The 56,900-nt window shown below is 72.5% G+C and carries 53 protein-coding genes and 1 pseudogene (1 of these 54 cut by a window edge); 17 read left to right on the top strand and 37 right to left on the bottom strand.

Translation table 11 applies throughout. The features are described 5' to 3' along the window. Positions 1-146: 146 nt before the first annotated feature. From OG933_RS31025 to OG933_RS31065, 9 genes are all read right to left on the bottom strand, one after another. Positions 147-803: a response regulator transcription factor gene (locus OG933_RS31025; RefSeq protein WP_362528156.1), complete on the bottom strand. Its 657-nt coding sequence runs from the start codon at positions 801-803 to the stop codon at positions 147-149. Then, positions 788-2,068 carry a sensor histidine kinase gene (locus OG933_RS31030; RefSeq protein ID WP_405630086.1) on the bottom strand — a complete coding sequence of 427 codons (1,281 nt, stop codon included), beginning with the start codon at positions 2,066-2,068 and terminating at the stop codon, positions 788-790. The genes OG933_RS31025 and OG933_RS31030 overlap by 16 nt, the downstream gene beginning before the upstream one ends. 53 nt (positions 2,069-2,121) lie before the next feature. Continuing rightward, positions 2,122-3,159: an NAD-dependent epimerase/dehydratase family protein gene (locus OG933_RS31035; protein ID WP_405630089.1), complete on the bottom strand. Its 1,038-nt coding sequence runs from the start codon at positions 3,157-3,159 to the stop codon at positions 2,122-2,124. Between the two features lie 66 nt (positions 3,160-3,225). Continuing rightward, positions 3,226-3,819, bottom strand: coding sequence for a winged helix-turn-helix domain-containing protein (locus OG933_RS31040; RefSeq protein ID WP_362528147.1), 594 nt, complete (start codon positions 3,817-3,819; stop codon positions 3,226-3,228). Between the two features lie 318 nt (positions 3,820-4,137). Further along, positions 4,138-5,970: a HEAT repeat domain-containing protein gene (locus OG933_RS31045; RefSeq protein ID WP_405630092.1), complete on the bottom strand. Its 1,833-nt coding sequence runs from the start codon at positions 5,968-5,970 to the stop codon at positions 4,138-4,140. 72 nt (positions 5,971-6,042) lie between these two features. After that, positions 6,043-7,074: a glutamine synthetase gene (glnII, locus tag OG933_RS31050; protein WP_362528142.1), complete on the bottom strand. Its 1,032-nt coding sequence runs from the start codon at positions 7,072-7,074 to the stop codon at positions 6,043-6,045. Between the two features lie 306 nt (positions 7,075-7,380). Next, positions 7,381-8,082 (bottom strand): hypothetical protein, encoded by a 702-nt coding sequence (locus OG933_RS31055; RefSeq protein WP_327182646.1) that lies wholly within the window; start codon positions 8,080-8,082, stop codon positions 7,381-7,383. Between the two features lie 127 nt (positions 8,083-8,209). Further along, complete coding sequence (locus OG933_RS31060) at positions 8,210-8,899, bottom strand: hypothetical protein (protein WP_405630096.1); 690 nt, start codon at positions 8,897-8,899, stop codon at positions 8,210-8,212. Between the two features lie 173 nt (positions 8,900-9,072). After that, positions 9,073-9,432: an ArsC/Spx/MgsR family protein gene (locus OG933_RS31065; protein WP_405630099.1), complete on the bottom strand. Its 360-nt coding sequence runs from the start codon at positions 9,430-9,432 to the stop codon at positions 9,073-9,075. Positions 9,433-9,573: 141 nt separating this feature from the next. Here OG933_RS31065 and OG933_RS31070 point away from each other — a divergent pair, with 141 nt between their 5' ends. Next, complete coding sequence (locus OG933_RS31070; RefSeq protein ID WP_020126724.1) at positions 9,574-9,888, top strand: hypothetical protein; 315 nt, start codon at positions 9,574-9,576, stop codon at positions 9,886-9,888. 122 nt (positions 9,889-10,010) lie between these two features. Here the strand turns inward: OG933_RS31070 and OG933_RS31075 are convergent, their stop codons facing one another. Further along, the gene (locus OG933_RS31075; RefSeq protein WP_405630103.1) at positions 10,011-11,207 is read right to left on the bottom strand and encodes a winged helix DNA-binding domain-containing protein; all 1,197 of its coding nucleotides are present in this window, start codon (positions 11,205-11,207) and stop codon (positions 10,011-10,013) included. A gap of 286 nt (positions 11,208-11,493) precedes the next feature. On the opposite strand from OG933_RS31075, the gene OG933_RS31080 reads away from it, so the two are divergent. Then, positions 11,494-12,834, top strand: a complete 1,341-nt coding sequence (locus tag OG933_RS31080; protein ID WP_362528129.1) for a DUF2252 domain-containing protein — start codon at positions 11,494-11,496, stop codon at positions 12,832-12,834. Positions 12,835-12,862: 28 nt separating this feature from the next. Here OG933_RS31080 and OG933_RS31085 read toward each other — a convergent pair. Further along, positions 12,863-13,609, bottom strand: a pseudogene (locus OG933_RS31085) (alpha/beta hydrolase); the annotation flags it as partial. Positions 13,610-13,795: 186 nt separating this feature from the next. Here OG933_RS31085 and OG933_RS31090 point away from each other — a divergent pair. Beyond that, positions 13,796-14,086, top strand: coding sequence for a hypothetical protein (locus OG933_RS31090; RefSeq protein WP_405630106.1), 291 nt, complete (start codon positions 13,796-13,798; stop codon positions 14,084-14,086). A 16-nt stretch (positions 14,087-14,102) separates the two neighbouring features. Here the strand turns inward: OG933_RS31090 and OG933_RS31095 are convergent, their stop codons facing one another. The 5 genes from OG933_RS31095 to glnA form a co-directional block, all read right to left on the bottom strand. Next, entirely contained in the window at positions 14,103-14,723 is a 621-nt protein-coding gene (locus OG933_RS31095) for a hypothetical protein (RefSeq protein ID WP_405630109.1), read from the bottom strand. 2 nt (positions 14,724-14,725) lie between these two features. After that, positions 14,726-15,646: a zinc metalloprotease HtpX gene (gene htpX / locus OG933_RS31100; protein WP_028806311.1), complete on the bottom strand. Its 921-nt coding sequence runs from the start codon at positions 15,644-15,646 to the stop codon at positions 14,726-14,728. Between the two features lie 165 nt (positions 15,647-15,811). Continuing rightward, entirely contained in the window at positions 15,812-17,053 is a 1,242-nt protein-coding gene (locus OG933_RS31105; protein ID WP_405633573.1) for a hypothetical protein, read from the bottom strand. 64 nt (positions 17,054-17,117) lie between these two features. Further along, a complete protein-coding gene (locus OG933_RS31110; RefSeq protein ID WP_362528119.1) occupies positions 17,118-17,375 on the bottom strand; it encodes a hypothetical protein in 258 nt (85 codons plus the stop codon). A 140-nt stretch (positions 17,376-17,515) separates the two neighbouring features. Continuing rightward, on the bottom strand, positions 17,516-18,925 hold the full coding sequence (glnA, locus tag OG933_RS31115) for a type I glutamate--ammonia ligase (protein WP_054237964.1): 1,410 nt from the start codon (positions 18,923-18,925) through the stop codon (positions 17,516-17,518). A 197-nt stretch (positions 18,926-19,122) separates the two neighbouring features. Between glnA and OG933_RS31120 the strand changes: the two genes are divergently transcribed. Continuing rightward, positions 19,123-19,590: an RDD family protein gene (locus tag OG933_RS31120; protein WP_362528116.1), complete on the top strand. Its 468-nt coding sequence runs from the start codon at positions 19,123-19,125 to the stop codon at positions 19,588-19,590. 111 nt (positions 19,591-19,701) lie between these two features. Here OG933_RS31120 and OG933_RS31125 read toward each other — a convergent pair whose 3' ends face one another. The 4 genes from OG933_RS31125 to lipB all read right to left on the bottom strand — a co-directional run bounded on the left by OG933_RS31125 (position 19,702) and on the right by lipB (position 22,843). Next, a complete protein-coding gene (locus tag OG933_RS31125; protein ID WP_028806309.1) occupies positions 19,702-20,403 on the bottom strand; it encodes a DUF4191 domain-containing protein in 702 nt (233 codons plus the stop codon). 78 nt (positions 20,404-20,481) lie between these two features. Further along, positions 20,482-20,682, bottom strand: coding sequence for a hypothetical protein (locus OG933_RS31130; protein WP_020126708.1), 201 nt, complete (start codon positions 20,680-20,682; stop codon positions 20,482-20,484). 281 nt (positions 20,683-20,963) lie between these two features. Beyond that, complete coding sequence (gene lipA / locus OG933_RS31135) at positions 20,964-21,929, bottom strand: lipoyl synthase (protein ID WP_362272366.1); 966 nt, start codon at positions 21,927-21,929, stop codon at positions 20,964-20,966. A 116-nt stretch (positions 21,930-22,045) separates the two neighbouring features. Continuing rightward, positions 22,046-22,843, bottom strand: coding sequence for a lipoyl(octanoyl) transferase LipB (gene lipB, locus OG933_RS31140; protein ID WP_054237959.1), 798 nt, complete (start codon positions 22,841-22,843; stop codon positions 22,046-22,048). Between the two features lie 245 nt (positions 22,844-23,088). Between lipB and OG933_RS31145 the strand changes: the two genes are divergently transcribed. Beyond that, positions 23,089-24,609 carry a regulator gene (locus OG933_RS31145; RefSeq protein WP_362528109.1) on the top strand — a complete coding sequence of 507 codons (1,521 nt, stop codon included), beginning with the start codon at positions 23,089-23,091 and terminating at the stop codon, positions 24,607-24,609. Positions 24,610-24,723: 114 nt separating this feature from the next. Here OG933_RS31145 and OG933_RS31150 read toward each other — a convergent pair whose 3' ends face one another. Both OG933_RS31150 and OG933_RS31155 read right to left on the bottom strand, forming a co-directional pair. Then, on the bottom strand, positions 24,724-26,142 hold the full coding sequence (locus tag OG933_RS31150) for an NAD(P)/FAD-dependent oxidoreductase (RefSeq protein WP_405630112.1): 1,419 nt from the start codon (positions 26,140-26,142) through the stop codon (positions 24,724-24,726). Positions 26,143-26,303: 161 nt separating this feature from the next. Continuing rightward, positions 26,304-27,197: a TIGR01777 family oxidoreductase gene (locus OG933_RS31155; RefSeq protein ID WP_362528104.1), complete on the bottom strand. Its 894-nt coding sequence runs from the start codon at positions 27,195-27,197 to the stop codon at positions 26,304-26,306. 71 nt (positions 27,198-27,268) lie between these two features. Between OG933_RS31155 and OG933_RS31160 the strand changes: the two genes are divergently transcribed. After that, positions 27,269-27,766 carry a GNAT family N-acetyltransferase gene (locus OG933_RS31160; RefSeq protein WP_362528102.1) on the top strand — a complete coding sequence of 166 codons (498 nt, stop codon included), beginning with the start codon at positions 27,269-27,271 and terminating at the stop codon, positions 27,764-27,766. Between the two features lie 28 nt (positions 27,767-27,794). Here the strand turns inward: OG933_RS31160 and OG933_RS31165 are convergent, their stop codons facing one another. After that, the gene (locus OG933_RS31165; protein ID WP_054237954.1) at positions 27,795-28,979 is read right to left on the bottom strand and encodes a MarP family serine protease; all 1,185 of its coding nucleotides are present in this window, start codon (positions 28,977-28,979) and stop codon (positions 27,795-27,797) included. 207 nt (positions 28,980-29,186) lie between these two features. Between OG933_RS31165 and OG933_RS31170 the strand changes: the two genes are divergently transcribed. Beyond that, the gene (locus tag OG933_RS31170; protein ID WP_405630116.1) at positions 29,187-30,047 is read left to right on the top strand and encodes a peptidoglycan recognition protein; all 861 of its coding nucleotides are present in this window, start codon (positions 29,187-29,189) and stop codon (positions 30,045-30,047) included. Positions 30,048-30,239: 192 nt separating this feature from the next. After that, complete coding sequence (locus OG933_RS31175) at positions 30,240-30,467, top strand: hypothetical protein (protein ID WP_362528191.1); 228 nt, start codon at positions 30,240-30,242, stop codon at positions 30,465-30,467. A 22-nt stretch (positions 30,468-30,489) separates the two neighbouring features. Here OG933_RS31175 and OG933_RS31180 read toward each other — a convergent pair whose 3' ends face one another. The 7 genes from OG933_RS31180 to OG933_RS31210 all read right to left on the bottom strand — a co-directional run bounded on the left by OG933_RS31180 (position 30,490) and on the right by OG933_RS31210 (position 41,558). Next, complete coding sequence (locus OG933_RS31180; RefSeq protein WP_020126698.1) at positions 30,490-31,011, bottom strand: DUF4240 domain-containing protein; 522 nt, start codon at positions 31,009-31,011, stop codon at positions 30,490-30,492. Between the two features lie 96 nt (positions 31,012-31,107). Then, positions 31,108-32,121 (bottom strand): helix-turn-helix transcriptional regulator, encoded by a 1,014-nt coding sequence (locus OG933_RS31185; protein ID WP_405630117.1) that lies wholly within the window; start codon positions 32,119-32,121, stop codon positions 31,108-31,110. Between the two features lie 406 nt (positions 32,122-32,527). After that, positions 32,528-35,233, bottom strand: a complete 2,706-nt coding sequence (gene aceE, locus OG933_RS31190; protein ID WP_405630120.1) for a pyruvate dehydrogenase (acetyl-transferring), homodimeric type — start codon at positions 35,231-35,233, stop codon at positions 32,528-32,530. 308 nt (positions 35,234-35,541) lie between these two features. After that, positions 35,542-36,165, bottom strand: coding sequence for a GntR family transcriptional regulator (locus OG933_RS31195; protein WP_020130030.1), 624 nt, complete (start codon positions 36,163-36,165; stop codon positions 35,542-35,544). 317 nt (positions 36,166-36,482) lie between these two features. Next, complete coding sequence (gene sucB / locus OG933_RS31200) at positions 36,483-38,270, bottom strand: 2-oxoglutarate dehydrogenase, E2 component, dihydrolipoamide succinyltransferase (RefSeq protein WP_405630122.1); 1,788 nt, start codon at positions 38,268-38,270, stop codon at positions 36,483-36,485. Between the two features lie 67 nt (positions 38,271-38,337). Next, positions 38,338-39,726, bottom strand: a complete 1,389-nt coding sequence (gene lpdA / locus OG933_RS31205; protein WP_405630124.1) for a dihydrolipoyl dehydrogenase — start codon at positions 39,724-39,726, stop codon at positions 38,338-38,340. Positions 39,727-40,031: 305 nt separating this feature from the next. Further along, a complete protein-coding gene (locus tag OG933_RS31210) occupies positions 40,032-41,558 on the bottom strand; it encodes a leucyl aminopeptidase (RefSeq protein ID WP_362528089.1) in 1,527 nt (508 codons plus the stop codon). Between the two features lie 344 nt (positions 41,559-41,902). Between OG933_RS31210 and OG933_RS31215 the strand changes: the two genes are divergently transcribed. After that, positions 41,903-42,724, top strand: a complete 822-nt coding sequence (locus OG933_RS31215) for an endo alpha-1,4 polygalactosaminidase (RefSeq protein ID WP_405630126.1) — start codon at positions 41,903-41,905, stop codon at positions 42,722-42,724. A gap of 4 nt (positions 42,725-42,728) precedes the next feature. On the opposite strand, the gene OG933_RS31220 is transcribed toward OG933_RS31215, so the two are convergent. After that, positions 42,729-43,574: an adenosylcobinamide-GDP ribazoletransferase gene (locus tag OG933_RS31220; protein ID WP_362528084.1), complete on the bottom strand. Its 846-nt coding sequence runs from the start codon at positions 43,572-43,574 to the stop codon at positions 42,729-42,731. A gap of 67 nt (positions 43,575-43,641) precedes the next feature. Between OG933_RS31220 and OG933_RS31225 the strand changes: the two genes are divergently transcribed. Beyond that, entirely contained in the window at positions 43,642-44,406 is a 765-nt protein-coding gene (locus tag OG933_RS31225) for a hypothetical protein (protein WP_314222700.1), read from the top strand. Here the strand turns inward: OG933_RS31225 and OG933_RS31230 are convergent. The 3 genes from OG933_RS31230 to cobT form a co-directional block, all read right to left on the bottom strand. After that, positions 44,385-45,218 carry a hypothetical protein gene (locus OG933_RS31230; RefSeq protein ID WP_405630130.1) on the bottom strand — a complete coding sequence of 278 codons (834 nt, stop codon included), beginning with the start codon at positions 45,216-45,218 and terminating at the stop codon, positions 44,385-44,387. The two genes, OG933_RS31225 and OG933_RS31230, sit on opposite strands and share 22 nt — an antisense overlap. Next, positions 45,215-46,951, bottom strand: a complete 1,737-nt coding sequence (locus tag OG933_RS31235; protein WP_405630132.1) for a phosphatidylglycerol lysyltransferase domain-containing protein — start codon at positions 46,949-46,951, stop codon at positions 45,215-45,217. Before OG933_RS31235 ends, OG933_RS31230 begins: the two co-directional genes overlap by 4 nt. Before the next feature lie 72 nt (positions 46,952-47,023). Further along, positions 47,024-48,238 carry a nicotinate-nucleotide--dimethylbenzimidazole phosphoribosyltransferase gene (gene cobT, locus OG933_RS31240; protein WP_405630135.1) on the bottom strand — a complete coding sequence of 405 codons (1,215 nt, stop codon included), beginning with the start codon at positions 48,236-48,238 and terminating at the stop codon, positions 47,024-47,026. Between the two features lie 149 nt (positions 48,239-48,387). Between cobT and OG933_RS31245 the strand changes: the two genes are divergently transcribed. After that, positions 48,388-49,287: a class I SAM-dependent methyltransferase gene (locus OG933_RS31245; RefSeq protein WP_405630137.1), complete on the top strand. Its 900-nt coding sequence runs from the start codon at positions 48,388-48,390 to the stop codon at positions 49,285-49,287. 3 nt (positions 49,288-49,290) lie between these two features. Here OG933_RS31245 and OG933_RS31250 read toward each other — a convergent pair whose 3' ends face one another. Next, positions 49,291-50,514 (bottom strand): bifunctional adenosylcobinamide kinase/adenosylcobinamide-phosphate guanylyltransferase, encoded by a 1,224-nt coding sequence (locus OG933_RS31250; RefSeq protein WP_362528071.1) that lies wholly within the window; start codon positions 50,512-50,514, stop codon positions 49,291-49,293. 114 nt (positions 50,515-50,628) lie between these two features. Between OG933_RS31250 and OG933_RS31255 the strand changes: the two genes are divergently transcribed. Next, a complete protein-coding gene (locus OG933_RS31255) occupies positions 50,629-50,841 on the top strand; it encodes a hypothetical protein (RefSeq protein ID WP_020130018.1) in 213 nt (70 codons plus the stop codon). A gap of 75 nt (positions 50,842-50,916) precedes the next feature. Here the strand turns inward: OG933_RS31255 and OG933_RS31260 are convergent, their stop codons facing one another. Continuing rightward, positions 50,917-51,627, bottom strand: a complete 711-nt coding sequence (locus tag OG933_RS31260; RefSeq protein WP_054242807.1) for a methyltransferase domain-containing protein — start codon at positions 51,625-51,627, stop codon at positions 50,917-50,919. An 83-nt stretch (positions 51,628-51,710) separates the two neighbouring features. Continuing rightward, entirely contained in the window at positions 51,711-52,307 is a 597-nt protein-coding gene (locus OG933_RS31265) for a DUF3043 domain-containing protein (RefSeq protein ID WP_028806871.1), read from the bottom strand. Positions 52,308-52,625: 318 nt separating this feature from the next. On the opposite strand from OG933_RS31265, the gene OG933_RS31270 reads away from it, so the two are divergent. The 5 genes from OG933_RS31270 to OG933_RS31290 all read left to right on the top strand — a co-directional run. Beyond that, complete coding sequence (locus tag OG933_RS31270) at positions 52,626-53,402, top strand: PspA/IM30 family protein (protein WP_393823056.1); 777 nt, start codon at positions 52,626-52,628, stop codon at positions 53,400-53,402. Positions 53,403-53,436: 34 nt separating this feature from the next. Continuing rightward, positions 53,437-53,715 (top strand): PspA-associated protein PspAA, encoded by a 279-nt coding sequence (locus tag OG933_RS31275; RefSeq protein ID WP_020130014.1) that lies wholly within the window; start codon positions 53,437-53,439, stop codon positions 53,713-53,715. A 136-nt stretch (positions 53,716-53,851) separates the two neighbouring features. Continuing rightward, entirely contained in the window at positions 53,852-55,075 is a 1,224-nt protein-coding gene (locus OG933_RS31280; protein WP_362528068.1) for a histidine kinase, read from the top strand. Continuing rightward, positions 55,072-55,755, top strand: coding sequence for a response regulator transcription factor (locus OG933_RS31285; RefSeq protein ID WP_362528067.1), 684 nt, complete (start codon positions 55,072-55,074; stop codon positions 55,753-55,755). The genes OG933_RS31280 and OG933_RS31285 overlap by 4 nt, the downstream gene beginning before the upstream one ends. Positions 55,756-55,948: 193 nt before the next feature. Continuing rightward, positions 55,949-56,900: the 5' portion of an efflux RND transporter permease subunit gene (locus OG933_RS31290; protein ID WP_405630142.1), read on the top strand. The gene runs 2,153 nt beyond the window's last position; 952 of the gene's 3,105 nt are visible here — the first part of the coding sequence; it begins with the start codon at positions 55,949-55,951; its stop codon lies beyond the right edge, outside the window.

Here is a 56,900-nt window from a genome sequence, read left to right on the forward strand (position 1 = left end):
TCGAGGCGCCCGACAGGAGTGAAGCTGAAGCTGCCCCCTCCTTTACGCACGTGGCCCCGGAGGTGTTCAGCCCGCTCAGAAATTGATGAGAGCCCCGTACGACAAAACAACCCCAACACCCTCACACAACGCAGCAGTTGGTGAGGTCAGCGATCGCGGTCCAGGTAGGCCAGCACCGCCAGCACCCTGCGGTTGTCGTCGTCCGAGACCTCCAAACCCAGCTTCACGAAAATGTTCGCGGTGTGCTTGGCGACCGCCCGCTCGGTGACGACCAGTTTGCCCGCGATCGCCGCGTTCGACCGGCCCTGCGCCATCAGCTCCATCACCTCCCGCTCGCGCGGCGTGAGCCGGTCCACCGGCCCCTGTCCGTCACCCGAGCGCCGGGCCAGCAGCTGCTGGATCACCTGCGGGTCCATCGCCGTACCACCGGCCGCGACCCGCCGTACGCCGTCCACGAACTGCTCCGCGTCGAACACCCGGTCCTTCAGCAGGTAGCCGATCCCGCCGGTGCCGTCGGCCAGCAGCTCGCGCGCGTACAGCTGCTCGACGTGCTGGGAGAGGACGAGCACCGGCAGTCCGGGCCTCCTGCGGCGGGCCCGGAGCGCGCACTGGAGGCCCTCGTCCGTGTGCGTGGGCGGGAGCCGGACGTCGACCACGGCGACGTCCGGCTCCAGTTCGGCGAGCGCCCGCTCCAGTTCGGGCCCGGTCTCGACAGCGGCGGCGATCTCGAAGTCGTAGGCCTCCAGCAGCCGGACGAGACCGTCCCGCAGCAGGAAGAGGTCCTCGGCTAGGACAACACGCAAGGGATCTCCATGGTCACCATGGTGGGACCGCCGGCAGGAGAGCTGACGGCCAGGACGCCGTCGAATGTACCCAGCCGCCGCTCGACACCCGCGAGACCCGAGCCGGCCCCGATCGCCGCGCCGCCCGCGCCGTCGTCGGTGACCGAGATCCGCAGCCGGCCCGCACCGTGATGGAGGTCGACCCAGATCCGTCCGGCGCCGGAGTGCTTGACCGCGTTGGTGAGCAGCTCGCTCACCGCGAAGTAGGCCGCCGACTCCACGGGCGCGTCCACCCGGCCGCCCTCGAGCTCGACGCTCACCTCGGTGGTGACCGGCAGCCGCAGGGCCAACGCCCGTACGGCGTCGCCGAGTCCACGCTCGGCCAGTACCGGCGGGTGGATGCCGCGCACCAGGTCGCGCAACTCGGAGAGCGCCTCGGCGGACGACCGGCGGGCCTGCGCGAGCAGAGCCTTGGCCTTCTCCGGGTCCTTGTCGACGAGCATCTCGACGGTGCCGAGGTCCATGCCCATCGCCACCAGCCGGGCCTGGGCGCCGTCGTGCAGATCCCGCTCGATGCGGCGCAGTTCGGCGGCCGAGGTGTCCACGGCGTCCCGCCGGGTCTCCGTCAACACCCGTACCCGCTCGGCCAGTTCGGCCTGGCTCGGGGTGAGCATGGCCTTGGTGAGGAGGAAGTGGACCTGGAACACGCTCACCGTGTACCGGTGGGCGACGAAGAGCAGGGCGGCGGCCAGGGCGCCGGCGCCCAGCGCGGTGGCCTGGCCGTCCACGGGCACGAAGGCGTACCAGTAGGCGCCGCCGTCGCCGTCACCCACGACCCGCCACAGCCCGGCCGCCAGCGCCAGCCCCTCCAGCGGATAGAGGACCAGGACGGCCGGCAGCAGCGCGGTCAGGTACCCGGCCGTCATGTCCACCAGGAGCCACCGCAGGTCCCGCCAGGTCGCCGGGTCGCGCAGCAGCGCGTAGGTGCGCCGGAACGGGTTGGCGGTGGCGGGGGCCGGCCGGTACGCCGACGGGATGCGCACCCCGCCCCACCGCTCGGCGAGCGCCCGCCGCCGCTCGGCGTAGGCGCGCACCCCCTGCACCACGTAGGGCGTGGTGAGGGCCCCGACCCCGATCGGTATCAGCGCCATCGACACGAGGGAGAGGCAGAAGCCCAGGATGCTCAGCGGCAGCGACCCGACGGCCAGCGCGAGCCCCCGTCCGGCGGCGAGCAGCATCCCGCGCGCCCTCGAACCGCCTTCGCCGCTCTTCGTGTTGGTGTTCATGCCCTCAGTCTGGCCGAGCCGCGGAGGGGCGGTCACTGGCCCGACGCCCCCGGTCAGAGGGTGGTGCCAGGTACACCTTCGGGACCCGGCCCGCCGGTGCCCGCCGCGAGCACCTTCGCCTCCACCTCCGGGTCGAGGCCCTTGCGGGTGCGGTCCGGACGCTGGGGCGCCTCACCGCCGATCGACCTCAGCCAGGCCCAGGTGTCGGCGACGGTCTCCTCCACGGGACGGCAGGCCAGGCCCGCCGCCACCGCCCGGGAGACGTCGGCCGCGTGCAGGGCGTCGTGCATGTCGCTGCCCGGCGGCACCCACACGGGCAGTTCGGTCCACGGCTCGATGCCCGCGTCGAGGATGATCTCCGGCGCCGTCCACCGCAGTTCGGCGTCCGAGCCGGTGGCCCGCACGCACGCCTCCAGCAGCTCGCTCATCGTCGCGTGCCCCTGCGGGCTCATCAGGTTGTACGGCCCGCTCAGCTCCCGCTCGACCGCGCCGAGGATCCACTCGGCGAGATCGCGGACGTCCACGTACTGCAGGGGCAGCTCGCGCGGGCCGGGTGCGAGGACCGGACCACCGGCGGCGATCCGGGTCAGCCACCAGGGCAGCCGTCCGACGTTCTCGTACGGGCCGAGGATCAGCCCGGCCCGTACGAGAACGGAGGACCCCGCGCCGAAGGCGCCGACGACGGCCAGCTCGCCGCCGTGCTTGTCCCGTGCGTAGTCGCTCTGTTCAGCGTCGGGCTCGGCCCCCTCGACGACGGGCGCGTCCTCGGCGTACCCGGCGGGCGGGGCCCAGGTGTACACCGAGCAGCTCGACACGTACACATACCGGCGGGCGCGGCCCCGCAGCAGCCGCGCCGCCTCGTGCACCGCGCGGGGCGCCGCCGACCAGGTGTCGACGACGGCGTCCCAGTCGCCTTCGGCCAGTGCGTCGAGGCCGCCGGGCGCGGTGCGGTCACCGGTCAGCGACCGGGCACCGGGGGCGGATGCGAACCGCCCCCGGTTGAAGACCGTCACGTCCCAGCCGCGCCCGAGGGCCGCCTCGACGACGGCCCGTCCCACGAACTCCGTACCACCCAGCACCAGAAGTCTCATACCGGTGACTGTGCCCGGTCCGGACGCGGCGGGGAACCGTGCTCTGCCGTCGGCAGACCGAGTGGGTCAGTTGGCGGTCGGCGGGGTGTACTTGTAGCCGACCCGGCGCACCGTCTGGATCGACTGGCGGTGCTGTGCGCCCAGCTTGCGGCGCAGCCGGGCGATGTGCACGTCGACCGTACGGCCGTCGCCCACGTGACCGTAGCCCCACACCGTGGTGACGAGCTGGTCGCGGGTGTGCACCCGGTTCGGGTGCGCGACCAGGTGCGCGAGCAGCTCGAACTCCAGGTAGGTGAGGTCGAGTTCCTGGCCGTCGACGGCGGCCGTGCGCTGTACGGGGTCGATCCGTACGAGCGGACGCCCGGCGCCCTCGGGCTCGGCGGCCTCCTCGGCCGCCGGCCGGTCCGGCACCGCCACCGGCAGGAACGGCGGCTGCTGGTCGGCCGGGACGAGCACCAGGTAGCCGACCATCGGAGGCTGGCCCGGCAGGGCGGGCAGGGTGTGCGGGGGAGCGGGCAGCCAGGTCGCGCCCGGCGGCAGGAAGTCGGTGACGTCGACCACCTCGTCCCGGTCGACGGCCCGCAGTCGATGGCGGGCGGTGCCGTTCGGGGTGGCGGCGGTGAGGCTGGGAGCGGAGGAGAGAGAACGAGTGTTCGCCATGAGAGGTCAGCTCTTTCGCGCGAGAAGTTCGTCGGGGAGGACGACGGCCGCGATTCGTGGTCGGGCTCGTCGAGGACGTACGTCGTGCGCGCTGGCCGAAGGCCGGGGTGTACGGCTTTAGAGGGCCGGCGCGTTCATCGCGCGGCAACACACCCGGTCGAAGTCATGGTGCTGACGGGAAGGCCAGAAGGGCTCGAGGTCGTGACGACCCGTCGCGGTGCACTTCTGGAAGCTGGCCATGGGCCCATTGAAGCAGACACCCGCCCGTAACAGGAGCCTCCGCTCACAGCTTGGACGATTCCTGGCGCGAAGTCGGCGTCAGCCGACCACGCGCGCCGTCCCGAGGAGCCTTCGGACGGCGGCCCGCAGCACGTCGTCCGGATGCGTCGCGTCGCCGTACATGAGGTCCTTCACGGCCCGCCGCGGCGTCTCGGCCCCGCGTCGCAGCGGTTCCACGGCGAAGCGGGGGAGGAGCCCCATCTCCGTGAGCGTCAGCACCGGGTGGGGCGGGTCCGGGTGGCACCTCCGCCACTCGAGCGCCTCCCGGGCCAGGGGCTCCACGGTGTCCTCGGTCCTGCCGGTGATGCGCCAGACGGCCAGTGCGGCCGCGGCCCGGGTGCCGGACGGGGTACGGGGCGCGAGAAGCGGCTCGATGAACGGCAGCAGCGGTGCGGCGGCGGCACCGAGCCGGCCCGCGAGGTTCGTCGCCCAGGAGGAGGTCGAGGCGGTCAGTTCCCGGCGGAGGAACGACAGCGCCGGCTCGGGGTCCGCGGCGACCGGCCAGAGGGCCACCGCGGCCTCCGCCGAGACCGAGGAGTGGACACCCTCCCTCACGCAGATCCGCAGCGCCCGTTCGCCCACGTCGCCCGCGGCGCGCCCCAGCGAGGTCAGCACGGCGACCGCGACGGACGGGTAGCCGGTGCCGTGGCGGGTCAGCAGTCCCGCGAGCTCCTCGACGACGTCCGCCGCCACCTCGGGGTACCGACTCAGCACCTTGACCAGCTCCGAGTGACCGTCCCCCGCCTGCCGGGCCACCGCCCGCGCCACGGGCGCCGCCGCGGTCCCGAACTCGTCGGTCACCGCCCTGACGACGCGGACGGTGTCGTACGCGCCGGGCGCCTCCCCGATCAGCCGCAGCGCCTCCTCGACCGCCACCGCCACCGGCACGCGCGCGCGTGCCAGCGCGGTGACCGCCCCGGCCCGCACCGCCGGGCTGTCGTCGGCGAGGTACGGCAGCACCCGCTCCCGCACGCGCGCGTGCAGTTCCGGCGGCAGCGCGCAGGCCAGCTGTGCCAGCCGGTACAGCTGCCAGGCCTCGCCCTCCGTCTCGCGCAGCGCCCACGGGAGCACGTCGGCCTCCCTGTCCCGCCAGCGCTCGGTGATCCCGAAAGCGAGCGGCATCCCCCGGTCGAGGGCCCGCAGCGCGGCCTCGGGGTCCTCCAGCAGCCGCTCGGTGAACGGCCGGTAGTGCCCCGGCCACAGCGAGGTCTCCGGTTCCTCGGGCTGCTCCGCGGCGGCGGTGTACGCCCGCGCGCCGGCGTCCACCAGCGGGTGCGGCAGGGGCGGTTCGGTGGTGCGCAGCAGGTCCTCGGCGGCGGCGAGCGCGACCCGGGGCTCGGGGTCGGCCAGCAGACGGTGCCGCCAGGCGCCGTCGCCCGGCTCCAGCAGTCCGAGCGCCGTCACGACCCGGGCGCGCACCCGCGGGTCGCTCTCCTCGGCGAGCCGGTCCCGCAGCAGGGGCGCCGTCGCCGGGCCGGACTCCCGGCCGCACGCGGCGATCAGCAGCACCATCGACTCGCGTACGGCCGGGTCGCCGTCGTGCGCGAAGGGGATCAGGGACGGCATCGCCTCCGCCACGGCCCGCCGGGCCCGCTGCCGTTCGTCCCGGTGCCCGGCCCAGTTCGCGAGGTCGGCCAGCAGGCCGAGCAGTTCGGCCCGGGGGCCGGCGCCGTGCAGGGCGAGCCGGATCAGCTGCGGCACCGCGGGTGCCGTGGGGATCTCCTCCCGGAAGCACAGGGAGGAATGCAGCCGGTCCATCGCCCGCTCGCGCACGGCCCGGTCCGTGGACTCCAGCGCCCGCAGCAGCGCGGGTACGTCACCCGTCGAGCCGTAGGCGCGTTCGAGACTCGCCCGGTCTCTCTCCGTCCCCATGGGAGCGCAGGATATGCGCAAGGGGCGCCCGCCGAGTCGGCGGGCGCCCCTTCGCTGGAGCCGCGGAGCGGATCAGACCTGGCCGGCCTTCTCCAGCGCCGAGCAGCAGGTGTCGACGATCAGACGCGTCACCAGGTACGGGTCGACGTTCGCGTTCGGACGGCGGTCCTCGATGTAGCCCTTGCCGTCCTGCTCGACCTGCCACGGGATACGGACCGAGGCACCACGGTTGGAGACACCGTAGGAGTACTCGTTCCACGGGGCGGTCTCGTGCAGGCCCGTCAGACGGTCGTCGATGCCGGCGCCGTAGTGCTTGACGTGGTCGAGCGGCTTCGAGCCCTCACCGAGCGACTCGCACGCGGTGATGATCGCGTCGTAGCCCTCGCGCATCGCCTTCGTGGAGAAGTTGGTGTGCGCGCCGGCGCCGTTCCAGTCGCCCTTGACCGGCTTCGGGTCGAGGGTGGCGGCGATGCCGAAGTCCTCGGCCGTGCGGTAGAGCAGCCAGCGGGCCACCCACAGGTGGTCGGAGACCTCGAGCGGGGAGACCGGGCCGACCTGGAACTCCCACTGGCCGGGCATGACCTCGGCGTTGATGCCGGAGATCGCGAGACCGGCGGCCAGGCAGTTCTCCAGGTGCGCCTCGACGACCTCACGGCCGAAGATCTCGTCCGCGCCGACACCGCAGTAGTAGCCGCCCTGCGGGGCCGGGAAACCGCCCTTGGGGAAGCCGAGCGGGTAGCCGTCCTGGAAGAACGTGTACTCCTGCTCGATGCCGAAGATCGGCTCCTGCGCGGCGAACTTGTCGGAGACCTCGGTGAGCGCGGCACGCGTGTTGGACTCGTGCGGCGTCATGTCGATGTTGAGGACCTCGCACAGGACGAGGATGTCGTCGCCGCCGCGGATCGGGTCGGGGCAGGTGAAGACCGGCTTGAGGACACGGTCCGAGGAGTGGCCCTCGGCCTGGTTCGTGGAGGACCCGTCGAAGCCCCAGATTCCCAGCGACTCGAGACCGGCGGGCTCACCCGCGATGATCTTCGTCTTGGAACGGAGCTTCGCCGTCGGCTGGGTGCCGTCGATCCAGATGTACTCAGCCTTGAAGGTCACGGGCCACTTCCTTCGGGGTGTGTCTGACGCACGTGCGGGTGCTGCGGCGCTGCGGCACTGGGGCGCCGCCTTGTCTGCCGGGCAGACTGTCAACAGGCGATTTCCCGGTCGTTGCTCGAATGTGAACCCCGTGTTACCTGGTGGTTCTGTGGTGCGGCTCACGGTGTGAGCAGTGAATCGGTGGGTTCGCCGAACGCGCCGGTCCTGCCGCTCGTGGCCGCGAGCAGCAGGACCGATGACACGTACACCCTCAAGGGATGCTCCGGAGGGGGCCGCCGGTGCACCGAGGTGCCCGGTGGCCGGACGTCACCCCACCTTCTCGATCAGGGCCCGGCGGATCAGGAACTTGCCGGGCTCACGGACCAGTTCGAAGGCCGCGTTGTTGAGCAGGGCGCAGCTGCCGGAGACCGAGGTCACCTCGACGGTCGTGGACTTGTTGTTGTCCAGGTTGGTGACCTTCAGCTTGGTCCCCGCCGGGAACTGGTTACTCGACGCGGCCGGGGCACCGCCCTCGCCGGAGAGCGTCACCGTGGAACCGTTGCAGACCTGCTGGCCGGAGGCGGCACCGCCGCCGTTTCCCGCGTTACCGGCGTTACCCGTGTTTCCGGCCGGTGCGGAGGCCGCCGGTGCGGAGGCGGCCGGAGCGGAAGCTGCCTGCGAAGGCTGTGTCGCCTGGGAGTCCTGAGCCGACTCCCCAACGACGCAGCCCGACGCCTGCTGCTGGACCTTGATCTGCGCGATGACCGCCTCGCGGTTGGCGATCCGGGCCTCGGACTGCGCGTCCGGGTTCGTCCGCTGGCCCTCGATGAACTTCTCGTTGTTGCCGAGCGCCGTGGCCAGTCCCGCGCAGACGGTCGAGTCCCCGGCGGACAGTGTCCTGGCGTCCTGCCCGCTCTGTGAGGCGTTCGAGGTGGACGCCATGGCGAAGGCGCCGGCGCCCGCCACCGCCGCGGCGCTGACGAGCAGCGCGATCTTCTTCTTCGTGCCGAGACTTCTCCTGCGCGACATGCGCGCCTCCTGAGGGGTAGGGGAGCGTACGCCGCTATGTACGAGATACCGAACGAGGTTACTCAGCGGTTACAGGAGTCAATCGAAGTGGTGTGCGTCACACCCGAGTCGGGGCGCGGGACCGAAGTCAGTTCCTCCCCTCCTCGTACGCAGCCACCGTGTCGTCGACCCGCCGGAGCAACCCCTCGGTGCGGGAGGCGAGTTCGGCCTCCCCGGTCTTCGAGCCGTCGCCCCACCGCCCGTTCGCGAACACCACCGACCGGACGGTCATCGCCCGTCGGGAGACCCCGGCCGAGTCCGGCGGGACCGTCGGCAGGCCGGCCTGCGGCGGCGGATCCAGCGGGTCCACCCGATACCTCACCGGGTCCGCCGAGGCCATCGTGAACACGCGCGAGGCGTCCTGCACCCGCTCGAAGCTCAGCACGGTGACCGTCACCTGCGAGCGCCGTTCGGTGTCCGTGAACAGGGCCGCCGTCGACCGGGAGCACCCCTCGCCCTGTTCGACCAGCCGGGCGAGCGCGGGCGTTGCGCCCCGAGCGCAGTCGACGGTGGTGGACAGGTCGACGCGGGCGTACCGGGAACCGTCCGGCAGCCGGACGCTCGTCGAGGGGAACGCCTGCTCCGGCCGGACGATCGGGCGGGCGAGCAGGGAGGGGAGCGCGCCCGGGGTGCCGGACGGGAGGCCCGCGTCGCCGGACGGTACGGCCGCGAGACCCGAGGCGGTCGTGGTCGCCGGGGGAGCGGACGTGGTCCGGTCACCGTCGTCCTCGTCCGCGATCAGCAGGGTGCCGACGGCCACGGCGGCGACGAGGGCCACGCAGGATCCGACGGCCGCCGAACGCCGGGCCCGCCGACGCCGTCGTATTCGCCCCCGCTCGGGAGGGAACCCGAGCCCTTGATCACCGAAGGTCATGGCGGCGGAGGGTAGCAGTGCGCGGCGCGCCGACGCCCGCCGCCGGACGGATCGTCGTCCGGCCGGCCGGCGCGCCCCTAACGGGACAACGCGTCCCGTACGGCCTCGTCGGTGCGGGCCACCAGCGCGCTGCCGTCGTCCGCCGTGATGATGGGGCGCTGGATGAGCCGGGGGTGCGCGGCGAGCGCGGTGATCCAGCGTCCACGGGCACTCGCGTCCCGCGCCCAGTCCTTCAGGCCGAGCTCCGCGGCCACGGTCTCCTGGGTGCGTGTGATGTCCCAGGGCTCCAGGCCGAGGCGGTCGAGTACGGCCGCGATCTCGTCCTCGCTCGGCACGTCCTCCAGGTAGCGCCGGACGGTGTAGTCGGCGCCCTCGGCGTCGAGGACTGTGAGGGCGCTGCGGCACTTGGAACAGGCGGGGTTGATCCAGATCTCCATGCGGCACACGGTAGCGGTCCGAAGCCGCGAAAGCCCTTGTGATCAGGGGCGATTGTCAGTGGTGGGCAGTAGAATAGAAGCAGTGTTCGAGGGTTCGCCGGAGGTTCCGGACCGGGCCCTGACCGCGACAGGAGGATGCCTGTGCCCGCTGCCGCACTGAAGCCGAAGCCGTTGCCGACCCAGTCCACCGCGAAGCGTTCCGTCCAGCTCGACCTGCCCTATGTGCCCGTCGAGAAGCGGCCGTTGCCGCCCGGGCGACCGCGCGATTGGTACGTCACGCACAACCGTCGCCTGAAGGCGATGCGCCTCGCCATCGCCCTGCTCGACCTGGGCGTGTATATGCCGAACCAGGCCCGTAACGAGAAGATCCGCAGCACGGCGGAGCTGATCGGCGTTCACTCGCCGTCGGACACGACGTGCCACATGGTGCGGGCGCTGCTGCGGTACTCACGCTGAACCGGGCGCCGGGTGCCGTTCCCGGTGACGGCACCCGGCGTCGGTGTCGGTGTCGGTGTCCAGGGCAGGGGCGGGGGCGGGGACGAGGGCAGGGACTCCGGGGACGGACGCGGGACCGGGGGTCACCTCACCAGGTCCTTCTCCACCGGGGTGCGGAACCTCGGTGTCACCCGGGTCGCCCCCAGCCACGACTCCAACCGTGCCGCCTCCGCCTCGATCGCCGCCTTCGCCTCGGCACCCACGCCCTCGCCCTTGTCCTCGCCGGCCAGGATCCGCCACACGATCTCGCCGTCGGCCCGTTGCGCCCAACTCCCCACCACCCGGCCGTTCCACCACACCGTCGGGCCCACGTTCCCGCTGTAGTCGAACAGGGCGGGGCGCAGCTCCGGGGCCAGATACCAGTCCCGGGCCTGCCAGCCCATGGCCGTCGGATCGAGGCCGGGCAGCAGGGCCGCCCACGGTTCGCCGGGGGTGGGCACGGCATCAACGTCGTCCTCGACGACGTACCCCGTCCCCTCGTCCAGCGTCACCGCACGCGCCCCGATCGCCGTCAGCGCCCGGCGGACGTCCGTCACCTTCCACCCCGTCCACCACTTCAGATCGGCCTCCGTGGCCGGGCCGCACGCCGTCAGCCAGTGCCGCAGCAGCTCCGACTGGGCCTGCGCCACCGGCAGTTCGGCGTGCTCGGGGGCCAGAGCCCAGCGGAACTGGCTCGACGTCCACGAGCCCAGGGGCCGCCCCCTGACCACCTTGCCCTCCACCCCCAGCACCCTCAGCAGCCGCGTCACGACGGTGTGGACGCCCTCGTAGGGCTTCCCCGCCGCGTACACGAACTGCTCCCGCAGACGCGGCTCCTCGCGGGCCAGCTCGGCCGCGGTCGCCTGGCCGAGCCGGGCCAGGGCGGCCAGCGCCGACTCCTCGACCTCCTTCAGCCAGGCCGCGTCCGGTGCGCCGGCCTTCGCCATGTCCTTCACCAGAGTGGCCCGCTCCCGCGCGGCGACCGCGAGGCCGGTCGAGGCGTGCACGACCGCCGTCGACTCCGCCGGGAAGACGAAGACGGTGTGCCGCATGCCGTGCATCCGGACGAGGCTCCGGTCCTCGTACAGCGCCCGGTCGGTCTCCGCTACCGTCGCCGCCGGGTCGGCGAGGCGGGCGCCGACCGCCAGGTACACCGTCGCCGGGTCCGAGCCGTGCAGGGCGAGGAGCGCGTCGGCCACCGCCTCGGGTGTAGCGACCCGCGCCCGCGGGGCCAGCCGGTGCCGCAGGGCCAGCCGCGCCCGCCGCTCCGCCACACCGATGTACCGCAGCCCCTCACCCATGACCGGCCTCCACCCCTCGTCGCCCCGTCGCCGTCCGGCACTCGTCCCTGCCCGCCATCCTTCCCGACACCACTGACAATCGGGTCCCGACGCCCGTGACGCCGACGGCACCCGAACCCTCCGGGGCGCTCCAGGACCGCCGAGGCGGCCGGGGCTGCCGGGCGCGCCGGCTGTCACCCGTTCGACGTACCCGACATGCGGGCGCTCCCCTCCCGGCCTTCACTGCGAACAGGAGGCCGGGAAATGTGGTGAACCGGGAGGCGGATGTGGTGCGAAGGCGACGCGGATGACCACCCCCACCGACCGTGCCCGACGCGGCCGGGACGCCCGCAAGCGCGTCTCGCGTTCCGCCCACGCCCTCTGGGTCCCGTCCGTCGACCGGCCCGACCCCGTCGCCGTGCTGGAGCGGCAGGGCCGGGACAGGCTGCCCGAGCTGCTGCCGATCCGGTACGGGCGGATGGCCGCCTCGCCGTCCGCCTTCCTGCGCGGCTCCGCCGCCCTCATGGCCGCCGACCTCGCGTCGCAGCCGCACACCGGGCTGACGGTGCAGCTGTGCGGCGACGCCCATCTGCTCAACTTCGGGTTGTACGCCTCCCCGGAGCGAGGGCTGCTCTTCGACCTCAACGACTTCGACGAGACGTTCCCCGGGCCCTTCGAGTGGGACGTCAAACGGCTCGCCGCCTCCGTCGCGGTGGCCGCCCGCGAGAACGGCCACCCCGAGCCCAGGGTGCACCGCGCCGCCCTGGAGGCCGTGGCCGCCTACCGCACCGCCATACGCCGGCTGTCCCGGCTCGACGAGCTCGCCGTCTGGTACGAGCGCATCGACGCCGAACGGCTGCTGCCCCTGCTGCGCGCCGCCCGGCGCCGCGGACGGGCCGGGGGCAGCCTCACCCGCGCCCGCCGCCGCACCAGCCTTCAGGCCCTCGACAAACTCACCGAGGTCGTCGACGGCCGCCGCCGCATCATCCACGACCCGCCGCTCATCGAACCCGCCGGCGCCTCCGACAGCGCCGCCCTGCGCAAGATCTTCAGCGACTACCGCTCCACCCTCACCGAGGAGCGCCGCCTGCTGCTGGACCGCTACCGCTTCGTCGAGGCCGCCCGCAAGGTCGTCGGCGTCGGCAGCGTCGGCACCCGCTGCTTCATCGTGCTGCTCGCCGGGCGCGACACCGACGACCCGCTGTTCCTCCAGATCAAGGAGGCCCGCGCGTCCGTCCTGGAGGAGCACCTGCCCAGCGGCCCGTACGTCCATCCCGGCCACCGGGTCGTCGCCGGGCAGCGGCTGCTCCAGGCCGCCGGGGACGTCTTCCTGGGCTGGATGACCGGGCCGCAGAGCCGCGCCTTCTACTGGCGTCAGCTGCGCGATCTGAAGAACTCCGGGGGCGTCGCCGGGATGTCCCCGGCCGACCTCGCGGAGTACGCCCGGCTGTGCGGCACCGCCCTGGCCCGCGCCCACGCCCGGTCAGGCGACCGCGTCGCCATCGCCGGTTACCTCGGCGGTGCCGACACCTTCGAACGCGCCGTCGCCGACTTCGCCCTGACCTACGCCGACCGGACCGCCGCCGACCACGCGATCCTGGGCGCGGCGGTCGTGGCGGGCGTGGTGAGCGCGGCGCCGGGCGTCTGAGCACCGCAGGGCGCCCGGCCGGTCAGGGACGCGCCGCCGTCCGCCCGCCTCCGTCCGGGCCGGCCAGCACGGCGGTCACGAACGCGCGCCGGTCGTCCGCGTGGTCCTGGAACCACAGGCCCAGCCGGTGTCCCGCGGCGGGCAGTTCGAACCTCGTGTACCGGGCGCGGGTGGCGAGCGCGTCCTGGACCGCCTCGGTCACCTGCGGCGGGATCACCGTGTCGGTGCCCGGCACGGCGAGCACCGCCCGGCCCTCGTACGCGCGCAGCACATCGAGCGCGGGCGCCTCCCGCCAGCTCACGGGCCTGCGGATGATCGCGCTGAACTCCCCGTTCCCCTCGCCGAAGGGAACGTCCCACGCGCGGGCCGCGTACACCGCGGGCGCGCAGAGGCCCAGGGCCGTGACCCGGTCCCGGTAGAACGCGGCCAGGTCGGCGACCGTCTGCCCGCTCATGCTGAACCCGACGAGCACCAGCGTCCCGTCCGCCGGGACGTACGTGTCGATCACGGAGACCGCCTGCTCGAAGCGCCGGCGCAGGCTCGACTCCCTCAGTTCGCCGCTGCTTTCACCGTGCCCGGAGAAGTCGAGGGCGAGAGCGCGGCAGCCGCGGCCGGTGAACTCGCGGGCCAGCGGCAGGAGTCGCTCCTTGCTGCCGTTGCCGGCGCCGTGCAGCAGAACGGCGGTGACCGTTCCCGGACCACCGCCGTGCACCCCGCTGAGCCGCTCACCGTCGTACGCGTGCGTGAAGGGAGACAGTTCGCTCATGGGCCCCATTCACTCATGGGCGGATTCCGTCCGGGCCGCCTTGATCGCCTGGCGGAGGTGTTCCTCCATGTCGCCCGACTCCAGGCCCGCGGAAAAGGAGATGCACGTTGAGTGACGGACTCCCTACGCTGAAGGCACCACCCCACCCCCCTCGCCACGCTCAGTCACCGTCCCTGCCCAGGAAGGAGGTACACCATGGGCACCGTCGTTCTCTCCGGGGCCGTCGTCCTGGTGGTCCTGGGATTCGGAAACCCGCTCTACTGGCTCGCCGCGGCCGGCGTGCTGTTCCTGTACGTGCGCTACGGGCTCGACTCGTCCGCACCGTCCGCATCGTCCGCGCCCGGCCCCGCGCCGAGCGCGGGAACCGCGCCGACGTCGTACAAGGCGTACCGCGACCGCCGTGACAAGCAGGCCAAGTGGGAGCGCCGCTACCGTCGCGAGCGCCCCCTGGAGTCCCGCCGTCAGGAGCGCGAGCGCGGCAGGTAGGGCCCGCCCGGTCCGCCTACAGGCCGGGGGCTCCCCACACCGGGAACCAGCGGCCCAGGTCCTGCTCGATCCGCAGGTCGCCCGTGAGGGCGGCCTGCACCTGCAGCTCCAGTGCGCCGTCGCGCCGCTGCCCCGGACCGGGCAGCGGCGCGAACGGGTAGAAGGAACCCCGCTTGTACAGGTACACGAGCGCCAGCCGGCGGCCGCCCGCCTGCTCCGTCCCCGCCTCCTCCGTCCCGTCCCGCCGGTCCTCGAACCCGGCGAGGGAACACAGCAACTGCGGCCCGAAACCGTTGACCTCCATCGCGCTGTTCACCGCGTGCAGGTCGTTGACCAGCAGCGGCAGCTGGTCGGGGGTGCGCTGCGAGAGCAGCCAGGAGTAGCCGTAGTCGTCCCGCACGAGCCGCACCGGGGGGCCGGTGCGCTCGGTGTCCGCGTCCAGGAGCGCCTGTACCTCGCGATGCGTCTGCTCGAAGGCCGAGCCCTCGACGGTCGCGAAGCACACGGCACCCTGCCCGGTCGGGGTGAACCCGGCCGCCGCCTCCAGCGTGACGGCCGCCGAAGGCAGCGCGAACAGCTGGTCCAGGTCGGGCACGACCGGCTTGGTCCGGCCGAGCAGGATGTCCAGCAGCCCCATGATCAGCCCGCCTTCCCCGGCGCGGCCGCCTCGCCCAGCTCGGCGGAGATCCGCCCCAGCTGCTCGAGCCGCTGCTCCAGGCTCGGGTGGGTCGAGAACAGCCCCGCCAGACCGGGCTCGGAACCCAGCGCCGGGGTGAAGTAGAAGGCGTTGAAGGCCTGGACCGTCCGCAGGTCCTTCGTGGGGATGCGGGCCAGGTCGCCGGAGACCTTCGTCAGCGCGGAGGCCAGCGCCGAGGGGCGGCCGGTCAGTTGCGCCGCCGCCCGGTCCGCCGCCAGCTCCCGGTAGCGGGACAGGGCCCGGATGAGCAGGAAACTGATCGCGTACACGGCCGCCGAGACACCCATCACGGCGGCGAAGACGACCGCGGCGTTCTGGTCCCTGCGCGCGCCGCCGAACACCTGCGAGTAGAACGCGAACCGCACGATCAGCCCCGCGATCACGCCCAGGAACGACGCGACCGTGATCACCGCCACGTCCTTGTGCGCCACATGCGACAGCTCGTGCGCGAGCACGCCCTCCAGCTCGGCCGGCTCCAGCCGGGCCAGCAGCCCGGTCGTCACGCAGACCACCGCGTGGTCGGGATTGCGCCCCGTCGCGAACGCGTTGGGCATGCCCATCTGCGAGACGGCGACCACCGGCTTGGGCATGTCCGCGATCGCGCACAGCCGGTCGATCACGGCATGCAGCTCGGGATACTCCTCGCGTTCCACGACCCGCCCACGCATCGCGAACAGCGCGACCCGGTCGGAGAACCAGTACTGCGCGCCCAGCATCGCCACCGCGACGACCGCGACCAGCACCCATGACTTCAGCAACACGATCAACGCGGCGACGAACGCCACGTACAACAGTCCGAGCAGGAACAACGTGACCGTCATCCGCACGGTCAGCCGTCGGTCGCTCCGGAAACGGCTCTGCATCTGCATCACCCCGCAGTCAGGCACTCGCCCCACTGCCAGTGTGCACCGCCCCACCCCCATGAACGGTCCCCGAACGAACCTAGGCGGAGCAAAAGCTCCCCGAGCCCGCCCGCCACGACCACCGGCGCGGATCCGCCCCCGTTCCGTCCCCGTTCCGCCCCGGTCTCAGCGTCGTGCGGCCCGCGTCGCCCGCAGCCGCAGCTCCTCGTCGGGATCGGTCTGCAGCGCGATCAGGGCCCGCTGCCCCGCGGCCCCACCCCGCTCCGCAAGCAGCCGGAACGCGGCGATCCGCACCGCCCGTGGCCACCCGGTGCCGAGCCGTTCGACGAGCCACTCCTGCGGCAACAGCGCTGCCGAGGGCAGCACCGCCGCGGTCACCTCCCGCACCACTCCCGGCGCCGGGTCGTCGAGCATCGGCAACAGCCGCCGCGCGTCGGCCGCGTCCAGCACGCGCAGTCCCGCCACGGCCCGCGCCCGCACGCCCGGGACCGGATGCCGGACGAGCGACCACAGCACCTCGGCGTCGCTTCGCTCCCCGCACTCCGCGAGCCCGGCGGCGGCACCCGGCGGCAGGGCGGGATCGCCCGGCTCCGCGCACCGCTCCCGGTACCAGGACAGCGGATCGCCCCCGTGCTGCCGTACGACATACCGCGCGCAGGCCCGCACGAGCTCCGCCCGGTCGGCCAGGAACCCCACGGCCCGCTCCGCCCGCCCGGCCCGCCGCAGCGCGGTCACCCCGGCGGAACGGACCCGCGGGTTGCGCGCGGCGAGCAACGGCAGGAGTACGTCGTCGGGGTCCTCGTCCACCATGGCGGCCAGGGCGGCGTCCGCGCACAGGTTCTGGACGACGGTGTCGAAGTCGCCGGCGGCGACCCGGGCGAGCCGGCCGGGGGAGAGGAGCCGTTGCGCGACCGCGAGCCGGTACGCGAAGCGGCGTACGGTGCGATCGGGGTGCGTATACAGACACGCGAGCCGTTCGCGGGGCGCCCCGCGGAACACCTCGGCGAGCAACTCCGTCGCGAAGGCGCCCTGGCCCCGGCGCCCGAGGAGCAGGATCAGCGGCGCGAGCGTGACGGCGGCACCGGGGTCGAGAACCTCGCGGAGCACCTTTCGGGCGCGCTCGCGCACCGGTGCCACCCAGTCGGCGCACCGCAGGACGACCAGCGGCAGCAGGTCGGGGTACCGAGCAGCCGGCCCCAGCGCCGCCTCACGCGTCCAACCGTCACGATGGCAGAGGGCGAGTGCCAGCCGGGGCTCGTCGAGCAGCGACAGATCGGCCGGCAGCTGGGCGGCTTGCTCCCACTGCGGCAGACCGTCGAGGTGGTACGGGAGCACCGCCCGGGCCGCCTCGTCCAACGCGATCCAGGCCCGTGGATCGGTGACGACGATCGCGTTCGCCAGGGCCATGCCCCCGGCGAGCCGCACTGCTGCCGCCGACCCGCCCCTGATGTCCTCCCGTAGTTCCCGCACCTCAGTACTGCGCCCGGAACCGCGTGTACCCCAGCAGGAGGATCACCGCGGCCACGCAGCCCAGGACAAGCGTCGTCGACAGCCAGGACGAGCGGGGCGATGCCACCCGGTCCGGGTCGCCGCGGAACGGGACCGGCTCGGGTGGGTTCTCCTTCCAGCGGGCGGCCAGCATCCTGGCCCGCGCCGAGGGTTCCTTGTGCGCCGCGTCGTCCGCCCACTTGAGGTCGAACTCCCGCTCCACATCATCCTGTTCGGGCATTCCCGTCTCTCCCCCGTCACCTCTGTCGAGGTCTCCCAGTCGAACAGCAGTGCCAGAAACCATACGACGACGCCCCCGTCCCTGAGAAACAGGAACGGGGGCGGACCCGAAGGCTCACGGACCTGTCGGCCCGGGGTCGATCACACGTCGAAGTACAGCTCGAACTCGTGCGGGTGCGGGCGCAGCTGGAGCGGGGCGATCTCGTTGGTGCGCTTGTAGTCGATCCACGTCTCGATCAGGTCGGACGTGAAGACGTCACCGGCGAGCAGGAACTCGTGGTCCGCCTCGAGGCGGTCGAGGACGGCCGGGAGCGAGGTCGGGACCTGCGCGACGCCCGCGTGCTCCTCGGGGGCCAGCTCGTAGAGGTCCTTGTCGATCGGCTCGGCCGGCTCGATCTTGTTCTTGATGCCGTCCAGGCCCGCGAGCAGCAGGGCGGAGAACGCCAGGTACGGGTTGCCGGAGGAGTCGGGCGCGCGGAACTCGACGCGCTTGGCCTTCGGGTTGGAGCCCGTGATCGGGATACGCATGGCCGCGGAGCGGTTGCGCTGCGAGTACACCAGGTTGACCGGGGCCTCGAAGCCCGGGACCAGACGGTGGTAGGAGTTCACCGTCGGGTTGGTGAAGGCCAGCAGCGACGGGGCGTGCTTGAGGATGCCGCCGATGTAGTAGCGGGCCATGTCCGACAGACCCGCGTAGCCGGCCTCGTCGTAGAACAGCGGGGAACCGCCGGTCCACAGCGACTGGTGGACGTGCATGCCCGAGCCGTTGTCGCCGAAGATCGGCTTCGGCATGAAGGTCGCGGTCTTGCCGTTGCGCCAGGCGACGTTCTTCACGATGTACTTGAAGAGCTGGAGGTCGTCGGCCGCGGCGAGCAGCGTGTTGAACTTGTAGTTGATCTCGGCCTGGCCGGCGGTGCCCACCTCGTGGTGCTGACGCTCGACCTGGAGGCCGGACGCGGCCAGCTCCAGGGAGATCTCCGCACGCAGGTCGGCGAAGTGGTCGACCGGCGGGGTCGGGAAGTAGCCGCCCTTGTAGCGGACCTTGTAGCCGCGGTTGTTCTCGATCGCACCGGTGTTCCAGGCGCCGGCCTCGGAGTCGATGTGGTAGAAGGACTCGTTCGCCGAGGTCTGGAAGCGCACGCTGTCGAAGACGTAGAACTCGGCCTCGGGGCCGAAGTACGCGGTGTCGGCGATACCGGTCGACGCCAGGTACGCCTCCGCCTTCTTCGCCACGTTGCGCGGGTCACGGGAGTACTGCTCGCCCGTGATCGGGTCGTGGATGAAGAAGTTGATGTTCAGCGTCTTGTCGCGGCGGAAGGGGTCCACGCGCGAGGTCGACAGGTCGGCGCGCAGCGCCATGTCGGACTCGTGGATGGCCTGGAAGCCGCGGATCGACGAGCCGTCGAAGGCCAGCTCCTCGTCCGGGTCGAACGCCTCGACCGGCAGCGTGAAGTGCTGCATGACGCCCGGCAGGTCGCAGAAGCGGACGTCGACGAACTTGACGTCCTCGTCCGCGATGAACTTCTTGGCCTCGTCGGCGTTCTGGAACATCCAGCTCCTCCTACTCCCGGCCGTCGAGCCGGGGTGGTAGTTCGTTCGTGCGGCCAGTGCGGTGGCACACGCTGTCATCGACCCTAGGGACGGGTGATTTCTCGGGCGTGACCCATTTGTTTCGCACAAGTTAACCGGAGCCTGCCCGGTGTACCCCACCTGTCCGTATCGCGAAACGGGCGCAGTACCGTGGTCGGGTGGACAACAGGGATGCAATCGGCTCGTGGCTCTCGGGCCCCCGCGCAGCCGCTGAGGAAGCCGGTGTCGACTTCGGATACAGGGGTGAGCAGCTCGGTCTGCCGGAGGACGGGCCGGGCTCGATCGCCCGCCCCGGCCGGCGGCTCGGTGCGCTGGCCGTGGACTGGGGATTCGGCGTCTTGATCGCATACAGCTTGATCACGGACGGCTACCGCCCGGCGACGAGCAACTGGGCCTTGCTGGTCTTCTTCGTGCTGAGCGTCCTGACGGTCGGTACGGTCGGCTCCACCCCGGGCAAGCGCCTGTTCGGCCTGCGTGTGGTGTCCGTCGGGACCGGCGCGGTCAGCCCCCTGCGCGCCGTGGCGCGCACGATCCTGCTCTGCCTGGCCGTCCCGGCCCTGATCTGGGACCGCGACGGCCGTGGCCTGCACGACCGCCTGGCCCGCACCGTGGAGGTCCGGATCTGAGTTTCCGCCACGGCCGGCGGGTTCCGGTACGACGAACCGGCGGTTTCCGGTACGACGAAGGGGGCGCCCGGAGTGATCCGGGCGCCCCCTTCGTGACGTGGGGAAGGTGACTCAGCGGGCCTTGCCGCCGCCCTTCGGCAGGCGCATGCCCTTCGGCATCGGACCCTTCGGCAGCGGCATGTTGCTCATCAGGTCGCCCATGGCGCGCAGCCGGTCGTTGGTCGCGGTCACCTGCGGGCCGGCCAGGACCCGCGGGTACTTCAGCAGGGTCGTGCGCAGCTTCTTCAGCTCGACCTGACCCTCGCCCGTACCGACGATCACATCGTGCACCGGCACGTCCGCGACGATGCGGTTCATCTTCTTCTTCTCGGCGGCCAGCAGGCTCTTCACCCGGTTCGGGTTGCCCTCGGCGACCAGGACGATGCCGGCCTTGCCGACGGCCCGGTGCACCACGTCCTGGCTGCGGTTCATCGCCACCGCGGGGGTCGTCGTCCAGCCCCGGCCGATGTTGTCGAGGACGGCCGCGGCAGCGCCCGGCTGGCCCTCCATCTGACCGAACGCGGCCCGCTCGGCCCGGCGTCCGAACACGATCGCCGTCGCCAGGAAGGCGAGCAGGAAGCCCAGGATTCCCAGGTAGACCGGGTGGCCGATCAGGAATCCGATCGCGAGAAAGACGCCGAAGGTGATGAGGAAGACACCCGCAAGGACAAAACCGATCGTCTTGTCGGCCTTGTGGGTCATCTTGAACGTCAGGGCGATCTGCTTCAGTCGCCCGGGGTTAGCGGCGTCCGCCGCGCTGTCACTTCTCGCCATGCCACGAAGTCTACGTGGCCCCGGAAGCGCCTACGACGGCAGGAGGGGAGGTGTGGGGAGGTGCGGGGAGGGGGTGGGTCAGGGGCGGGCGGTGGTGACCGCTTCGAGGACGCGCTGCGCCTCGACCCGGTCCTTGGCGCGACGGCGGTCCTCCAGCACGGAGGTCCAGGCGTTGCGACGGGCGGTGCGCTGGCCGCTGCTCATGAGCAGCGACTCGACGGCGCGCAGTGCGGTGCTGAAGGTCGGGATCGCGGTGGCGCGAACGGGCGCGGCCTGCATGGTGGGTGTCCCCCTCGGACGGCTTCGGGTACGGGGCTGTCTGGTGCACCTGATGTGATACCAGCGTCACTGATTGGTGTTACCAGGGCGTGACCGACCGGTCAAACACGAATGAAGCCTTGATGCGCAGGGCCGAAACGCTGACGCGACCCCGGCGTACGCCCTCATCTGCGAGGACGGCCGGGGCCGCGTCATATCGGTCACTACTGGTCGGTAGCATCTTGTGCGCGAATTCACACAGTCGGCCTGCGGCCGTACGGTGCAAGAGAGCTGACGTCGCGTCAGACGGCCTGTGAGGCGATGAACGCGCCGCGCTTCTCGACGGCCATCTGGTACAGGCGCCCGGCACGGTAGGAGGACCGTACCAGCGGGCCCGACATCACGCCGGAGAAGCCGATCTGCTCGGCCTCCTCCTTCAGCTCCACGAACTCGTGCGGCTTGACCCAGCGCTCCACCGGGTGGTGGCGCACGGAGGGCCGCAGGTACTGCGTGATGGTGACCAGCTCGCAGCCGGCGTCGTGCAGCTGCCGAAGCGCCTCGCCGACCTCCTCACGGGTCTCGCCCATCCCGAGGATCAGGTTCGACTTGGTGACGAGCCCGTAGTCACGGGCCGCCGTGATGACGTTCAGCGAACGCTCGTAACGGAAGCCGGGGCGGATCCGCTTGAAGATCCGCGGGACGGTCTCGACGTTGTGCGCGAAGACCTCGGGCCGCGAGGAGAAGACCTCGGCCAGCTGCTCCGGCACGGCGTTGAAGTCGGGGGCGAGCAGCTCCACCTTCGTACGCCCGGACTCGCGCTCGGCGGTCTGCGCGTGGATCTGCCGGACCGTCTCGGCGTACAGCCAGGCCCCGCCGTCCTCCAGGTCGTCGCGGGCGACGCCGGTGATGGTGGCGTAGTTCAGGTCCATCGTGACGACGGACTCGCCGACGCGCCGCGGCTCGTCACGGTCCAGCGCCTCGGGCTTGCCGGTGTCGATCTGGCAGAAGTCGCAGCGCCGGGTGCACTGGTCGCCGCCGATCAGGAAGGTGGCCTCACGGTCTTCCCAGCACTCGTAGATGTTGGGACAGCCCGCTTCCTGGCACACGGTGTGCAGGCCCTCGCTCTTCACGAGGTTCTGCATCTTGGTGTACTCGGGACCCATTTTCGCCCGGGTCTTGATCCACTCGGGCTTGCGCTCGATGGGGGTCTGGCTGTTGCGGACCTCCAGGCGCAGCATCTTGCGTCCGTCGGGTGCGACTGCGGACACGTCGGCTCCCTGCCTGTCTGCGTAGACTTTCGATTCTTCGGCGTACACCAGGGTACGCCCGTGTTTACCGGGTTCTGCTGTGAGGCCAACCTCAGGGACGAGGGGCCCATTCCCGGTCAGGCGGTCGCCTTCTCGATCTCCCGCGGCTTCGGTTCCGCGGTCTCGAGCACGTCCTTCAGGTGGCGTTCCACCACCGGCAGCACCTCGTCGATCGTGACGTCCCGGCCCAGCTCGTTCGCCAGCGAGGCGACCCCCGCGTCCCGGATCCCGCACGGGATGATCCGGTCGAACCACTTGTTGTCCGGGTTCACGTTGAGCGCGAAGCCGTGCATCGTGACGCCCTTGGCGACCCGGATCCCGATCGCCGCGATCTTGCGGTCCTCGCGCCGCTGGCCCGCGTTCGACGGGGCGTACTCCGGGCCGTTCAGCCGCGGATCGAACTCCTCGTCGGTGAGCCGGGGGTCGAAGTCCAGCGACAGTCCGCCGAGCGAGGGGCGCCGCTCCACCGGATCACCGAGCACCCACACGCCGCTGCGGCCCTCGACCCGGGAGGTCTCGAGGCCGAACTCCGCGCACACCCGGATCAGGGCATCCTCCAGGCGCCGCACATGGGCGACGACGTCCACCGGCCGCGGCAGCTTCAGGATCGGGTAGCCCACCAGCTGCCCCGGCCCGTGCCAGGTGATCTTGCCGCCCCGGTCCACGTCCACGACCGGGGTGCCGTCCAGGGGGCGCTCGTCGTCGGCGGTGCGCCGGCCCGCGGTGTACACCGGCGGGTGCTCCAGGAGCAGCACGGTGTCCGGGACCTCGTCGGTGAACCGCGCCGCGTGCACGCGGCGTTGCTCGTCCCACGCCTCCTGGTACACGACGGCGTCCCCGCCGAACCCCATCCGGACGAACCGCAGCTCGCTCACGGCAAGCGCCTCCCTGGAAAGTCGTCAGGCACGTAACGCGCCCAAGCCACTGTACGTCCGCGCGTTCCGCGTCAGCCCCGGGGTCAATCCTCACACGATCGGATGAATGAACGTCGATGTGTGCGACCGGCTGCTTACGCTCCGCTACATTCGCGCCGTTCGCGAGGCCAAAAGGGCTGCTCACAGCAGCAGAGCACTTCATCCGGGCACGTCGAAGGCCCGGCAGGCAGGAGACCGCACCGCAGATGACGGAACGACCCGCGCAGCGCACTCCCAACCGCCAGCTCGCCGCGCTCATCGCAGAAGCGGGCTTCTCCAACGCGGGACTGGCCCGTCGCGTCGATCAGCTCGGCCTCGAACACGGGCTGGATCTCAGATACGACAAGACGTCCGTCACCCGGTGGCTGCGTGGGCAGCAGCCCCGGGGCACCACCCCCGCGCTCATCGCCGAGGTCTTCACCCGGCGTCTGGGCCGTCGCCTCACCGCCCAGGACCTCGGCCTGGACGCCTGCGCCCCCGTCTACGCGGGCCTGGAGTTCGCCGGTACCCCCGAGGAGGCCATCGACATCGTCGGCGGGCTCTGGCGCAAGGACTCCGGCAGCCATGCCGAGCTCCGCAAGATCGCCTTCACCCCGGCGGGGCTCGTCGTGCCGAGCCGCGACTGGCTGATCGGGCGGGCCGACGAGAAGGTCGCCCGCAGCGAGCCGCCCGCCCGGGTGCCCGTCCAGAGCCGGCCGGGGCCCCGGCCCGCCGCACCCCAGCAGCCCGCGTCCGCGCCGCCCGTGATGGCGCAGGCCCAGGTGCTGCCGGGACCCGCGGCCGTCCCCCGGCAGCGCGGCCAGGGCAGCGAGCGGGGCCTCGGCCAGCGGGTCACCGGCGGCGACATCTCCGCGCTCCGCTCGGTCGGCGAGCTCTTCCGCACCCTCGACGACCGGTACGGCGGCGGTCACGCCCGCCAGGCCCTCGTGCGCTACCTGGAGCACGAGTGCGAGCCGATGCTGCGCGGCGCCTACGGCGAGCAGACCGGCCGCCGGCTGTTCGGCGCGGCCGCCGACCTGACCCGCCTCGCGGGCTGGACCTCCTTCGACATCGCCGCGCACGGCCTGGCCCAGCGCTACTTCGTCCAGGCCCTGCGCCTCTCCCAGGCGGCCGGGGACCGGGCGTACGGCTCCTTCGTCCTCGTCACGATGAGCCGTCAGGCCGTCTATCTCGGCCACGGGCGCGAGGCCGTGCAGCTCGCGCGGGTGGCCCAGCAGGGGGTCGGCACGGGCGCCCCGGCCGTCGTGCAGGCGCTGCTGCACTCGGCGGAGGCGCGTGGGCACGGGGTGCTCGGCGAGGTGCGTGCCTCGACCGCCGCCCTCGCCCGCGCCGAACGCGCGCTGGAGGCGGCCAAGTCGGGCGACGAGGTGCCGCACTGGGCGCGCTTCTTCGACGAGGCGCAGCTCGCCGACGAGTTCGGGCACTGCCACCGAGACCTCCAGCAGTTCCGGGCGGCCGCCCAGCACGCCGAACGCTCCCTGCAGCTGCGTCCCGCCGCGCACGCCCGCAGCCGGCTGTTCTGCCGGGTCGTCCTCGCCTCCGCCCGGCTCGGCCTCGGCGAGCTCGACCAGGCCTGCCAGCTGGCCGCGGAGGCCGCCGGGCAGGCGGCGGAGATGCGGTCCGTCCGTGCGCTGGAGTACGTCCGGGACTTCGAGCGCCGACTGGAGCCGTACAAGGACGCGGCCCCGGCCCGCACCTACCGCGACAAGGTCTCAGCCCTGGGCTGACCTCGGCCCCTGGGGCTGCCGCCCCCCAGACCCCCGTATCGGCCCTGAACGAGCTCGTTCTTCGGTACAGGCCGGGGGCCCGGGGGCGGAGTTCCCGGGCCCCCGGCCCGCCGCTCACGCCGCTGCCTGCTCCTCGTGGGCCGTCGGCAACGGTTCGGCGGCGTGCAGGGAGCCGGCGGCGCCGAGGTCGGAGACGATCGCCGACGCGGCCCGGTGCGCCGAGTGCAGCGCGCCCTGCACGGTGCTGGTGTCCCGATGGTCGCCGCACACGTACAGGCCCGCCAGCAACCGCACGGCCCGCCGCAGGTCGTGCGGCGCCCGCATCGCCGGCACGGCCTCGGCGGTGTGGTGCACGGCCAGGGTCTCCCAGCGCGCGGTCGAGGTGCCGTACAGCCGGGACAGATGCATGCGTACGGCGGTGTCGACGCCCGGCGGCGGTGTGCCGAGGACCGTGGACGAGATCAGCGCACGTCCCGCGGGCGCGCGGCCGGGGTCGACCCGGCTGACCACGGCCGTGTGGGCGACCGGCCCGCCCCGGTCGGCGTCGAGAAGCAGCGACGCACCGGTCCCGGGCGGGTCGTCCGTCGTGTGGTGGACGACCGTCACCGGATGGAAGTCGGGCACCCGCAGCCCGGGCAGCAGCTCCGCCGCGGTGCGCGCGTCGGTGGCCACCAGTACGGCGCGGCAGCGGAACTCACCGTGCTCGGCGGTGGTCACCGAGGTCGTGGAGACCGAGGTGACCCGTATCCCGGTGTGCACGGTGCCCGGCGGCAGCGTCCGGGCGAGCAGCTCGGGCAGTACCTCGGCCCCGCCCTCCGGCAGTGACAGCCTGCCGGCCGCGAAGGCGCGCAGCGCGAGGTCCGCGCACCGGCTGGAGGTGGTGAGGTCGGGGTCGCAGAGCAGCGCGGCGAGCAGCGGACGCAGGAAGCCGTCGATCGTGCGGGCGGGCAGACCACGGGTCGCGAGGGCCTGGGCGGCCGGTGACTCCGGGCGGCGCATCAGCCGTTCGGCGGGGGTGACCGCGAGCCGGGTGAGCGCGGCGCCCAGCCGGGCCTGGTCCACGGCCGTGCCCAGCGGCGCCCCCGCCCGGACCCTGGGTGGCGGCGCCGGCCGTACCCGCGCGGCCGGGGAGCCGCCGGCGCGCGGCCTGGGCACCCCGCCCGGGCGGGGCACGCTCGCCAGGGCGCGTACGGCGTGCAGTGCGCCCCTTGCGCTCCCCGCGCCCGCCTGCGCGCCCGCGCGGTGATGGCGCCCGTCGCTGTGCAGCAGGACCCCCGGCGCGAACGGACGCAGGACGAGGGCGTCCAGCCCCGGCGTCAGGTCCAGTTCCGGGTACGCCGTGGACAGCAGCTGCCCGATGCGGTCGAGTCGGAACCCGTCGACCTTCTCCGTCGACATGCGGCCGCCCACGTAAGGAGCGGCCTCCAGGACTACGGTCGTTACTCCTGCGCTGGCCAGCCGGTGCGCGGCGGAGAGTCCGGCGACACCGGCTCCCACCACGACGACATCTGCCTGGTACGCGGGCTCAAGCACGTGCCCCTCCTCGAGGTTGCGCGGCCGGTGGAGACGTCATGCCCCCAACAGCCGTCCCGGATACCCGAGTTCGGGTCGAGGTTAGGGCCGTGATCGGTCAGGAACAGTCGCGCATGGACAGGGCACGGTCGCACGGCGGTCGCATACGGTCACGTGAAGGATCAGGCTGCCCGGATGGCGTCCTCGATCCCGGGAAACGCGAAGGTGAACCCGGACTCCAGCAGTCGCTTCGGCACCACCCGCGCGCTGCCCAGTACGTCCGCGGCCATCTCGCCCAGCACCGAGCGCAGCACCGGCGCCGGCACCGCGAACAGCGTCGGCCGGTGCAGCACCCGCCCCATCGCCTCGGTGATCTCCCGGTTCGTCAGCGGCTCGGGCGCGGTCAGGTTGAACGGCCCCGACAGGTCGTCCCGGTCGAGCAGATGCCGGATCGCCGCCACCTCGTCGTGCAGCGCGATGTACGACCAGTACTGCCGGCCGTCGCCCATCCGCCCCCCGAGCCCGGCCGTGAAGAGCGGGAACAGCTTGCCCCAGGCCCCGCCGCCGCGCGCCACGACCAGCCCGGTCCGGGTGAGGACGGTCCGGACGCCCGCCTCCCGGGCGGGGCCCGCGGCCGCCTCCCACTCCACGCACAGCTCCGGCAGGAAGCCGGTTCCCGCGGGCGAGTCCTCGTCCACGACCCGGTCGCCCGTCTCGCCGTACAGACCCATCGCGCTGCCGTTCACGAACACCCGCGGCCGTTCGTCGAGCGAGGCCACGGCCTTCGCCAGCGCCGTCGTACCGTGCACCCGGCTGTCGTGGATCCGCTTCTTGTACGCCTCGCTCCAGCGCCGGTCGCCGACCCCCGCCCCGGCCAGGTTGACCACGGCGTCGCACCCGGCGAGCCCTGCCGTGTCCACCTGTCCCCGTTCGGGGTCCCAGCGCACCTCGTCCGCGCCCCGGGGCGCATGGCGCACGAGGCGTACCACCCGATGTCCGTCCGCGGTCAGGGACCGCACCAGGGCGCTGCCGATCAGGCCGGAGGCACCGGCCACCGCGATTCGCTCACGTTCCATGCGGCCATCCTGCCCGCTGACCCGATAAAACCCCGGTCTGGGCGCCGTCTGCCCGCCATAGGGTGACGGCCATGCCCGAACCTTCCGTACCCCGCATCCGCACCGCACGGTCCGCCGACGCCGAGGCGCTGGCCCTCGTCGACCGTCTGACCTGGTCCCCGCTGCACGCGGTCATGCCCGAGCCGGAGCCGCCGTACGCCCCCTTCTTCGACGAGCGCCACGTCCCCGAGGACTATCTGGTCGCCGAACTGGACGATCGTGTCATCGGCTACGTCCGCCTCGCCCTGGCCACCTCGCTCGCCTGCAACGCGCACGTGCGGCAGATACAGGGCCTCGCCGTCCTCGACGAGGGGCGCGGCCGGGGCGTCGGAAGGGCGCTGATCCGCGCCGCCCTCGAGGAGGCCCGCCGGCAGGGCGCGCGCCGGATCACCCTGCGTGTCCTCGGCCACAACGCCCCGGCCCGGGGGCTCTACGCGTCCGAGGGGTTCGTCGTGGAGGGCGTGCTGCCGGAGGAGTTCCTGCTGGCCGGGGAGTACGTGGACGACGTGTTCATGGGGCGCCCGCTGTAGAGCGCCGCGCCGGAGCGGCGCGCGGGGCTCAGGAGGTCGCCAGCTTTCCGGTGTCCACCGCTTGCGTCGCCTTCGCCGCCCGCTCGGCGTCGCCCGCCACCTCGGCCGCCGTGAGCACGTACCCCGTCTCGTCGTCGGAGGTGGAGCGGGCGAAGACGACGCCGTAGACCCGGCCCGCGGTGGTCAGCAGCGGGCCGCCGGAGTTGCCCGGGCGGACGGTGGAGCGGATCGAGTAGATCTCCCGGGTGACGATCTCGTCGTTGTAGATGTTCCGGCCGGTGGCCTTCACCCGGTTCGCGACCGTCGCCGCCTGGAGGTTCAGGTCGCCGTCCTGCGGATAGCCGGCGACGACCGCCGAGTCCCCGCGCGAGGCGTCGTCGTCGAAGCTCAGCACCGGCGCTTTCAGGTCCGGCACGTAGAGCACGGCCACGTCCTTGTCCGGGTCGAAGAGCACCACGCGCGCGTCGTACGACCGGCCCACACCGCCGATCCGTACGGTCGGGTCGTCGATGCCCGCCACCACGTGCGCGTTGGTCATCACGTGCTCGCTCGCGTACACGAAGCCGCTGCCCTCACGGCCCTGGTCGCCCGAGACGCCCTCGATCTTCACCGTGCTCAGCTTGGCCGCCTCGGTCGCGCTCGGCGTGACGCTGTCGCCGGTGGGCTTGGCGACCTCGGCCGTCGACTCGTTCTCGAACGGGTTGAAGACCTGCGGGAAGCCCGCCTGGGTCAGCGCCGAGGTGGCCCGCGAGAACCAGGTGGGCGTGGTGTCCGGCATGGCGTCCTGCACGGCTCCCAGCAGCCGGGAGTCCCGTATGGACGACGTGACCACGGGGGACGAGGACGCGCCCAGCACGCTCGCCGCCACCCACGCCACGATGAGCACCGCCACCGCGTTCGCCGCCGCCCCGCCGACCCCGTCGGCCACTCTGAGCGGGCCGCGGTCCAGCTCCCGCCGCAGCCGCAACGCCAGCCGCCCCGCCAGCTCGTGCCCGGCCACCGCGGGCAGGAGCACCGTGACCACCGCCGTCACCGTCGCCGCCGTGGTCCCCGGTGTGACCAGGTCCATCAGCCACGGCAGGACCCACACGCCGATCACCGCGCCGCCCACGAACCCGGCGAGCGAGACACAGCCGGCCACCAGTCCACGCCGGTAGCCGGAGCCGGCGTAGGCCAGGATCACCAGCACCAGCAGGATGTCGAGCAGGTCCACACGGCCGCCTTTCTCTTGGAACCCCTGGTCGGTGAGTACGTGCGGGAAGGGCCCAGTGATCAGCTACCCATCGATCACCCGCGCGTGACCGACCGAACCGGCCACGCGTGCGTGCTACCCCGGAAAACGTCGTGGAGCGGGACGATGGTTCCACCAGGTGGCACAGCACACATCGCGGACGGGCCGGAACCGGTCGACAGTGGCTTCATGTGTGCCCTCCGACCGGCCGCCCGCGGCGCGCGGGGAACGCGAGGACGGCGCCCGGCGCGGATACCGGGCCCGCTCCTCGTGCTCCTGGGCTGCCTGCCCGGGCTCGCCGCCATGGCTGCCCTGGGGCTGTGCGCGGGTGGCGTCGACGACGCCACCACGGCGGCGTCGGGCCCCCGCTCGCCCGCCGCCCGGCCCGCCGCCGTCCACCCGGCGGTCCGGCCGCCCGTCGTGCCCCGCGCCGCCTGGCTGGACGACCTCGCCCGGCACGCGCAGCCGCCCCCGCGCTACGACGACAAGGTCGTCGCCGTCTTCGTGCACCACACCGACTCGCCCAACGGCTACGCCTGCGCCGACGCGCCCCGGATCATCCGCTACCTGTACGCGGGCCAGATCGGCGCCCGGGACTGGGACGACATCGGCTACAACTTCCTCGTCGACCGCTGCGGCACGATCTACGAGGGCCGCGCGGGCGGCGTCGACCGGCCCGTCACCGGCGCCCACACCCAGGGCTTCAACCACCGTACGGCCGGTATCGCCGCGCTCGGCACGTTCACCGCCGGGGTGCCGGTGCCGCAGGCGATGGTCGACGCGATCGCCGCCCTGACCGCCTGGAAGCTCGGGCTGTCCGACATCGACCCGCGCGCGGACGTCCGGCTCACCTCCAGCAACAGCCGCAGCCGGTACGCCTCGGGCACCACCGCCACCCTCCCGGCGCTGGCCGGCCACAAGGACGGTTACATGACCAGCTGCCCCGGCGCCGCCCTCACCGCGCGTCTGCCGGAGATCCGGGAAACGGCGGCCCGGCTGCAGGGCAGAACGTCCGCCCGGGCCGCCGGGAGTCTCACAGGAACGCCTTAGGCGGCGTTCAGGGTTCTCCCATTCCCGCGTCCTACGGTCATGCACAACACAGACCGACTGGAGGCGGGGATCATGAACAGCAGTCGTAACCGGTCCGCGGGGAACACGGGAGACCCGGGCAGGACGGGAGACTCGGGGAGCACGGGAAGCCCCGTGTACGGGGGAAATCCGGCGTACGCGGAACGGGCGGGGATCACGGGCGGCGCCGGCACCGCGGAGCGGAGCCCGGCCTGGGCCAAGGCCGCCCGCAGCCCCTGGACCGTGCTCTGCGCCGTCGCCGCGGTCGTCCTGGGCCCGGCCGCGACCACCGCCTCCGCCCTGGAGCAGGCCAACAAGGCACCGATGCACCACGCGGTGCGGGTCGATCAGACGCAGGCCTACATCCCGACGGACAGCACCCGCCGCAAGCTCGCGGTGTGACCGCCGGCGCGGGTCGCTCCTGTCACTCCTTGAAGCGCTGCCACAGCCGGGGATACCGCTCGGCCAGCGCCCCCTCGTTCTCGAAGGCGACCGGTGTCCCCTCGGGTTCGGCGGGCGCGGGCGGAATGCCCAGGTCCGGGGCGACGGTCCCGGTGAGCTGCTCGTAGGCCTCGTCGGCCGCGTAGCCGAGTTCCTCGGCGTCCCCGTCGATCTCCTCGTCGAAGTCGTCCAGCAGATCGGCGAGCGAGTCCGGGTCGCCGTGCAGGGCGCCCTCGAAGACCTCGCGGCCCTGCCCGATCAGCCAGCACCGGAAGAAGTCGAAGGCGTCGTCGCTGGCCCCGTCCAGCAGCAGCCAGGCAGCGCCCCACAGGTCCCAGCGGTAGGCGCGGTTGTAGCGGGACTCGAAGTGCCGGGCGAAGTCGAGCACGGAATCCGGATCCAGCCGGAGCAGCCGCTCCACGAGCTGGTCGGCCTGCTCCTCGGGATCGCCCTCGGCGGCCTCGCGGGAGGCGTCCACCAGCTCCCAGAACTCCGTCTCGTCCATCACGCGTCCAGCATCGTGCCTCGAAGTGCGCCACGCACCCGGAGTGCCGGGGATTCCGGCGGGATCCTCACCCTTCCCGACGCCCGTAGAGCTCGGTCAGCACCCGTAGAGCTCGGTCAGCCGTGTCGCGTCCGCGGCGAACCGCTCCCGCAGTGTGGCCGGGAAGAGCACCTCGGCCTCCGGTCCGAGCGCCGTGAGCTGCGTGTGCGCCACCTCCTCCGACTCGACCCGCAGGGTGACCGTCGCCCAGCCCGTCGCGTCCGGCTCCGGGGCACTCGCCAGCGCGTCCCGGGCGGCCACCGGATCCACGGCGTACGGCAGGTTGCGCATCCCCGTCGCGGAGAGCCGCAGGACCACCTCGGCCCGCAGGATCGACCGCGCGAACCGCTCGGCCTGCGCGCCCCAGAACTCGGGCAGATCGAAGCCCTCGTCCCTGCTGAAACGATCCTCCATGACGTCGACACCGACGAACCGGTCGATGCGATAGGTCCGGAACGGCCCCGTCCCCGGCCCCGTCCCCGCCTCCTTCGCCTCTGTCCCCGCCGCGCAGACCCGGGCGCACAGGTACCAGACCCCTGCCTTGAGCACGAGGCCGTACGGCTCCAGCTCCCGCACCACCTCGCTCTCCCCGCGCCGGTAGCGGGCACTCAGGCACCGGTCGTCCCACACCGCGTCCGCGACCGCCGGCAGCAGGGCCGGCGCCGCCGGCTCCCGGAACCAGGCAGGCGCGTCCAGATGGAACCGCTGCGCCGCCGTACGCGGGGCGTCCCGCAGGGAGGGCAGCAGAGCCGCCGACACCTTCAGCCGTGCGGCCGACGCGATGTCCTCGAGCCCCATCTCCCGCAGCGCCCCCGGCACCCCGCTCAGGAACAGCGCCTCGGCCTCGTCGCGCCCCAGCCCCGTCAGCCGCGTCCGGTAGCCCCCGACGAGCCGGTAGCCCCCCGACCGCCCGCGCTCCGCGTACACCGGCACGCCCGCCTCGGACAGCGCCTGCGCGTCGCGTGTGACGGTCCGCTCCGACACCTCCAGTTCGCGGGCCAGCTCGGACGCGGTCATGGTGGGCCGGGACTGGAGCAGGAGCACCATCTTGATGAGGCGGGCAGCGCGCATGGGGACATGATGCGGGGCGCTTCGCCGGCGGGGCGGCCCGGGTGCGGAAAATCCGGCTCGTGCCGGCGCCGGAGCGGCCGCGCCCGCCGAGCGACCCGGAAACCACGCGGCCGCCGCCGCCGTTCCACCACGGCCTGCGGCCACCGGCGTACGGTGCCCGGTGTTCCACGGCCTGCGGCCACCGGCGTGCCACGGCCTTGCAGCCACCGCCGTACCGGAGCCTGCGGCGACCCCGGTGCCGCAGCCTGCCGTCACAGCCGTCACAGCCGTCACAGCCGTCACAGCCGTCACAGCCGTCACAGCTGTCACCGCGGTGCCGCCACCGTCGTCATACGGCCCCAGGACGGTGAAGGGGGCCCGGTGGCTGATGCCGCCGGGCCCCGTTCACCGTTGAACCCGAGTGGGCCTACAGCCCGTACCGCTCGCGCGCTTCCTTCACCGCGGTCGCCTTGACCTCGCCGCGCCGGGCGAGCTGGGCCAGGGCCGCGACGACGATCGACTCGGCGTCGACGCCGAAGTGGCGGCGGGCCGCCTCACGGGTGTCGGAGATGCCGAAACCGTCCGCGCCCAGCGAGGACCAGTCCTGCTCGACCCACTGCGCGATCTGGTCCGGGACCTGGCGCATGTAGTCGGAGACCGCGAGGACCGGGCCCTCGGCGCCCTGGAGGGCCCGACGGACGTACGGCTGGCGCTCCTCGCCGCGCAGGAGGGCCGCGTCGGCCTCCAGCGCGTCGCGGCGCAGCTCGGTCCAGGAGGTCGCGGACCACACGTCGGAGGCCACACCCCACTCCTCGGCGAGCATCCGCTGCGCCTTCAGGACCCAGTGGATCGCCGTGCCGGAGCCCAGGAGCTGGATGCGCGGGGCGTTGGCCGCAGCGACCTCCACGCCCGCCGACTCCGCCGTGTTGAAGCGGTACAGACCCTTGAGGATGCCCTCTTCGACACCGGGGGCGGACGGCTTGGCCGGCTGCGGCATCGGCTCGTTGTAGACCGTCAGGTAGTAGAAGACGTTCTGGTCCTCGCCCGGGGCCGCCTCGCCGTACATCCGGCGCAGACCGTCCTTGACGATCGCCGCGATCTCGTAGGCGAACGCCGGGTCGTAGCTGAGGGCGGCCGGGTTGGTCGCGGCGATGACCGGGGAGTGGCCGTCGGCGTGCTGGAGGCCCTCGCCCGTCAGGGTCGTACGGCCGGCCGTGGCGCCGACGAGGAAGCCGCGGCCGAGCTGGTCGCCGAGCTGCCACATCTGGTCGGCCGTGCGCTGCCAGCCGAACATCGAGTAGAAGATGTAGAACGGGATCATCGCCTCACCGTGCGTGGAGTACGCGGTGGACGCGGCGATGAAGTCGGCCATCGAACCGGCCTCGGTGATCCCCTCGTTGAGGATCTGGCCGTTCTTGGCCTCCTTGTAGTACATCAGCTGGTCGCGGTCGACCGGCTCGTACGTCTGGCCCTTGGGGGAGTAGATCCCGAGCGACGGGAACAGGCTCTCCATGCCGAAGGTGCGCGCCTCGTCGGGGACGATCGGCACCCAGCGCCTACCGGTCTCCTTGTCGCGGACCAGGTCCTTGACCAGCCGGACGAAGGCCATGGTGGTGGCCACGTTCTGGGTGCCGGAGCCCTTGTCGAAGGAGGCGAACGTCTTGTCGGCGGGGGCCGGCAGCGGGGCCAGGGCGTGCGTACGGCGGGCCGGGGCCGGGCCGCCGAGGGCCGCGCGGCGCTCCTGGAGGTAGCGGACCTCGGGGGAGTCGGCGCCCGGGTGGCCGTAGGGGACCACGCCGTCGACGAACTGGCTGTCCGAGATCGGCAGCTCCAGCAGGTCGCGCATCGCCTTGAACTCGTCCACCGAGAGCTTCTTCATCTGGTGGTTGGCGTTCTTCGACGCGAAGCCCTCGCCGAGGGTGTGGCCCTTGACCGTCTGGGCCAGGATGACCGTCGGGGCGCCCTTGAACTCCACCGCCGCCTTGTAGGCCGCGAACACCTTGCGCGCCTCGTGACCACCGCGGGAGAGGTGGAAACACTCGAGGATCTTGTCGTCGCTCAGCAGCTTCGCCAGTTCGGCGAGCGCCGGGTCCTTGCCGAAGAAGTCCTCGCGGATGTAGGCGGCGCCCCGCGTCTGGTACGTCTGCACCTGGGCGTCGGGTACCTCGCGCAGCCGTCGGACGAGCGCGCCCGTGGTGTCGAGCTGGAACAGCTCGTCCCAGGCGGAGCCCCACAGCGACTTGACGACGTTCCAGCCCGCGCCGCGGAACTGGGCCTCCAGCTCCTGCACGATCTTGAAGTTCGCGCGGACCGGGCCGTCGAGGCGCTGGAGGTTGCAGTTGATGACGAAGGTCAGGTTGTCCAGACCCTCGCGGGAGGCGAGGGCGAGTGCCGCCGTCGACTCGGGCTCGTCCATCTCGCCGTCACCGAGGAACGCCCACACGTGGGACGCGGAGACGTCCTTGATGCCGCGGTTGGTGAGATAGCGGTTGAAGCGCGCCTGGTAGATGGCGGAGAGCGGGCCGAGGCCCATCGACACCGTCGGGAACTCCCACAGCCAGGGCAGGCGCCGCGGGTGCGGGTACGACGGGAGGCCGTCGCCGCCCGCCTCCTGGCGGAAGTTGTCGAGGTGCTGCTCGGTCAGCCGGCCGTCGAGGAAGGCGCGGGCGTAGATACCGGGGGAGGCGTGGCCCTGGATGTAGAGCTGGTCGCCCGAGCCGTCCGCCTCCTTGCCCTTGAAGAAGTGGTTGAAGCCGGTCTCGTAGAGCCAGGCGGCGGAGGCGAAGGTGGCGATGTGGCCGCCGACGCCGTGTTTGCTGCCCCGGGTCACCATCGCGGCCGCGTTCCAGCGGTTCCACGCGGTGATCCTGCGCTCCATCTCCTCGTCACCGGGCGCGGACGGCTCGGCGGCGGTGGGGATGGTGTTGACGTAGTCCGTCTCGAGCAGCTTGGGCAGCGCGATGCCGTTGCCCTCGGCACGCTCCAGCGTGCGGCGCATCAGGTATGCGGCACGGTGCGGCCCGGCCGCCTTGGCGACCGCGTCCAGGGAGGCCTGCCATTCGGCGGTCTCCTCCGGGTCCCGGTCGGGGAGCTGGTCGAGCGCGCTCGGCTGGATGGCCTGGGGGTCGGTCATGTCGCCGCCTTCCTCAGTCGAAGGGGGTTCCCTGTGAGGGTGTTCCTGGGGGTGCCCTTGGTCTTTGGCAGGACAGGGCGTGGGCTCCGGCGCGATGCCATGGGTGGCTTCGGCCGCGGCCCGTCGGCGACTGTAACCCCCTGATCGATGATCGATCAAAGGGTTGAAGGGCAAAACCTCTCGATTGCGAGAAAGTAGGCACGGGGTGCCTTTCGGGCAGGCACCCCGTGCCGCGTCAATTCGGGGTTTTCGCAGGTCGGAGGCCACGTATGAGCGCGTGTACGCTCCACTGAAACCGGAGCTGCCCTCTAGGCCCGGGGAGCACACCCGAGGACGTGCGCCTTCACCAGCTCGGCGATCCTCGGGTCCCGCCGCCGGAACGCCTGGACGAGCTCCTCGTGCTCCTCCGCGTACGACTGCTGAACGGTCCCCAGCCAGCGGATCGACAGCGCCGTGAACACCTCGATGCCGAGGCCCTCCCAGGTGTGCAGCAGCACCGAGTTGCCGGCCGCCCGGACCAGTTCCCGGTGGAAGCCGACCGTGTGCCGCACCTGGCCCGTGCCGTCCGCGTCGCGGTCCGCCTCGTACAGCGCGGCGACATGCGGTTCGAGGGCCGAGCAGTCCTCCGCGAGCCGCTGCGCGGCCAGCTCCGCCGCGATCGCCTCCAGGCCGGCCCGGACGGGGTAGCTCTCCTCCAGGTCCGCGGCCGTGAGGTTGCGCACCCGCACGCCCTTGTTCGGCGCGGACTCGATCAACCGCAGCGACTCCAGCTCGCGCAGCGCCTCCCGCACCGGCGTCTGGCTGACCTCAAGCTCGGTCGCGATCCTGCGCTCCACGATCCGCTCGCCTGGCTTCCAGCGCCCGCTGACGATCCCCTCCACGATGTGCTCGCGGATCTGTTCGCGCAGCGAGTGGACGACGGGCGCGGTCATGAGGGCTCCTTTGAGGAGGGGCCGCACGGGCCCCCGGGGGCGTTTGACGTTTAGACAATACGGCCGGGGGCCCGCGGAGGAGAGGCGCACGGGGGCGCTTTCAAGCAGGTGAGACGAGACTTACACGCCCATACGGGGGCTCGGCTGTAAAGACCAGTACCGGACAGGTCCCGCCGCCGGCCGGGCTCGGGGCCGTGCTCCCGGTCGTGCTCCCCGCCGTGCTCGCAGCCCTGCTCGCGCCGTCCCGGCAACCGGCAGACGGAAGCCCCCGCCCGGAGAGTTCCGGACGGGGGCACCCGCTGTCGAGCCCTGGGAGGTCAGAGGCCGAGTTCGACCTCGAACTCGCCGGCCTCCAGGATCGCCTTGACCGCGGTCAGGTAACGGGCCGCGTCGGCGCCGTCGACCAGACGGTGGTCGTAGGACAGGGTCAGGTACGTCATGTCGCGGACGCCGATGACCGTGCCCTCCTCCGTCTCGATGACGGCCGGACGCTTGACCGTGGCACCGATGCCGAGGATCGCGACCTGGTTCGGCGGCACGATGATCGTGTCGAACAGCGCGCCGCGCGAGCCGGTGTTGCTGATGGTGAAGGTCGCGCCGGACAGCTCGTCCGGGGTGATCTTGTTCGCGCGGACCTTGCCCGCCAGGTCGGCCGTGGCCTTGGCGATGCCGGCGATGTTCAGGTCGCCCGCGTGCTTGATGACCGGGGTCATCAGGCCCTTCTCGGAGTCCACCGCGATACCGATGCTCTCGGTGTCGAAGTAGGTGATCGTGCCCTCGTCCACGTTGATCCGGGCGTTGACGGCCGGGTGGGCCTTCAGCGCCTGGGCCGCCGCCTTCACGAAGAACGGCATCGGGGAGAGCTTGACGCCCTCGCGGGCCGCGAAGGAGTCCTTCGCCTGCGCGCGGAGCTTCATCAGCCGGGTGATGTCGACCTCGACGACCGAGGACAGCTGCGCCTGCTCGTGCAGCGCCTTGACCATGTTGTCGCCGATGACCTTGCGGATGCGGGGCATCTTGACGGTCTGGCCACGCAGCGGGGAGACCTCGAGCGCCGGGGTCTTCTTCGCGGCGCCCGCGGCAGGCGCGGTGGCGGCCGGAGCCGGAGCGGCGGCGGCGGCCTTCGCGGCCTCGGCGGCGGCGAGGACGTCCTGCTTGCGGATACGACCGCCGACGCCGGTGCCCTTGACGGCGGCCAGGTCGACGCCGTTCTCGGCGGCGAGCTTGCGCACCAGCGGGGTCACGTAGGCGCCGTCGTCACCCGCGGGAGCGGCGGGCGCGGGGGCGGCCGGGGCGACCGGAGCCGGAGCGACCGGCGCGGGGGCCGGGGCGGCCGGAGCCGGAGCGGCGGCGACCGGGGCGGGCGCCGGGGCGGCCGGAGCGGGCGCCGGAGCAGCCGGGGCCGGAGCCGGGGCAGCGGGCGCCGGAGCCGGGGCGGCGGGCGCAGGGGCCGGGGCGGCGGGGGCGGGGGCAGCGGCCGGAGCCGCGCCCGGGGCGCCGATGACGGCGAGCTTGGCGCCGACCTCGGCGGTCTCGTCCTCGGCCACGGTGATCTCGAGCAGCACGCCGGAGACGGGCGCCGGGATCTCGGTGTCGACCTTGTCGGTCGAGACCTCGAGCAGCGGCTCGTCCTCCGTGACCTCCTCGCCGACCTGCTTCAGCCAGCGGGTGACGGTGCCCTCGGTGACGGACTCGCCGAGCGCGGGCAGGACGACGTCCGTGCCCTCGGCGGAGCCGCCGCCGGTGGCGGCCTCGGCGGTGGGAGCGGGGGCCGGGGCCGCCTGCTCGGTGGACGGCGCGGCAGCGGCCGGCTCCGGTGCGGGCTCTGTGGCCTCAGCCACAGGCCGGGGGGCGTCAGCCGCACCGGTGCCGTCGTCGATGACGGCCAGCTCGGCGCCGACCTCGACCGTCTCGTCCTCGGCGACCTTGATGGAGGCCAGGATGCCGGCGGCGGGGGAGGGGATCTCGGTGTCGACCTTGTCGGTCGAGACCTCGAGCAGGGGCTCGTCGGCCTCGACGCGCTCACCCTCGGCCTTCAGCCAGCGGGTGACAGTGCCCTCGGTGACGCTCTCGCCGAGCGCCGGAAGGGTTACGGAAACCGCCATGGTTTCGGTTGCTCCTTACGAATTGCGGAAGTCTGTGTCGTCGCGGAGTCGCTTCTTCGACCGAGGGTCAGTCGTGCGAGTGCAGCGGCTTGCCCGCCAGGGCCAGGTGGGCCTCGCCGAGCGCCTCGTTCTGCGTCGGGTGAGCGTGGATGAGCTGCGCGACCTCGGCGGGCAGCGCCTCCCAGTTGTAGATCAGCTGTGCTTCGCCGACCTGCTCGCCCATGCGGTCGCCGACCATGTGGACGCCGACCACGGCACCGTCCTTCACCTGGACGAGCTTGATCTCGCCCGCGGTGTTGAGGATCTTGCTCTTGCCGTTGCCCGCGAGGTTGTACTTCAGAGCGACGACCTTGTCCGCGCCGTAGATCTCCTTGGCCTTGGCCTCGGTGATGCCCACGGAGGCGACCTCGGGGTGGCAGTACGTCACCCGGGGGACACCGTCGTAGTCGATCGGGACGACCTTCTGACCGGCCAGACGCTCCGCCACCAGCATGCCCTCGGCGAAACCGACGTGCGCGAGCTGGAGGGTCGGGACCAGGTCGCCGACGGCGGAGATGGTCGGGACGTTGGTGCGCATGTACTCGTCGACCAGGACGTAACCGCGGTCCGTGGCGACGCCCTGCTCCTCGTAGCCGAGACCGGCGGAGACGGGCCCGCGGCCCACCGCGACCAGCAGGACCTCGGCCTCGAACTCCTTGCCGTCGGCCAGCGTGACCTTGACGCCGTCCGCGGTGTACTCGGCCTTGGAGAAGAAGGTGCCCAGGTTGAACTTGATGCCGCGCTTGCGGAACGCGCGCTCAAGAAGCTTGGAGGAGTTCTCGTCCTCGACCGGGACGAGGTGCTTCATGCCCTCGATCACCGTCACGTCGGAGCCGAAGGACTTCCACGCCGAGGCGAACTCGACGCCGATGACGCCGCCGCCCAGGATGATGGCGGACTTCGGCACACGGTCCAGGACGAGGGCGTGGTCCGAGGAGATGATCCGGTTGCCGTCGATCTCCAGGCCCGGCAGCGACTTCGGCACGGAGCCGGTCGCGAGCAGCACGTGGCGGCCCTGGACGCGCTGTCCGCCCACGTCGACGGAGGTCGGGGAGGACAGGCGGCCCTCACCCTCGATGTACGTCACCTTGCGGGAGGCGATCAGCCCCTGAAGGCCCTTGTACAGCCCGGAGATGACACCGTCCTTGTACTTGTGGACGGCGGGGACGTCGATGCCCTCGAAGGTGGCCTTGACGCCGAACTGCTCGCTCTCGCGGGCCTGGTCGGCGATCTCGCCCGCGTGCAGCAGGGCCTTGGTGGGGATGCAACCCCGGTGCAGGCAGGTGCCGCCGACCTTGTCCTTCTCGATCAGGGCGACGTCCAGGCCCAGCTGCGCCCCGCGCAGGGCCGCGGCGTAACCGCCACTACCACCGCCGAGGATCACTAGGTCGAAAACGGTGCTGGCGTCGTTCGCCACGTCACGTCCTCCATGCATGTGCGCCGTGCGCCGGTCGTCGCTGACCGCCGGCGGCTGGTGTCCGGCCGCTCTTTCTTCGGCCCTGTGGTGGGGGCCCTGTCCTGCCGAGGCCCATCTTCGCACTTGCGGGAGGCGAACGAGACGCGGGGCCGGGGTGTGAGACACCCCACGCTCACTTGTGACATGGGGGACCGGCCCCACTCAGGGGCGCGGGGAACTGCGCGACCGGCCACATTCGGCCCGCACCCGTCACATGACGGACGGACCCGAGTGACCAGGCGCACAGTCCCCCTCTGCCGGAGGGACTAGCCGAGGTCGCCGGAGGCGGTCAGCTCGGCCAGCCGCACGAGCGTCCGCACGGCGGTCCCGGTACCACCCTTGGGCGTGTACCCGAAGGGCCCGCCCTCGTTGAACGCGGGCCCGGCGATGTCCAGGTGCGCCCAGGTGATCCCCTCGCCCACGAACTCGCGCAGGAAGAGACCGGCCACCAGCCCGCCGCCCATCCGCTCACCCATGTTGGCGATGTCCGCGACGCTGGAGTCCATGCCCTTGCGCAGGTGCTCCGGCAGCGGCATCGGCCAGGCCGGCTCACCGACCTCCTCGGCGGCCTCGTGCAGCGCGGAGCGGAAGGCGTCGTCGTTCGCCATGATCCCGAAGGTCCGGCTGCCCAGCGCCAGCATCATCGCGCCGGTCAGGGTCGCGACGTCGACGATCGCGTCCGGCTTCTCCGCGGAGGCCGCCCACAGCGCGTCCGCGAGGACCAGCCGGCCCTCGGCGTCCGTGTTGAGGACCTCGACGGTCTTGCCGCTGTACATGCGCAGCACGTCACCCGGGCGGGTGGCGGAGCCGGACGGCATGTTCTCGGCCAGCGCCAGCCACCCGGTGACGTTCACCTCGAGCCCGAGCCGCGCGGCGGCGACGACCGCGGCGAAGACCGCCGCCGCACCGCTCATGTCGCACTTCATCGTCTCGTTGTGCCCGGCCGGCTTCAGCGAGATGCCGCCCGAGTCGTAGGTGATGCCCTTGCCCACGAAGGCCAGGCTCTTCTTGGCCTTGGAGGACGTGTAGGACAGCTTCACCAGGCGCGGGGCCGAGGCCGAGCCGGAGCCGACGCCGAGGATGCCGCCGTAGCCGCCCTTGGCGAGCGCCTTCTCGTCGAGCACCTGCACCTTGATGCCGTGCTCCTTGGCCGCCGTCTGGGCGAGAGCGGCGAACGCCTCGGGGTCGAGGTCGTTCGGCGGCATGTTGATCAGGTCGCGGGCGCGGTTGAGCTCCTCGCCGACGGCGGCGGCACGCAGCAGCGCGGCCTTGTGGGCGGCGTCGCGCGGCTTCCCGCCGAGCAGGGCGGCCTCGGCGAGCGGGGCCTTGCCGTTCTTGGCCTTGGCGTCGTCGCCGTTGTGCTTGTACGCGTCGAAGGAGTACGCGCCGAGCACCACGCCCTCGCCGATCGCGCCGATGTCGGCGGCGTCGGTCACCGGCAGGGCGAAGACGGCCTTCTTGGCGCCGGTGAGGGTGCGGGCGGCCGCACCGGCCGCCTTGCGCAGCGCCTCGGGGTCGAAGCCGGCGTCCTTCTCGGGCTCCTGGCCGAGCCCCACCGCGAGCACGAGCGGTGCCTTGAAACCGGCCGGCGCGGGCAGCTTGGTCAGCTCGCCCTCGGCCCCGGAGGCACCGAGGGTTTCCAGGATGCCGGCGAGCCTGCCGTCGTAGGCCTTGTCGACGGCTTCGGCGCCTGGGGCAACGATCGGGCCTTTCGCGCCCTTGGCGACACCGATCACGATCGCGTCGGCCCGGAGGCCGGGCGCCGCGGCGGTGCTGAGAGTGAGAGCAGTCACGGTGGTGAAATCTCGCTTCCGATGTGGAGTTGCGGTGGCCGGAGTGTGTGGGTCGACCGGGCCCGACAGCCGACCCTAGATCCGGGTCGTGGGTGCGGTCGTATCCGGGGGTGTGCCTCACCGGCGCGGCGAACCGGCGTGGCGGATCCCGGAATGAGCGTACGCGTGCGTGTGCGGTCGCTCATGCACGCGTGTGTTCACCTGTCGGTGGCGTCGTAGCCACTTCTCGATCCTCGCACCCCGTGCGCCGGGCCACACCCTTCGGGTCGGGGTGGGCCGACGGCACGCGGCCGACATGGGCGATCATCGTCGGACACGTCGCCGCACATCCTGGAGCCCGCCCGGTGAGACGCCCGATCCCGCTGCTGTCCCTGCTCGCCCTGCTGCTGGCGGGCTGCGCCTCCACGCCGGACGGCGGCCGGGACGACCGGCCGGACGACGAGACGGGCGTCGGGACGGCGGACGGCAGGGTCTGGCAGCCGGCCCCCGGCATCGACTGGCAGTGGCAGTTGAGCGGCCGACTGGACACCGGCGTCGACGTGCCGGTCTACGACATCGACGGCTTCGACCACACCGCGGCCACGGTCGCCGGCCTGCACGACGACGGCCGCAAGGTCATCTGCTACCTCTCCACCGGCGCCTGGGAGGACTGGCGGCCGGACGCGGCGGATTTCCCCCGGTCCGTGATCGGCAAGGGCAACGGCTGGGAGGGCGAACGCTGGCTCGACATCCGCGCGTTGGACGTCCTGGAGCCCCTCATGGCGGCCCGTCTCGACATGTGCCGCGAGAAGGGCTTCGACGCGGTCGAGCCGGACAACATGGACGGCTACAAGAACACCACGGGCTTCCCGGTCGAGGCCGCCGACCAGCTCCGCTACAACCGCCTCATCGCCGAACTCGCCCACGACCGGGGCATGTCGGTCGGACTGAAGAACGACCTCGACCAGATCCCCGAACTCGTCGACGACTTCGACTTCGCGGTCAACGAACAGTGCGCCCAGTACGACGAGTGCGCGGACCTGACCCCCTTCATCGAGGCGGGCAAGGCCGTCTTCCACGTCGAGTACGAACTCCCCACGAGCGAGTTCTGCGCCGACTCCCGTCGGCTGCGCCTGAGTTCGCTGCTGAAGAAGTACGAGCTGGGGGTGTGGCGGGAAGCCTGTTAGCCGTTCAACGGCCCAGGCAGAACACCACGAGGGCGGTGGTCGCCGCCGTCTCCGCCAGACCGCCGAAGACGTCCCCGGTGACCCCTCCGAAGCGCCGCGTGCAGTGCCGCAGCAGCAGTTCGGCGACGGCGAGGGCGGCGAGGACCGCGAGCGCCGGCCGGACGGCGTCGTACGGCTCGAACAGGGCGCCCGGCTCGACGTGCCCGATCAGGACGACCACGCCGCCCTCGTACGGTCCGCACCACGCCCCTACTGCCGCCGCCGCCAGCGTCACGGCGACCACGGTGAGCACCGCACCCCGCACCGGGACCACTCCGGCGACCGCCGCCCCCAGCCCTTCCGGCCGCGCGGCCGGCACCCCGGCGCGTGCCGCCAGGGTCAGCGCGAGCCGCGCGGTGGCCGCCGAGACGACGGCGGCCACCGCGCCCAGCGCCCACGAGGTGTCGTATAGCTGCGTCAGCGCGGCCACCTGGGCGAGCAGCACGAGGACGAGCGTCAGCACGCCGAACGGGCCGATGTCGGACTGCTTCATGATCCGCAGCGCGTCCTCGGCGGGCCTGCCGCTGCCGAGTCCGTCCGCGGTGTCGGCCAGCCCGTCCAGGTGCAGACCGCGGGTGAGGACGGCGGGCACGGCGGCCGAGGCGACGGCGGCGAGCAGCGGGCTCGCGCCCAGGTACAGCAGCAGCAGGCCGAGCCCGGCCGCGCAGCCGCCGACGACCAGCCCGACCACGGGAGCGCTCAGCATGCCCCCGCGCGCGGCCTCCCGGTCCCAGCGGGTCACCCTGACCGGGAGCGCGGTGAGGGTGCCGAAGGCGAAGCGGAGGCCGTCGAGGGGCGAGGTGGTGGACACGGCGGCAGACTAGCCCGGACGCCCCGCCCACGAGGCAGCCCGCCCCCCGCCCCGGGAGACTGGTGACATGGTCCAGTGGGTGCAGCGCAACATCGTCGAACCGGGCAAGGTCCCGCTGCTCATCGCCCTGACCGCGTTCGTCCTCACCTTCCTGATCACCCGGATCATCACGCGCCTCATCCGGGCGGGCAAGGGCCCCTTCGGCAACATCAGCTCCGGCGGGGTGCACATCCACCACGTGGTCCCGGGCGTCGTCCTGACCGTCGCGGGCGGCTTCGGCGCGGTGGCGAGCGGCCGGCACGGCTTCGGGGCGGGCGCCTTCGCGGTGGTCTTCGGTATCGGTACCGGCCTGGTCCTCGACGAGTTCGCGCTGATCCTGCATCTCGACGACGTGTACTGGACGGAGGCGGGCCGCAAGAGCGTGGAGGCCGTGGTCCTGACGGCGGCGCTGGGCGGACTGCTGCTGGTGGGCTTCTCGCCGTTCGGCGTCAACGACATGAGCCAGGACGAGCTCCAGGACCGGGGCGGCGTCATCTCGACCGTCGTGCTCAACTTCCTCTTCTCCCTGGCCGTGCTGAGCAAGGGCAAGGCCAAGATGGCCGTGTTCAGCGTCTTCATCCCGCTCCTGGGCCTGGTGGGCCTGGTACGGGTGGCCCGGCCCGGCTCGCCGTGGGCCCGCCGGTTCTACCGGCGGCGGCCGAAGGCCCGGGCGAAGGCGGTGCTGCGGGCCTACCGCCACGACCGCCGCTGGGCGGGGCCGCGCCGGGTGGTGGGGGACTGGCTGGGCGGGAAGACGACCGCGGAGCTCGCTCAGTCCGAGGAGCGGAACTGAGGGACCCGGTCCGGACCGGGCGCGTGGGCCGTACGGCGGCCGCGGGGCTTCGTGGCCGGCCGCGCCCCGTGACGCAGCCGCGGACCGCCACCGCCCCGCGCGCCCCGGCGCAGCCGTGCGCCGGCACCGCCGGGCGGCCCCCCGGCGGGCCGCCCGGGCCCCCGGGTGCGCCCGCGGGTCTCCGCCACCGCGCACAGCACCAGCACCGCCGCGATCGCCGCCAGATGCTCCTTGCCCGCCAGGTTGTCCTTCACCAGTACCTCCACCACCATCGCGACGATCACCGCCCCCGCCGTCACGTACGCGCGGTAGCGCCAGCCCAGGAACACCGCGAGGCCGACCACGGCGGCCGACGGGCCGGTGTCCACGATCCGGGCGTCGGCGGTGGGCAGGCCGAAGGGGCTGCCGGGGCCGAGAGCGATGCCCACGCGCGCGTACAGGGTGCCCGCGAGCGTGGCGGCGTAGCCGATGACGAGGGTCCGCCACCAGCCCAGGCAGAGTTCCGCGATCCCGAACACCAGCAGGATCTGCGCGAGGGCGCCCCAGACCGGCAGGTCCAGCGCCGGCACGAACAGGGACAGCGGGGTGCGCAGCAGGGCGAGCCCGAGCGGGTCCTCGGCCCGCACCGCTCCGAGGGCCTGGACCGGACCGTAGCCCCACGCCTGGTTCTGCACGATCTGGGTGACCGACGTCAGACACACCGCTGCGAGGGTCATCGGGACCGCCCGCCACCGGCGCCGCACCAGGGGGACGCCGGCGGCCTCGTACAGCGGTCCCCACTCGGCGCGGGCCCAGCGGGCGACCGCGTTCACCGGTGGGTCTCCAGATGCCCCCGGCGCAGCCACTTCGGCAGCCCCGGCGCCTCCAGGAATCCCTCCGCCCGCGCCGACGCGACACCGATGCGGGGCAGGTCCGCGCTCTTCTCGAAGAGCAGGAAACGGGGCTCCCAGATGGGCCGGTACTTGGCGTTGGCGCGGTACAGCGACTCGATCTGCCACCAGCGGGAGAAGAAGCAGAGCAGCGACCGCCACAGCCGCAGCACCGGTCCTGCGCCCAGGCGCGCGCCCCTTTCGAACACCGAACGGAACACGGCGAAGTTCAGCGAGACCTGCGTGATCCGGGCCGCCCGGTCGTCCCGCTCCTCGCGGGCGTGCCGGAGCAGCTCGATGACCATGAACTCCATCAGCCCGTTGTCGCAGTCGCGGTCCCGCCGCATCAGGTCGAGGGAGAGCCCGTGCGGTCCCCAGGGCACGAAGGAGAGCAGGGCCCGCAGTTCACCGCCGGCGTCGGCGCACTCCAGCATCACGCAGCGGCCGTCCTGCGGGTCCCCGAGCCGCCCCAGCGCCATGCTGAACCCGCGCTCGGTGGCCCCGTCGCGCCAGTCGTCGGCGCGCCGCAGCAGGGCCGCCATCTCGTCGGCCGGGATGTCCTCGTGCCGTCGTACCCGCACCGTGTACCCGGCCCGGCGGATCCGGTTGCAGGCCTGCCGGACGGTCCGCATGGCCCGCCCCTCGAGGGTGAACTCCGCGACCTCGACCAGGGCCTCGTCCCCGAGCTCCAGCGCGTCCAGTCCGTGCCGGGCGTACACGTTCCCGGCCTCCTCGCTCGCGCCCATCACCGCCGGGATCCATCCGTGCGCCCGCGCCTCGGCGAGCCACGGCGCGATCGCCCCCGGCCAGGCCTCCGGATCCCCGAGCGGGTCCCCGGACGCCAGCGACACCCCGCCGAGGACGCGGTAGGCGACGGCCGCCTTCCCGGTCGGCGACCAGCACACGCTCTTCTCCCGCCGCAGCGCGAAGTAGCCGAGCGAGTCCCGCTCGCCGTGCCGGTCGAGGAGCTCCCGCAGCCGTTTCTCGTCGTCCTCGGTGAGCGGGTCGACGGCCCGCCGGGAGCGGAAGGCGGCGTACAGGACGGCGAGGACGAGCGCCGTGCTCAGCACGTTGACGGCGACGTCGACCCAGGTGGGCGGGGCGATCCCGGGGACCCGGTACTCGTCGGCGGCCACGGAGACCAGCCGCAGCGTGCCGTAGCGCCAGCGTTCGAGGAAGGTGGAGGGGGCGGACGCCCGGTTGGTGACCGTCACCAGCAGCGCGGCCAGCAGCGACGCGCCCAGCAGCCCGCCGGCGCCGACGGCCGCGGCGAGCCTCGGATTGGACCGGTCGCCCTTCGCGTAGAACTCCCGCCGCCCGGCCAGCAACGCCACGACGAAGACGGCGGTCAGCGCGAGCGAGACCCAGTTCTGCGGGTGCCGCCGGACCTCAGGGAACGCCATGGCCAGCGCGAACAGCGCCAGAAACGCCCCGCTCAGGCCGAGGTTGAGGATCCACGCGGCCCGTTTGCGCCGCCGCATCGTGACGGCCAGGAACGCGGTGAACACCCCGGAGGCGAAGCCGGCCGTCAGCAGGTACGGCGTGAAGAGGTTCTCCTGGTTGTGCCGCCGGACGTCCTGCCCCAGGGAGACCCACACCGCACTGAGGAAGTTGACGAACGCGACGGCACGCAGGTACCAGACGGCGAAGGCGGCGGCGCCCCGGGTGTTGCCCATGAGCGGTGATCATATGGGTGCACTTCGGGGAATCCGCTCTTTTGGCGCCGCCTGTCCCTTTAAGCCGCTTCGCTACTCCGTTTCCCGCTTCTCCTCGTGCTGCTCGCCGGAGACTGCGGATGCCTCGGACGCCTCGGATGCCTCCGATGTCACGGAAGTCGCGGACGCCGCCGCTGCCTCCGGCTCCTCCGACTTCTCCGGCTCCTTCAGTTCCTCCGGCTCCTCCGGCCCCTCCGACTTCTCGGGCTTCTCGGGGAGTTCGGCCGCCAGTGCGGCGGCGGCCTGCACCAACGGGAGCGCGAGCAGGGCCCCGGCACCCTCGCCGACCTTCACGCCCTGGTCCAGCAGTGGTTCCAGGGCCATCCGGTCGAGTGCCTTCGCCTGTCCCGGTTCACCGCTCTTGTGTGCGGCCAGCCACCAGTCCGGCGCCCGGAACGCGACGCGCTGCCCCACGAGCGCGCAGGCGGCCGCCACCACGCCGTCCAGCACGACGGGCAACTTCCGTACCGCGCACTGGAGCAGAAAACCCGTCATGGCGGCGAGGTCGGCCCCGCCCACCGTCGCCAGCAGTTGCAACTGCTCGCCGAGCACCGGCCGCGCCCGCCTGAGCGCGTCCCGGACCGCCGCGCACTTGCGCATCCACGCCAGGTCGTCGATCGCCTCGCCGCCGCGCCCGGTCACCACGGAAGCGTCGGTCCCGCACAGCGCGGCCACCAGCGCACCCGCGGCCGTCGTCCCGCCGACGCTGATGTCGCCGAGCACGACCAGGTCCGTACCGGAGTCGGCCTCCTCGTCCGCGACGGCCATGCCCGCCCGGAAGGCCGCCTCGGCCTCCTCCGGCGTGAGCGCGTCCTCGATGTCGATACGGCCGCTGCCGCGCCGCACCCGGTGCCGTACGACGTCCTCGGGGAACATGTCCGGATCGCAGTCCAGTGCCATGTCCACGACGCGCACGGGCACGCCGAGCCGGCGGGCGAGCACGGAGACCGGACGGCCGCCCTCGATGACCTCGCGCACCAACTCCGAGGCGCTGCCCGCCGGTCGGGCGGAGACGCCGAGCTCGGCGATGCCGTGGTCGCCGGCGAACAGCACCACCCGCGGCCGCTCGACCGGCCGCACCGGCGACGAGCCCTGTGCCGCCGCCAGCCACTCACCCAGGTCGTCCAGGCGCCCCAGCGATCCGGGCGGCACGATCTGACGTTCCCGGCGCGCCTCCGCGTCGCGGCGCACCCCACCGTCGGGGCGCTCGATCAGATCGGTGAAGTCGTCGAGATTAAGCGAGCTCATTCGCCGAACAGTACCGGCACCGATCGAACAGTTCCGCGCCACATCGTCACCACACCCGCGTGACGTCATTGCGCCCAAGATCGGTATCCCATACGTTCCGTTTTGCAGCTAATTGTCGTTCGCTCTCGATGTCATCCCCGGAGCCGCTCATGCCCCCCAGGCCCGTCCACGAGCCGCGCCGCGACGACTGCCCCTGGTGCGGCTCGAAGCGCCTGCGCACCCGGCTGCGCGCACCGGATCTGCGCCACCGCCGGCCGGGCACCTTCGTGGTCGACGAGTGCCGGGACTGCGCGCACGCCTTCCAGAACCCCCGCCTGACCCCCGAGGGGCTGGCGCTGTACGGCGCCGAGGGCGAGGAACGCTCCGACCGCGGGCACCTCAGGGCGACGGCCCGGACGATGCTTCCCTTCCCCGAGCCGGAGAGCTGGCTGGACGTGGGCACGGGGGACGCGTTCTTCCCGGAGGCGGCGAGGGAGCTGTTCACCTACACGGCGTTCGACGGGGTGGACCCGACCCCGAGGGTGGAGCGGGCGAGAGCCGAGGGCCGGATCGACGAGGCACACCTGGGCCCGCTGACGGCACCGGAGGTCCTGGACCGCCTGCGCGGCCGCTACGACGTGGTCAGCATGCTCCACCACCTGGAACACACCCGGGACCCGAGGCGGGAGCTCGCGGCGGCGCTGACGGCCCTGCGGCCGGGCGGCCACCTCCTCGTCCAGCTCCCGGACCCGGCCAGCGCGTCCGCGGCCGTGCTGGGCAAGTGGTGGCACTCCTACGACCAGCCCCGCCACCTCCACCTGATCCCGCCGGCCAACCTCCGGGCCGAACTCGAGGCCCAGGGCTGCGAGATCGTCGTGACGGACCACCGCACCCCGCACACCCCGCACGACCTGTCGACGGCCGCCTCGCTCTACCTGAACAGGAGCCGGCTGCGCCGGACGGCCGGGCCGCTGACCGCCCTGGCCGCCGTACTCGACCACCTGCTGGCCCCGGCCCTGCGGCGCACGCGCTTCTCGAACGCCTACCAGGTCATCGCGCGCAGGAACTGACCGTCAGGCGCCGGGCACCGGTCCCCGCAACACCAGTGCCTGGCCCGCCACCACCAGGACCACCTCCTCGCACTCGGCGGCGACGGCCGCGTTCAGCCGCCCCAGCTCGTCCCGGTACCGCCGGCCCGACGCCGTGGCCGGCACGATGCCCGACCCCACCTCGTTGGAGACCAGGACGACGGTCCGCCGGGCCGAGCGCACCGCCCGGGCGAGTTCCACCACCCGTGCGCGCAGCGCCCGTTCGCCGCCGTCCGCCCACTGCGCGTCGTCCCACGCCCCGACGGAGTCCATGACGTCCGTCAGCCACAGCGACAGACAGTCGATCAGCAGCGGGGCGCCGTCCTGCGCCAGCAGCGGCACGAGGTCGCAGGTCTCCACCGTCCGCCACGAACCCGGCCGCCGGTCGCGGTGCGTCGCGACCCGGGACGCCCACTCGGTGTCGCCGCCCCGGGTCCCGCCGGTGGCGACGTACAGCACGTCCGGGAAGGACTCCAGCCGCCGTTCCGCCTCCACCGACTTCCCCGACCGGGCCCCGCCCAGCACCAGCGTCCGCCGCGACACGTCCGGCACGTCCTCGTACACCCCCACGATCAAGGTCGAGCCGTCCGGCACCGCCCGCGCCCCGGCCGCCGCGAGCCGCCGCCGCAACTCCGCGCCCGGTGGCACGTCATGGTCCAGGTGGACGGCGACCACGTCGGTCGCCGGCCCCACCGCGCCCACCGCCCGCAGCTTCGCCAGCGCGTCCGGGCGCCCCACCAGATCCGCCAGGACCATGTCGTACGGCCCGGCGGCCTCCGACCCCTCCTCCAGGCCGGCCGGTGCGCCGCCGGGCGGCAGATACAGCAGCCGCTGCCCGTCCGGGCCGGCCACCGCGTACCCGGTGCCGGGCGCGTCCATCGCCACCGCCCGCACCCGATGACCCGTCACCAGCGGCGACTCCCGCCAGTCCGGCACCCGGCCGGGCTGCGGCAGCCCGGCCGGCACCTCCACCGGGGGCCCGTCGTGCGGATGCGTCAGCAGCACCTGCCGCACCCCGCCCAGCGAATGCCCGGCCCGCGCGGCCGCGAACGCCGCACCCGGCGTCAGATCGAGCAACAGGGCCCCGTCGACGAGCAGCGCGGTCGCCGCGCGCGCGTCAGCCCCGAGCGAGGTCGCGCACACGGCGCAGGAGCAGTCGGGGCGGGGCAGGCCCGCGGGGGCACCGGTACCGAGCAGAGTGACTTCCACGGAGCTGATTTTCGCGCGTCTGACCAGCTCTTGCGCATCCGACTAGGCTGCACAGCAGAAGCCGGACCAAGATCCGGCTTCTGCTCTGCACGTGGTCACAGCTGGGAGGCGTACATGGCGGCATGGACGTGGCGGTTCGAGAAGGCCGACGGGACGGAGGTCCAACCAGCGGTACAGCCCGAGGAGTTCACCACGCAGGGGGACGCCGAGTCCTGGATCGGGGAAGTGTGGAAGGACCTCCTCGAAGGCGGCGCGGACCAGGTGCGGCTCTTCGAGGACTCCGCCGAGATCTACGGCCCGATGAGCCTGCACGCGAACGAGGCGTAGCCCTGCGTCGGGGTGGTCGCCGCACGGCCACCCCGGCCACCGCTCACCCGGACGAGTGAAGAACGCCGGTCCGGCTCAGCCGCGCACCCCGCACAGATGCAGCAGCGCCGCCACCTGCCGGTAGGGGTCGGTCCGCCCGGCCCGCTCCTCGGCGGACAGCAGGCTCTCCCGCTGCCGCGGGTCCTGCGGGATCTCCGTCCCGTCCGCCGCCGTGTCCGTGAAGACCCGCACGCCGTACCAGGCCTGCAGCGGTGCCCCGATCCCGGCCAGCGCGTCGGTCAGCGTCGCCAGCCGGTCCGCCCGTACGTCGAGCCCCAGCCGGTTGCGGTAGGCGACGGTGTCGAAGGCGCCGAGCGCGCCCGTCCAGTCGCCCGACATGCCGGGCCGCATGGCCAGCGCGTCCGCGTTGCGCACGAGCAGCGACAGCAGCCCGCCCGGGGCCAGCATCCGCGCGAGCCCCGCGAGCAGCGCGTCCGGCTCCTCGACGTACATGAGCACGCCGTGGCAGAGCACCACGTCGAAACTGCCGGGCAGGAAGTGCACACCGGTGTCCCGGCCGTCGCCCTCGATGATCCGCATCCGCTCCCGGATGCCCTCGGGCTCGCCGCACAGGGCCTCGCGGGCCGCGGCGATCATCGTCGCGTCCCGTTCGAGCCCGGTCACCTGGTGCCCGAGCCGGGCCAGCCGCAGCGCCTGCGTGCCCTGGCCCATCCCCACGTCCAGCACCCGCAGCCGCTGCCCGACCGGGTAGCGCCCCGTTATCTGCTCGTCGAGCTGCCGGGCCACCAGCTCCTGTCGTACGACATCACGCAGCCCACCCAGCCTGTTCAACCAGGCCTCGGCCGCCCCCCCGGAGAAAGCCGCAGTGCTCAGGGCCGTGCTCCGCGCTTGATCTGCGGCTTGGGCAGCCGGAGCCGACGCATCTGGAGGGAGCGCATCAGCGCGTACGCCACCGCGCCCCGCCGGTTCTGGTCGGGGAAGCGCTCGGCGAGCTGCTTGCGCAGCCGGAAACTCGTGACGAACGAGTCCAGCACGATCAGCACGATCACGACCAGCCACAGCAGCAGCGCGATGGTCTGGAGCGAGCCCACCCGCACCATGCTCAGCACGAGGATGACCACGGCCATCGGCAGGAAGAACTCCGCCACGTTGAACCGGGAGTCGATGAACTCGCGCGCGAACTTGCGCACGGGACCCTTGTCGCGGACCGGCAGATACCGCTCGTCCCCGCCGGCCAGCGCCTGGCGCTGCCTGTCCAGCTGGGCGCGGCGCTCGCTGCGCTGCCGCTTGGCGGCGTCCTTGCGGGACGTCGAGGTGTTGGCGACGCTGCGGCGCTGGGACTGGGCCTCACTGCGCTTGGGCGTGGGCCTGCCCTTCTTGGCCTGCGGGTCACGGGGCTGCATGGAGTCGGTCACCACGGCCTTGTCGGCGGGGGCCTTCTCTTCCTTGGCACGGCTACGGAACACAAAACCCAAGGGTAAGCGCTCGCGAGCATGGACCCCAGCCCGGAGGGGAACGATCCGGCAACACCAGTCGTCTGTAGAGGGGACAGACCGGGACAGGAGCGGGAAAGAGGGGGCGCAGGGTGACCGATCGCTCACCCTGAAGGTCACCTACTCCCTACGCCGGAGCAAGGTCTTGGTCAGTCGTCCTTGGGGATGAGCGCATCCGTCCCCGAACAGTGCGTCAATGGATGCAGGGCCCGTACTGTGGGTTCTGTCGCAGAGCTGGAGCTGGACGTCAGAAGGGGGCGCGCGAAGCCCATGAGCGGTGTCATGAAGCGTATGGGGATGATCTTCCGCGCGAAGGCGAACAAGGCCCTTGACCGGGCCGAGGACCCGCGCGAAACCCTCGACTACTCGTATCAGAAGCAGCTGGAGCTTCTCCAGAAGGTCCGCCGCGGTGTCGCCGACGTCGCGACCTCGCGCAAGCGCCTGGAACTCCAGCTGAACCAGTTGCAGTCGCAGTCCTCCAAGCTGGAGGACCAGGGCCGCAAGGCCCTCGCGCTCGGCCGTGAGGACCTCGCCCGCGAGGCGCTCTCCCGCCGCGCGGCGCTCCAGCAGCAGGTCACCGACCTCGAGACGCAGCACTCCACGCTCCAGGGCGAGGAGGAGAAGCTCACCCTCGCGGCCCAGCGCCTGCAGGCCAAGGTGGACGCCTTCCGTACGAAGAAGGAGACCATCAAGGCCACCTACACCGCCGCCCAGGCCCAGACCCGCATCGGCGAGGCCTTCTCCGGCATCTCCGAGGAGATGGGCGACGTCGGCCTGGCCATCCAGCGCGCCGAGGACAAGACCGCCCAGCTCCAGGCCCGCGCGGGCGCCCTCGACGAGCTCATGGCGTCCGGCGCCCTGGACGACCCGACGGGCATCGCGAAGGACGACCTCCAGGCCGAGCTGGACCGGCTCTCCGGTGGTACGGATGTAGAGCTGGAACTGCAGCGCATGAAGGCCGAGCTCGCCGGGGGCAGCTCGGCCGGCCAGCAGGCCATCGAAGGTGGCACGAACCAGTCGCAGTCCCAGCAGCAGCCGCAGGACACCCCGCGCTTCGACAAGCAGTAGCCCGGCGCCGGGGACCGGAGCCGAGGAGGGCGACATGATCGTACGGATCATGGGGGAGGGCCAGTGGCGACTGGCCGACTCCCATCTCGTCGAACTGAACACGCTGGACGACGAGCTGCTCGCGGAGATGGAGAGCGGCGACGAGGACGGCTTCCACCGCACCCTCGGTGCCCTCCTGGACGCCGTCCGTCGCCTCGGCGACCCATTGCCGGACGACGCCCTGGAACCCTCGGAACTGATTCTCCCGGCCCCGGACGCGAGCCTGGAAGAGGTCCGCGAGATGCTCAGCGACGACGGCCTGATCCCGGGCTGAGGGCGGCGACCTCTCAGCGCCGGTCACGGCTTCCGGCCCGTCCGGCGATTGAGGACGAGGCCCGTCCAGGGCCGACAGCGGGGGTGCGGGGGCGGCAACCCCCCGCCACGGCAAGGAAAGCGACGGTAACTGAACAGTGACCCCCCTTGCCCGCGCCCAGCGCCAACTGCACGAACATCCCCTGGCCCTGGACGCCGCGCTCGCCGCGGGCGTACTGCTCTGCATGCTGGCCGGCTCCTTCGTCGACCCGCACGGAGGGCACGGCGTCAGCTGGCGCATCCGCAGCCCGGACCCGCTCAGCCTGCTGCTGATGACCCTCTCCGCCGTCGCCCTCGTCTTCCGCCGCAGCGCCCCCATGACGGTCCTCGCCCTCACCGGCGCCGCCTCCGTGATCGAGTCCGTCACCGGCGATCCCCGGGCCCCCGTCGCCATGTCCGCCGTGATCGCCCTGTTCACCGTCGCCGCCTCCACCGACCGCGCCACCACGGTGCGCGCCGGTCTGCTCACCATGACGATCCTCACCGGCGCGGCCATGCTCGCCGGACCGCTGCCCTGGTACGCCCAGGAGAACCTCGGGATCCTCGCCTGGACGGGCATCGGCGCCACCGCGGGTGACGCGGTCCGCAGCCGCCGGGCCGTCGTCCAGGCCATCCGGGACCGCGCCGAGCGCGCGGAGCGCACCCGGGAGGAGGAGGCCCGCCGCCGGGTCGCCGAGGAGCGCCTGCGCATCGCCCGCGACCTGCACGACGTCGTCGCCCACCACATCGCCCTGGTCAACGTCCAGGCCGGAGTCGCCGCGCATGTCATGGACAAGCGGCCCGACCAGGCCAAGGAGGCCCTCGCCCACGTCCGCGAGGCCAGCCGCTCCGCGCTCAACGAACTGCGGGCCACCGTCGGGCTGCTGCGCCAGTCCGGCGACCCCGAGGCCCCCACCGAGCCCGCACCCGGCCTGGACCGGCTCGACGAACTGGCCGGCACCTTCCGCAGCGCCGGCCTCCAGGTCGAGGTGGCCCGTACCGACCACGGGACCAAGCTCCCGGCCGCCGTCGACCTGGCCGCCTACCGGGTCATCCAGGAAGCCCTCACCAACGTCCAGAAGCACGCGGGATCCGAGGCGAAGGCCGAGGTCAGCGTCGTACGCGTGGGACCGAACATCGAGGTCACGGTCCTCGACAACGGGCGTCCCGCGGACGACGGGCCCCCGGCGGCCGGCGGCGGCCACGGCCTGCTCGGCATGCGCGAGCGCGTCACCGCCCTGCGCGGCACCCTCACCACCGGTCCCCGCTACGGAGGCGGCTTCCGCGTCCATGCGATCCTGCCGGTCAAGACCCGCACGGCCACCACGGGGGAGAACGCATGACCATCCGTGTCCTGCTCGCCGACGACCAGGCGCTGCTGCGCAGCGCGTTCCGCGTGCTCGTCGACTCGGAGGCCGACATGGAGGTGGTCGGCGAGGCGTCCGACGGCGCCGAGGCCGTCCGGCTGGCCAGGGAGCAGCGCGCCGACGTCGTCCTGATGGACATCCGCATGCCCGGTACGGACGGTCTCGCCGCGACCCGGCTGATCAGCGCCGATCCGTCCCTCGCGCACGTCAGGGTGGTCATCCTGACGACGTTCGAGGTCGACGACTACGTGGTGCAGTCGCTGCGGGCCGGCGCCTCCGGTTTCCTCGGCAAGGGCAGCGAGCCGGAGGAACTGCTGAGCGCGATACGGGTCGCCGCCGGCGGGGAGGCCCTGCTCTCGCCGACCGCCACCAAGGGTCTGATCGCCCGCTTCCTGGCCCAGGGCGGCGCGATGGACGACGAGCACGACCCGGCCCGCTCCGCCCGGCTGGACGCACTCACCGTGCGCGAGCGCGAGGTCCTCGTGCAGGTCGCCGGCGGCCATTCCAACGACGAGATCGCCGAGCGCCTCGAGGTCAGCCCGCTCACCGTGAAGACGCACGTCAACCGGGCCATGGCCAAGCTGGGCGCGCGCGACCGGGCCCAGCTCGTGGTGATCGCGTACGAGTCGGGGCTGGTACGTCCGAGGGTGGAGTGAGCCCGGTCTTTGCGTACTGCGCCCGGAGTAGGCGCGGGATAAGTAAATGGACCTGGAGCGTACGGATCGCCGTACCGGTATGGCCCAGGGTGAAGAGGCCACACGTGACACAGGTGCACCACCTGTCACACGTGTCACTCACCCGCCACGCCTGGCACCGCTTCTGCCGCTCACAGAGACGAGACCCGTACCCATGTCCTGGCTGTCCCGCTTCAGCCTCGCGCAACGGGCCCTGATAGGCCTCATGTCCATCGTCGCGATCGCCTTCGGCGCGATCGCGATCCCGCAACTGAAACAGCAGCTCCTGCCCACCATCGAACTCCCGATGGTCTCCGTCCTCGCGCCCTACCAGGGCGCCTCCCCGGACGTCGTCGAGAAGCAGGTCATCGAGCCGATCGAGGACAACCTCGAGGGGGTCGACGGCATCACCGGCGTCACCTCCACGGCGAGCGAGGGCAACGCCGTGATCGTGGCGTCCTTCGACTACGGCAACGACACCAAGCAGCTCGTCGCCGACGTCCAGCAGGCCGTGAACCGGGCCCGCGTCCAGCTCCCCGACGCCGTGGACCCGCAGGTCGTCGCCGGTTCCACCGACGACATGCCGACCGTCGTCCTCGCGGTCACCTCCGACCGGGACCAGCAGGCCCTCGCCGACCAGCTCGACCGGAGCGTCGTCCCGGCGCTGCGGGACATCGACGGTGTCGGCCAGGTCACCGTCACCGGCGTCCGGGATCTCCAGGTCTCCGTCACCCCGGACGACGCGAAGCTGGCCAAGGCCGGTCTGACCACGCAGTCCCTCGCCCAGGCGCTCCAGGCGGGCGGCGCGACCGTGCCGGCCGGCTCCTTCGACGAGGCGGGCAGCAACCGCACGGTCCAGGTCGGCGGCGGCTACACGTCCGTCGCGCAGATCGAGGACCTGCGGATCCCGGGGCTCGCCGGCCGGAAGCCGGTCCGCCTCGGTGACGTGGCCGCGGTGCGGCAGCAGGAGGCCCCGGCCGACTCCCTCACCCGCACCGACGGCAAGCCCAGCCTCGCCGTGATGGTCACCATGGACCACGACGGCAGCGCCGTCGCCATCTCCGACGCCGTCGACGCCAAGCTGGCCGACCTGCGCCAGGACCTCGGCTCGGGCGCGACGATCACCG

Source organism: Streptomyces sp. NBC_00016 (assembly GCF_045040885.1).
Classification (GTDB): Bacteria; Actinomycetota; Actinomycetes; order Streptomycetales; family Streptomycetaceae; genus Streptomyces; species Streptomyces coriariae.

Bases quoted from the DNA above. Each gene is read 5' to 3' on its own strand.
- OG933_RS31055 (WP_327182646.1), bottom strand. From the start codon at position 8,082: ATGTCGCGCAGGAGAAGTCTCGGCACGAAGAAGAAGATCGCGCTGCTC.
- OG933_RS31155 (WP_362528104.1), bottom strand. From the start codon at position 27,197: ATGGAACGTGAGCGAATCGCGGTGGCCGGTGCCTCCGGCCTGATCGGC.
- OG933_RS31065 (WP_405630099.1), bottom strand. From the start codon at position 9,432: ATGGAGATCTGGATCAACCCCGCCTGTTCCAAGTGCCGCAGCGCCCTC.
- OG933_RS31180 (WP_020126698.1), bottom strand. From the start codon at position 31,011: ATGGACGAGACGGAGTTCTGGGAGCTGGTGGACGCCTCCCGCGAGGCC.
- cobT (WP_405630135.1), bottom strand. From the start codon at position 48,238: ATGAGCTCGCTTAATCTCGACGACTTCACCGATCTGATCGAGCGCCCC.
- OG933_RS31245 (WP_405630137.1), top strand. From the start codon at position 48,388: ATGCCCCCCAGGCCCGTCCACGAGCCGCGCCGCGACGACTGCCCCTGG.
- OG933_RS31235 (WP_405630132.1), bottom strand. From the start codon at position 46,951: ATGGGCAACACCCGGGGCGCCGCCGCCTTCGCCGTCTGGTACCTGCGT.
- OG933_RS31110 (WP_362528119.1), bottom strand. From the start codon at position 17,375: ATGCCCGAACAGGATGATGTGGAGCGGGAGTTCGACCTCAAGTGGGCG.
- OG933_RS31145 (WP_362528109.1), top strand. From the start codon at position 23,089: ATGACGGAACGACCCGCGCAGCGCACTCCCAACCGCCAGCTCGCCGCG.
- OG933_RS31105 (WP_405633573.1), bottom strand. From the start codon at position 17,053: ATGGCCCTGGCGAACGCGATCGTCGTCACCGATCCACGGGCCTGGATC.
- OG933_RS31035 (WP_405630089.1), bottom strand. From the start codon at position 3,159: ATGAGACTTCTGGTGCTGGGTGGTACGGAGTTCGTGGGACGGGCCGTC.
- OG933_RS31275 (WP_020130014.1), top strand. From the start codon at position 53,437: ATGATCGTACGGATCATGGGGGAGGGCCAGTGGCGACTGGCCGACTCC.
- OG933_RS31270 (WP_393823056.1), top strand. From the start codon at position 52,626: ATGGGGATGATCTTCCGCGCGAAGGCGAACAAGGCCCTTGACCGGGCC.
- OG933_RS31255 (WP_020130018.1), top strand. From the start codon at position 50,629: ATGGCGGCATGGACGTGGCGGTTCGAGAAGGCCGACGGGACGGAGGTC.
- OG933_RS31170 (WP_405630116.1), top strand. From the start codon at position 29,187: ATGTGTGCCCTCCGACCGGCCGCCCGCGGCGCGCGGGGAACGCGAGGA.
- OG933_RS31160 (WP_362528102.1), top strand. From the start codon at position 27,269: ATGCCCGAACCTTCCGTACCCCGCATCCGCACCGCACGGTCCGCCGAC.
- OG933_RS31285 (WP_362528067.1), top strand. From the start codon at position 55,072: ATGACCATCCGTGTCCTGCTCGCCGACGACCAGGCGCTGCTGCGCAGC.
- OG933_RS31185 (WP_405630117.1), bottom strand. From the start codon at position 32,121: ATGCGCGCTGCCCGCCTCATCAAGATGGTGCTCCTGCTCCAGTCCCGG.
- sucB (WP_405630122.1), bottom strand. From the start codon at position 38,270: ATGGCGGTTTCCGTAACCCTTCCGGCGCTCGGCGAGAGCGTCACCGAG.
- OG933_RS31130 (WP_020126708.1), bottom strand. From the start codon at position 20,682: ATGCAGGCCGCGCCCGTTCGCGCCACCGCGATCCCGACCTTCAGCACC.
- OG933_RS31095 (WP_405630109.1), bottom strand. From the start codon at position 14,723: ATGGGGCTGCTGGACATCCTGCTCGGCCGGACCAAGCCGGTCGTGCCC.
- glnA (WP_054237964.1), bottom strand. From the start codon at position 18,925: ATGTTCCAGAACGCCGACGAGGCCAAGAAGTTCATCGCGGACGAGGAC.
- OG933_RS31045 (WP_405630092.1), bottom strand. From the start codon at position 5,970: ATGGGGACGGAGAGAGACCGGGCGAGTCTCGAACGCGCCTACGGCTCG.
- OG933_RS31030 (WP_405630086.1), bottom strand. From the start codon at position 2,068: ATGAACACCAACACGAAGAGCGGCGAAGGCGGTTCGAGGGCGCGCGGG.
- OG933_RS31075 (WP_405630103.1), bottom strand. From the start codon at position 11,207: ATGGGTGAGGGGCTGCGGTACATCGGTGTGGCGGAGCGGCGGGCGCGG.
- OG933_RS31125 (WP_028806309.1), bottom strand. From the start codon at position 20,403: ATGGCGAGAAGTGACAGCGCGGCGGACGCCGCTAACCCCGGGCGACTG.
- OG933_RS31090 (WP_405630106.1), top strand. From the start codon at position 13,796: ATGGGCACCGTCGTTCTCTCCGGGGCCGTCGTCCTGGTGGTCCTGGGA.
- OG933_RS31195 (WP_020130030.1), bottom strand. From the start codon at position 36,165: ATGACCGCGCCCGTCGTCCACTCGCTGCGCGAACAGATCCGCGAGCAC.
- aceE (WP_405630120.1), bottom strand. From the start codon at position 35,233: ATGACCGACCCCCAGGCCATCCAGCCGAGCGCGCTCGACCAGCTCCCC.
- OG933_RS31040 (WP_362528147.1), bottom strand. From the start codon at position 3,819: ATGGCGAACACTCGTTCTCTCTCCTCCGCTCCCAGCCTCACCGCCGCC.
- htpX (WP_028806311.1), bottom strand. From the start codon at position 15,646: ATGCAGAGCCGTTTCCGGAGCGACCGACGGCTGACCGTGCGGATGACG.
- OG933_RS31225 (WP_314222700.1), top strand. From the start codon at position 43,642: ATGGTCCAGTGGGTGCAGCGCAACATCGTCGAACCGGGCAAGGTCCCG.
- OG933_RS31080 (WP_362528129.1), top strand. From the start codon at position 11,494: ATGACCACCCCCACCGACCGTGCCCGACGCGGCCGGGACGCCCGCAAG.